Here is a 43,813-nt window from a genome sequence, read left to right as displayed (position 1 = left end):
GGACTTCCTTGTGGCCTACCCTTCCTGCGTTTATACAACTTTCCGTTTATCTGGATAGGTGCACGTAGCCATTTTTGGTCAGCCATAGGGTGGTAGGACATTTTACCTTGTTGTAGATCAGTTGCAGTAGCTTGTAGTGTTGTACTTCATCAAAGAACCCCTTCAGGTCAATATCCACAATTTCCTGGTAGCCCTCATTGATGGTTTCCAGGGATTGTTTTACTGCTCCGTGAAGGTTCCTTTCCGGACGGAAACCATAGCTTTGCTCTTCGAAATCAAACTCGAATTTTGTTGCTAACTGTTGGCTTACTGCCTGTTGAAGCCATCTGTCTACTACGGTGGGAACTCCCAGTAGCCTGGTCTTCCCATTACTCTTGGGAATTTCTATTCCCTTGATAGCTTGGGGCACATACTTCCTGTTCAGGATAGAGGTGAGCACTGGTATCCGGTTGTTGTCTAGGAAAGATTTCAGCTCGTCTACCTGCATTCGGTCTATACCTGCTGCCCCTTTATTGCTTACCACTTGGTGGTACGCTTTATAAAGGTTTTTAGGATGTAGTACTTTTTCTATCATCATCTTCTTTTTCCCTGTCCGCTTAAGGATAGGCTATCCTGCCTATGGCGGCATTCCTAACCGAATTTGGACGCAATTCAATGTTCAGCCCTTCATTGGCTGGTGAGTCCTCCGATCTTATCCTTTCGGTATCGGCGCGTTGCCACCAACTACTATGACCTCTGCTGACTTCTTCCCATGTACCCGACATCGGAAGATCTCCCTTGGTAAAGTGAATATCCTTGTGTCTGTCCCTGCTACATCTACCATTTCGGTGCTAGCCTCTTTCGAGGGGTTGGACTTCGGCAGCATGTGGTACCTCATCCGACCTGATGGCCTCCGTATGTAGTTCCTGTTCGTCAGTACAGACACCGCAGTCTGGCTTACTTCAGTTCTAACCTCACGGTTAACAACCTTGCCACTTGCTTAGCTTGGGGTAACGACTCCCCCGCTTACGGGACTTTCACCCTTTGGAACACGCAATTTCATGAACTATATTCACTATGCAAGGCGCGCACACTGTATATACAAAATAGGCGAGGTAGTAGTAAATTCAATGGTTGTAGTCCGCTTCAACTTTTGCGTAGCTTGAAAGTGAAGTGCCCCGCAATCGCCTACTTTGCATATACTCACCGTTATCTTCAATAGCTCCAAAAAATATTAAAGAAGCTATTCCTTTAACCTTTTTATTAATTCATCAACTCTAGCTATCCTTGGGTTAATTTCATTTTTCACTCTTCTTTTGCTTAAATAGTATTCATGAATTCCTATCCCGACCAACGCCAAAAATGATATGACTGCCAAATAACGAGCTAAAGGTCTCTCCCAAATACCAACCCAAAACAATAGGTATATGGGATAAATAGTCAGAATTGCCCAATTCAATGAAGTTTCAAGCATTCTCTTTTGGGCAAAAAGGTAGGTTCTGGTCTTTTCCAGATATAGCAAGTAAGTTTCTTCCAAGTCGCTCGGTTTGAATTTTTTTATGCCCAATACTCGAATTCCAACATATATGGCCCAAACTATTATCAGTGCTGACGCAATTTTCATGGAAATGAAAGGAACCCAATAAACAGCGAAAATAAATGGCGGAATAGTTACCAAAGCAGAAATAAGATTTACCCTTTCAATATACTTCCACCAACGGTTTAAACGTCCTAAACTTGAATGTAATTCTATCATCAATTTGGATTTCTCAAACTTTACGCGTTCTTGATTGCTAGATGATTGCCATATTTTAATCAATTCATCTTCTATCATAATATTTTATTTATACAGTTCAACAATTTTGACTTGATTCGCTTGACCTTTACAGCTATGTGGTTTTCTGTTAATCCTAGAATACTTGAAATTTCCCTGTAAGCTAGCCCTTCCAAGTAAAGTGCTACTATCGCCTTATCACTTTCATTCAATTTTTTCACACATTTTCTTAGTCCATTTAGTTTATCATTTTCCTCTTCTTTATTTTCTACCGAACCAAAATTGGCGATAGTGATACTATCTAATCTTATGAACCGATTTTGATTCTTAGTGTACTTAGATTTGAAACGAAGGCAAACATTCAAGGCAATTCTAAACATCCAAGTTTCGATAGCTGAATCGCCTTTAAATGTGCCCATCGACCGCCAAACATGGACTAAAACCTCTTGAAAAAGGTCTTTGGCGTCTTCATCATGTTTAGAATAAATCGAGCAAATTCTAAATAGCTTTTCCTGATTTTGTTCTAAGGCAGAAAGAAATATGTTTTCCTTTTCTTTTTTCATTATTAAAGCATCTTCCTACTATTTTAGTTACCAGCGTCTTTTAAATATGACAATATATTATTGAAAAAAATGGCCGATAACGTTAAAGGACTTTAAATCCGAATGGAAATAACCGGTTTGTACAGATGTACTTCACTCAGACGCAACTGTTACGGGGGACTTTACTCGGGTAGAAAAAAGAAAATAAAAAATTACGTGCTAACTCAGGCGAGTCGCTATAGAAGATAACAATGGTTACAACTCATGGCGCATCGCTTGGCCATTTTTTCGTACTTTCCAACTAACTAAAAAACGCCTGGCGCTGGCCACGAAGTCATAGCCGAAACCGTTTTAGATAATAAAAAAGAAAAATGATGGAATACGGAAAATGTAACCCATCCCAAAACCCGGACTGTTTGGAATAGTATCTTTATAATTAGGTCTAAACAATATAGAGAGGCCTCATCAATTGAATAACTCAAAATACCCCTCCAACCTCTTCAAATCCTCCGTCAAAAAGTTCGATTTAGAGCAAGTCATCCCGGCTCATAACGCTCGATACTTCAGGTATTGGGTATTTTTTGTTGATGGGTAGAAAAAGAGGGATGTAAGAAGTTTTAAAGCAAGACCAGAGTAAAAGGTACTCCGGTCTTGACAATGCAACTTGCATTGGTATCTACTTTTAACGAGTCTGTATAATCTATGATTTGGCAATTTTATCGGCACCACCCTGAATAGGAGCATCTCCAAGGCAGAAGAGGTTTCTTAGTCCGGGTTCGGCCGGGAAAAAAAGGAGCCTGCCTCAACAACGGCTATCTTAGGGCCTGCATCAGCCATGACCTTAGTCGCCATTCCTGCTCCCGTTCCCGAACCCATGATGATGGCATTATGGACCGTCGGGTTCTCAATTATCCGCATATTGGAAGTGCTTTTTAAACTATCATGTTGGTTTAAATTTTTAACTAAGATTGGCCGGTCCATTATGGTTTCATTTCTTGTTGGACGGATTTCAACCACTCTTTGTGCAATTTTAAAAGCTCCTCCAGTTTCTTTGGATTTGACTTGGCCAGATTTTCCTGTTCAGAAATGTCCCGTTCCAGGTTTACCAGAAAAAGTGGATCCAATTGGTGTTTTTTTTGGGAACCTGAAGGTTCATGAACGTTTCCGATCAGTTTCCAAGGACCCTTTCGAACTGCCCATTGGGCGTGTTCGTCACTATAGCTTCCATACTGCCAGTATACTACTTTATGGATTGATGACTTGCTTCCATCTCTAATAATGGGCATTAGACTTTTTCCATCCACTTGTTCGGTTACCTTGGAATTGGTCAACTCGGCCACCGTACTAAACCAATCCATTTCCATACAGATTTGGTCTCGAACCTCATTTGCAGGAATCAACCGAGGATACCTGATCATTGCGGGGACCCTGATTCCTCCTTCAAATAGGCTAAACTTACTTCCCCGGTACGGTCCGGCATTACCGCCTCCCCAAAAAGCGCGTTCTTCTTTGGAATGTCCATGATCCGATTGGAAAATAACTATCGTATCATCTGTTAGTCCCTCCTGATCCAAATGATCGAGGATCTCCCCTATCTTTTCATCGGTGTTGGACACAAACGCTGCATACTCCTTTCTTGGTGTGGGCAAATCCTTATAGTAATCAAGCCATTTTGTAGTTCCCTGATACGGGTAATGTGGCGCATTAAAGGCCCAATAGATAAAGAAAGGTTTGTCACCTCTATCGTTGATGATTTGTTTAATTTCTTCAACCATTAAATCTGAGAAATGCCTTCCCATGTAATAAACCTCCTCTGAATTCCTGTAAAGATCATGCTTGTTGGGCCCACTCCAATAAAAGGTATGTGAATAGTTATCTATACAGCCTCTTTGATGCCCAAAAAAATAGTCAAACCCTTGTGCATTGGGTAAGTTTTGTTCCCTGTGTCCCAAATGCCATTTCCCGATCAAAGCGGTGTTATACCCATTTTCCTTCAACATTTCCGCCATGGTTATCTGTTCGGTTGGCAGTCCAAATTGTCCTTCCCTTTTCGCTTTTTCGGGAATGGGAACATTATTGGGCAGACCAGCTCTCAAATTGGTCTTGCCAGTCATGAGGGCGGCACGTGATGGCGAGCAAATGGGAGCTCCCGCATAAAACTGTGTGAACCTCACACCTTCTTCGGAGAGTCGATCCATGTTGGGGGTATATAGATCACTTGCCCCATAACTGTTCACATCTATGGATCCCTGGTCATCTGTAAGAATGACAATTACGTTGGGATTTTTTAGATTCTTGTTTTGGGAAAAGCCGGATGAAGGCAAAATAATGAGTAAGCCCATCATCAACCCCTTGGATAGGTCGATTTTGATTTTTTTGTTAACGCCGGGATTTAAAAATCTCTTTATTTGAAATAGCAAAATCATCATCTTAATAACCTGGATTTTGTTCCAAATTCGGGTTGAGTAAAACTTCCCTATCAGGAATAGGCCACAGGTAATCCCTTTCCGGATTAAAGCTACGCCGTTCGATTGTATTTCCACCCCCGTCCAATCCATCTTCATTCATGACAATTTCCGCCGTACGCCATCTTATGATATCCTTATAATACAACCCTTCACCTGCAAACTCGACCCTTCTTTCCAATCGTATAACCTCCCTGAATTCTTCCTTGCTCAAACCTGGGGTAACCTCTGGCATACCCACTGATACCCGTGCCCTCACCTCGTTGATGGCTCCATAAGCAATTGCCGTCGGGCCATTGAGTTCGTTCTCCGCCTCCGCCAATGTCAGCAAAACTTCGGCATATCGTATCACTATCGGATTGATTTCCGCTTGACCCGGTCTAGGGGCCGTTCTTACTTCATTATCCACGAAATAAGTGTATTTTTTATAGGCAAAACCTGTCAAATCAGCAAAAAGCTCATTCCCGGTTACCAGTTCCCCATTTAACATTGAACCGATGGTAACCAAAGTCTGTGAGAGTCTTGGGTCCCTATTTTCGTATGGGTTGTCAGGGTCATATAGTGGCGAAGTATCACTAGGCTCCCCATCTGCCATCAAATAGGCATCGGGCAGACTTTTTAGCACATTACCCTGTAGAAACAGCTCATGGTAGTTGTTATCAATATCAGGAAACCGGAACTGAACATCAAAAATTACTTCTTCGTTATTCTCATTCTCCAACAAAAACAACCCCCTGTAGTCAGGAAACAGATTGTAAGCTCCCAAGTCGATAACGGCCCGGGCTGCTGAAATTGCCTGCGACCAGTCCTGGTTATAAAGTGCAGCCCTTGCCTTTAGTGCCAAGGCTGCTCCCTTTGTAACCCTACCCAAATCACTATTGGAATAGGATATAGGTAAGACCATGGCTGCCGCATCCAGATCATTATAAACTGCTTCAAGCACTTCTTCTTTTGTATCCCTGGGTAGCTGCCCTTGCGTATTGTTATCAGGTGTGTCCAAAATCAGGGGTACACCACCGTAATACTCCATTAAATTGTGATAAAAGAACGCCCTAAGAAATGTAGCCTCTGCCTTGAATCGTTCTCTCAATTGCTCATTCATAGGAACCTGATCTATGTTCGCCAAAATAGTATTTGCCCTTCCAACACCTTCATACGCATTACGATAACGACTGTTAACTACCGGAAGCGTAGGATTGTTGTCCCCCATGGCTATGGAGGATGCACCTGCGGCATTATCTATCTCAAATGCATTGGGTGTCATTTCCTCTAATTTAATCAGCCATGATACTTCGCCATCATAGGGCCCTACCATTGCCTGATAGCATCCCGTCAATGCAGATGCTGCATTTTCCTCTGAAGTCCAGAAAGTTTCCAGACTATTTTGATCCGTCGGTTCCAGGACCAATAAATCATTTGAGCAACTGGATAACAGACTGAGGACTAAAACAAAATGGATTATATGTATGTATCGTTTCATTGCTTGCAAATTTTAAAATGACGCATTTAAACCTAACGTGTAAATTTTGGTTGACGGATAGTTGAAAAAGTCATTCCCAAGTATTTCTGTTTCCGGGTCAAAATCCTTTAGGGAAGTAAATGTGAGTATGTTCTGGGCATTACAGAACAGAGAAAGCTTCGTCAGACCTACTTTTTGAAACACACTTGGATTAAAATCATACGTCAGTTGTATATTTTTCAATCTCAAATAAGAGGCATCCAAAAGCCAAAAATCGCTCCCCCTAAACAAAGTGGACTGTGTATCCTGATATCTGGTAAGCAAAGGAAAGCTTGCATTCGGATTGTCGGGGCTCCAGGAGTCGTTTGCCCATCCTATGGGCAGGGAAGTCCCAAACCAAAAAGGCACTCCTGATACATGATTATTATAGGTCTGAATATCTTCAACTCCTTGCCAAAGAGTGTTCAACGAGAAATTCTTATATCCCAGATTGATGTTAAAGGAGTACGTGTACTTAGGTATTGTATTCCCAAAGGGTCTTCTATCATTTTGATCAATTACACCATTATTGTCCAAATCTTTGTAACGAATATAACCTGGACGGGTATCATTGCCCTGGAACGGATGAGCATCAATTTCTTCCTGGGATTGAAAGAATCCATCTGCTTCAAACAATAGAAATTGATTTATCGGTTGTCCTTCCTGTGTAATGTTAAATGGCCCCCTGCCATCAGAGGAACGATCATTCAAAATGATTTCCCCGTTAAGGTTCACTACTTCGTTCGATATGTAGGTCAGGTTGCCCGATAGTTCATATCTAAAATCTCCGATCAAATTACGATATCCCAATGCTATTTCAATACCCTTGTTCTCAATGGTTCCAATATTCCTGACAGGTCCTCCAAGGTTTCCTACCTGTGCCGGGATTCCCACTGGCCTTAAAACATCATCCGTTTCCTTAATAAAATACTCAAGGCTTGTGGAAAGCCTGCCTTCAAATAAAGTGGCATCAAAACCAATATTGGAGATTGTTGTGGTTTCCCATGAAATCGTATTATCGTTGTCCCTTTCGACAGCCGTACCTGGATTTAAGCTTCCTCCAAAAAAATAGTCACGTCCCGGGGTGATGAGGTCCAAATAACGAAAATTACCTATTCGTTCATTCCCCAACTGGCCCCACGAAGCCCTGATTTTCAATTGTTCCAGCCAATGCACATCACTAAGGAATTTTTCTTCATTTATCCGCCATCCGGCCGATAGGGATGGAAAAAAGCCCCATTGGTTACCTTCTGCGAACCTTGAGGAACCATCGTACCGGAAATTTGCTTCAAAAAGGTACTTGCCCTTCAACACATAGTTGGCACGGCCAAAGTAGGAAATCAGGCTCGATTCCAGCGTTCTGCCCGAAACCTGATTATTGATAGTCCCTGCATTGAGCTCAAAAAGATCATTGCCAAGATAGCCCTCGTTGGAAGCCGTAAAGAAAGTGTTTCTGAACTTTTCATAACTGGTCCCTAACAAAATGGACAATTCCGTTGCATTATCGAATTCCTTGTTCCAATTCAGGGTGTTGAAAATGGTCCAGTTCTGGGACTCATCATCTCTTTGGTCAACGCCCCTCTCTTGTCCTATAAATGTCACAAAGGGGTTGCCGCCGGCCTGGATGGTAGTGGGCTCTTTTGTTTTTGCGTCAAACAATGTAATTTGGGGAGTAAATATTTTTTGCCTTTGGTTCTGATTAGTAAAACCTACATTTATTTTATATACAATGTTAAACGGTAGATTTACTTCTGCAAACGTGTTTAAGAATAACTTTTGATCGTGAAGGTCGGTATCTCCCTCATCCGTTAAGGCCAATGGGTTACGAAACCGGCGATGCCCAGGGATATCGAACCAATTCATCCCATAATTACCGTCCTCCAAATAGGTGGGATGGTAGGATTGCGCCTTAAAAATCATCTGCATGGTCTCACCTACACCCACAATGGGTTGATCCCAGGTCTTATAGGAATAATTAATGTTCGTTCCAATAGAAATGCTTGTGTTCAATTCAGAATTAACGTTAAGGTTGGCATTATATCTATTGGCATCGGTACCTCTCAGAACACCATCCTGATCCAATATTCCAAGAGAAAAGGCGTAAGTGGTCCTTTGGCTCCCTCCGGTAAACCTTAGATTGTGTTCTTGGATGAATGCCGGATCAAACATTAAATCGTACCAATCATTGTTGGGATAGGTAAGAGGGTCCGTCTGCATCCCCTCCCTGTAGTCATCTATAAAAGACTGAGGAAAAACCAGGGATTCCTCAGCGGTTCCAAAGTTCCGCTGTGCCTGAGAGTATAACTCAAACCATTGGATGGGGTCTTCTACAACCCTGGGCAAGGAAATGACATGCTGCACACCCACTGATCCATTATAGGAGATTTCAGATTGTTCAGAACCTTTTTTTGTGGTGACCAACACAACCCCATTGGCCGCTCGCGAACCATAGATGGCAGCCGAAGCAGCATCCTTGAGCACTGTTATGCTCTCGATGTCATTTGGATTAAGGTCATTTATGGAAAATTCAATACCATTGACCAGTACTAAAGGATTGTTATTGTTCAATGTTCCAACCCCCCTTACTCTTATGGTTGCACCATCTTGACCCGGTTGTCCACCTATTTGATTGACATATACACCTTGCATTCCTTGCAAAGCTTGACTGGCACTGGTAATGGGCCTGTTCTGTAGATCCTTTGCCTGAACGGTACTGACTGCTCCGGTTAGGTTCAATTTTTTTTGTGTCCCAAATCCGACCACAACCACTTCATCCAGTCCAGCGAGACTCTCCTCCAATATGATGTTGAATGTTTTTGTCCCATTAACTGGTACTTCCTTGCTGGCATACCCAATATAGGACACCTGCAAAGTTGCGTTTTCATCTAAAAGGGTGAGTGTAAAATTTCCTTCCAAATCAGTCTGTGTTCCGTTTGAAGTACCCTTTTCGATGACATTGGCCCCTAAAAGCAGTACTCCTTCTTTGTCCATTACAGTTCCGGTCACTTGGAATCGGACTGTATTCTTGGGCAAATTATTTCGATTGCCCTCATTCGGGGAGGTTCGATTACCCGTTTTGCTTCTTAAAATAATCTGTTCGTGCAATATTTCATACTCAACATCTGTTCCTTCAAACACTCTGTTTAATATGAAAGCAATAGGCTTTTTCTTAACTTTTATGGACACTTTCCTGTTTACATCAACATCCCTTCTGTTCAACAGGAACTTGAAGTCGGAAAGTGATTCAATTTCATAGATTACGGCCGCCACTGTAGCATTTGACATGTCAAGTGATACTTTTTTGGTCTGTGAGTACGTATAGGCCTGGATCTGAAAAAGGGAAACCATTGTTAAAAGCACAGTTAGCTTCATTTTCAGGGTTAGTTTAAAGAGATCACTAATAGCACCTCTTGAATTACTGATTTTTTTCATAATTTAGTAATACTATTTGGTTTAAATTTTTTTAAATCATTACACTGAATCGGGAAATGTGTCGGCATTTTCCGATTCTTTTTTTGTACATGATTTGGCTCAATCAATTCATCGGTTTATTCATATTTTTCTCATTTTTGGATTGTCGATAGTTTTTAAAAAGAGCATTCATTCTATGATCACTTCATTGTCAATTATGGAATAATCAATGGCAAAGCTTTTGCTGAAAGACTCCAATACCTTATCAATGGTCTCGATATCAAATGTGGCATCGAACAGTTGTTCTTCGAGCTCTTTGTTTCTATTCTCAATAGTTACGTTATACTTTCGTTCCAGTGTTTGTCTAATCCTACGAAAAGATGTATTTCTAAAAACCAACTTTCCTTCTATCCAGGCAGTGTACAACCTGGTATTCACATTTTCGACCTCTATTTCATTGCCGACCCTATCCCACCGTGCCATAAATCCAGGTTTGAGCAATAATGGATTTCTGTCTTTTCCATGTGGTTCATCATTTTTGTGCAATTCCACAGACCCTTCAACCAATACAGTATTGATGCCCTTATCCTCAGCATAATGAGATACATTGAATTTTGTCCCTAATACCTTGATATCTAATCCATTTGTGTTTACGACAAAGGGATGTTCCGCATCCTTGGCAACATCAAAATATGCTTCCCCATTCAAAAAAACAGTACGATGTTCTTTTCTGACAAAGGCAACAGGATACAGCAGCGTGGTTCCCGAATTCAAGAATATATGCGTGCCGTCCGACAATACAACATCGAATCTTTTTCCATATGGCACATTTAATGTATTATAGACCAGCTCTTCCGTTTTTGCAGTTTTAGAATAAGTCAGTTTGGAATGATCTTGGGAACCTATCAAAGTTCCATCCGCTTTTCTTATTTTTTTATTTTCCGTAGGAGTTAATTCTTTGACAGAGCCATCATCCAAAGTTATCGTAACCGGTTCCTCTTTGGGAACAAGCCTGTTTTGCTCAGTGTAATCAATTTGGTCTTGTAGATTATAGAGATATCCCAATGATAAAAGTATTGTGACCACAGCGGCATATTTCATCACCGTATTGACTACACGTCTCTTTTTGTCCCGTTTTATACTTTTAAGCAGTTCCTTTTTGATTTTGTCCGTATTTGGTTTGTTCATTGCCATTGTTATTTCAAGATGGGATTTTACTTGGTTCTCAAAAATAGTTTCATTACCTTCTTCTAAGATCCAATTGGACAAAAGATCAAGATTTTCTGAAGAGGCTTCTTTAAGTAAATATTTATGTATAATGTTTTCTATTTCCAGGTTGTTTTTATGCATTGCTTTTTATTCAATGACCATGCATATTTTTAATACCCTGACTTTTCTGCGGTATTTTTTTTCATATTTGCATAATTCGGTCTAATTTTTTATTTTATCACAATATGGACATGCATGAAATAGCTTTGATTTCTCGCCTAAAAGAAGGACACGAAGATTCATTCGTGTATTTGGTAGATCATTACAGCCAAAGATTATTCGGTTATGCCCTTACCTTGACGAACAACCACGAAATGGCTGAAGATGTACTCCAGAATGTTTTTTTGAAAATATGGGAAAAGCGGAAGAGACTTCGCGTGGAGTCTTCTCTTCAAAATTATTTATTTAAGTCTGTCTATAACGAGTTCATTAACCAGTACAAAAAGAAAAGGTCTACAATGATATTGGAACAGAAGTATTTTAAGGCTTTGGAAAAGACCGTACTTATGCATGAAGATTCTTCCTGGGAAAGGATTGTATCTCGAATCACAGATAAAATACAAAAACTCCCTCCTAAATGCCGACAGGTTTTTCTTTTAAGCAGAAAGGAAGGCCTGACGAATCTTGAAATATCCGAATACCTCAATATTTCAATCAAGACAGTGGAAGCCCAGATAACCAAAGCCTTCAACATCCTAAGATAAAAGTCGGGAAACAATGACAAAGCAATAGTTGTTCCTATGATTTGGCCAGTATTGAACTGGCTGCGTTCGGGACCGGATATCGCAAGAACACTGGCATCAGGCGCTTCATTGTTTCCATGGATCGATAATAAATTAATTGACACTGCGAATTAAAAGCTCTGTACGACAAATTTATCTGTTAGCCAAATTGCGTATGAATTAGGGTTTGACTACCCGCAATCCTTCAGCAAATTGTTTAAATCAAAGACCAAACAATCACCATTGGAATTCAGGAGGTCATTTAATCTGAATTAACTAATTGATGATAGTGGTTTTTGAAGTTTCAGCTATTCTTTTCCGGATATTCATCGACTGCTTGCTTAGGGTTTAATCGAAACTCCTCACCTTTTAAGTAAGCTTTCCATGAAAGCTTATCAATATTAATACCAACTAGAATTCGAATCTTACCGGGTTTCCTAATAAATGGATGTATTCTGAAACAACCTGAGGCTCTGAAAAATCCGATAGTTCAAAATCGTATTCATATGGAATTGATGTTTATCCAGTCAAAAGACCCCCTGGAATGTAAAAAGGTTGTAATAACTCTGCCTGTTGATCAATCTAAGCGTATTAGCTTTTCCAATCAGAGTTAACGTATTGAAATCCAAATGCTGTCTGAGTTACCGGACGGCCTGGCCCATGGAAGATTCTAAAAGTCGCGAAGATGCGTGTATCTGGTTATTAAATAATAGTCCATTAATCAAATAACTCAAAATACTTTTTCAACGTATTCAAATCTTCTACAAAGAAGTTCGATTGAGATCCAATCATCCCGCCTTCGCCTTTCAGGCTTCGGCGGGATTTTTTGGTATGACTGATTTTTCTCTATGACCTGGTTTGGTAGTGGGCTACGTCGGGTGAGACCCGGCTCAGTTCAAACTAACCCCGGTCAGTTACTTTTCCTGAAGCCGTTTGATATAGACCATTGAAGTGGAAAATAAAAAAAATTTGGTGCGGGTTATAAATCCAGCAGAACTATTGAGATCTACCCACACATCGTAAATACAGACATGAATTTGATTAAAAATTCATTAGATTAAGGTTTTCACAATAAATATATATGGCACAGGTGTATAGCGAATTTTTGTGCCGCATACAGAATGAGAGCACATGAATAAACTGATTGCTGATATCAATACTTTTTACAAACCTGACATACGGACAAGGATTTGTAAAAATGGATACAATTAATAATCCAACAGCATTACAAGATTTTTTTTCAGGACTTGATTTTCAAACCATTCACGTTGACTTCAACGGAGACGGATTAAGAGATTTTATTTGCCAACCTCGTTATAAAACTGAATTAATTGACCCACATAAGGAAATATGGATAAATTCGGATTTTAAAAAAGCCAAGTCAGTTGAGAAATATTGGATGGATTACGATTATTTCTGGTTCGTAAATATTGACTCAGATCCTGAACCTGAGATATTAAGTGCCACTGGATATTCAGATGGTATTGATTATTGTTTTATAGACCAGAACTTAGCAACAGGTAAAGATTCGATTCTATTTTACTTCGATCCAGTGATTCTTAATGCTAACAAAAAATATTGGGGATATCCTTGGGATATAACGGATTTACGGATAAAGTTAGATAATGGATTGGTAAAGATTAAATGTTCGCTAGACCATACGATAACCAGAGATGGAGAAATAACCAGACCTGATTGGCAAAAACAATTTCCAGTGATTTGTTTTTCCGGACAATCAACTCAACCAAATATCAATATCGGACAGATTAATGGATTCGAATGGTTGTCGATTTTTGAGATATTAGATAAGGTTATATTGACAAATAAGAAATAAAAATGTACGACGGCACAATTGTGTAGACGTCGGACATCCAAATGACTGCCAGTGCGCCTTACACACTATTCCGAAAGCTTTCGGAACGGTTCATTGAATCTCAGGTGGGAATTTGGAGTAGTAGTCCAGCAAGACTACTGAGATCTATACCCACGTAGCCAACATATCTTTGAATTCAATTAAAAATCCTTTAGATTAGTTCTCAATAATTTAAAAATATACGGAACTGGTACCGTATAGTCATACGTTAGCTACAATAAGAAAGGTCAGTGGTAATTTCCCCACGCGCAAGAGATTTTTTTTATGTTTAAGAATTTGTTCAGTAAGAAGCATGAAAAACTATCCAAATTAGCATATTGGAAGAAGTGGGAATTCTTTGATTTATTGAATGATCTTCATAAGGCTGAAAAGATGCTTTCGCAATATGAAGGAGGTTATTCAGGCGAATTTCTTTCTGCTCAAGAATTTCATACGGCATTAGTAGATGCAATCGATGAGATCGAATTTGGCAACCAAACCGACTTGACCAATATCTGGATTTGGTTTGCTCCAACAACTGCATGGGATGATTTCGTTGGCAAAGAAGGTATTGAGTTGGGAAATAGAATATTTGCAAGAGCGGACAAGTGGAAAAAAGGGAATAAATAGATTTTGCCTCCGCGCAGAAAAGCATATTGCGTCTGTCCTTCGGGACAGCTACAAAGCGTCTGCCCAAGGAATTTGTCAATAAATGTATCAAAGTTCGAACTTTTTTTACCGAGCTTTTGAATTTCCATCAGAATTTGACTCTTTTCCTGCCTATACTTAGGTATAAATTTTTTGTAAACCTCGGTGTCTATTTCATCTAAAAAATGTTTTTCCTGGGCTTTCTCTAATGGAATTCAACATTGATCTGATCAAATCAAAGAACTAAAATTCTCTACGGCCCGATCCGATGTTTTGATCTTGAATAAGCGCAAAGCATTCCTCCTTTGCGACTTCTGGAAGCACATTTAATAGCAGTGAAACCTGTGGTCTATAATCTGTCATTTGCTAATTCCGTAATGGATAAAGCCGCAACTGAAAGTGCCCCTTTGGGGTGAATCAAGAAAGGTGGTCACAATCATAATTGCGGTGGTCAACATCATCATGATATACACTTTATAGCATAACACATAATTTAATAGTTATCTACACTGAAAATCAGATTTTAGTCCAAAGTCAAACCCTCCGTATCATCAAAACGGGCGATGATGCCCCATCCGAAAAAGAAGTTTCCCACTGCCACCAAAAGCTCATTATTGCCTTCTTTTAATGGCAGGGAAAAAGAGGTGTTGTCCAGTGTACACCTTCCATTAGGATATTTTTGGCTGGGGGTACCGTAATAGTTTTTGTCCACTTTTATAAGTTCACCGTTCAACAGTACCCATATCTCATCGCTGAATCCCATCTTTACGTTTTTGTTCTGTTCCTTTGTAGCATGAACATTGGTTTTAATCCAGACCAATCTTCTGCCACCCCCTCTTTTCAAACCAAACTTGCGACTAAGATTGACCAAAGCCCTGTTTTCTGCCTCAATGGGGCTCCATGTCATTGTGCTATCCGGTAGATCCGATTGGTTTACTTCCCCGTACATAGACGGAATTTGAAAAGACAGGTCCTTCCCAAAAGGAAAATCCATGGGCCTGCTCACTTTCCAGTTCCTGATATAATGCGGGTCGTTGCTCGTTGGGTCATATCCGGGCTCCGGGCTCAAATCTTCAGTTTCGTTCGGAGCTATACTAAAATTGGAATAGATTACGCTGCCGCTGAGCTGAATCAAACCTTTCTCTTGCCTTCCCTCCAGGTTGGGAACATGCATTGCAGGCTTTTCCATATCATTCACATAGACCCTCATCTGTTTACCATTAACCACCAATTTTACATGGTTGAATCCTTTTTGTAAAATCTTTGCACCGGCTTGATATTCATCTGTCAGGTCCCATGTGCTCATACTATCGATTACTGTTGCATATTGCAAGGTGGTTCTTTTTAAAGGACTTACAGGCCCGAAGGACCGGATGTAGAAGCTCTCTCCTTCCAACAGGTCTTCGGACATTCTGAAATTTATACCCGGAAAACCCATTCCTTCCAATTCCATATCAAATTCTATGGTACCATCCTTGAATAGATGGTCCTTCAGGGTCATTATAAAATATCCACCATTTTTCCCTCTGGCCACAGTGGAAGAACGGTGCTCAATAAACTCTACCTTGCCTGTTTCGTATTCCCAGTAGGCATCGGACATCGGAAAATGGATTTTATTTTTCTTGTTTTGGGAATGGCCACTAACGGTGACTGAAAGAAAAGCGCAGATGATGATTAGTTTCTTTGTTAACATTGTACTATTTTGAATTTAAGTTTCCATAAAATAGCATCGTCGGAAAGAAAACATAAAGCCAATCGATGTTCAAAACTGTTCATTTTTGTTCATGATAAGGAAAATCAAAAAAACAGGCCAGTGATTATTAATGATCCCATTACTTATAAGGCACTATTGAAAAAAATTGAGAAAGTCTTTAATCGTGGAAGCGGGGAAAATTGGACCAATCTTGATTTCAATCGACTTTCTGACCGTATTTTTCATAAGACGGGGGAAAGGTTGAGCATCACGACCTTGAAGCGCATATGGGGCAGGACAAACACGAAAACAAGACCAAGCCTTACTACGCTGAATATTCTATCAGCATTCGCAGACGATAAAGACTGGCGGGAATTTGAACGCGAATATCGTCAATCGAGACCAGAGAACGCCAAAAAAAACAGGATAAGAGTTTTTACAAAGAAGCGTATTCTGCTTGTGGCCACCATTGTGGTTACGGTTTTTTTGTTGCTTTATGGTTTTAGCGGTTCGGAAGGAGATGCGGAGAGTCTTCATTACGCGCCAACTGATCGTATTGTATTCGAGGTCCAAAAAATAGCCAGCGGGTATCCCAATACCGTGAAATTTGAGTATGATGTGGGGGATATCTCATTTGATTCACTCTTTATCCAACAATCCTGGGACAGGACAAAACGTATCCCACTTGAAAAAGGGAATGGTCTTGTTACGACGACTTACTACTATCCCGGGTATTTCCTTGCAAGATTGGTCGTGGACAACGCAATAGTCAGGGAGCAGGAACTATATATACCTACTAAGGGCTGGCAGGGTATAGCCATCAATGATTCGGACTTTTCATATCTCAAACCCGGACATATCGTATTGGACAACACACTGACCTTCAAGCCCAGTACCATTGAACTACTGAACAACGAAAAAGGTGCTGAATTGTTCCTGGCCAATTTGGTGGAACAACCTTTTATCAACGGGTCGGATTTTTCTTTGGAAACCGATTTCAGGATGCCAATTGCAACGGAAAGCAGTATCTGCCGGAACATCCGGATGACCATAACCGGCTCCAAAGAAGTGCTTTCTTTTCAGTTTGGCATCCCGGGTTGCGTGGGTGACCTCATGTTCTATATAAACAAAGAGATGGTCTCCGGAAGAAAGAACGACCTCTCCGCTTTTGGTATCGAAACTGACAAATGGACCAATTGTAAGGTGCGGGTTAGGGATAATCGGGTCACGGTTTTTTTAAATGGGCAATCGGTGTATAAGCACCTTTTACGCTCAGATATCGGAAAAATAGGTGGGGTACAATGGATATTTCAGGGAATAGGTGAAATCCAAAAGTTGCGCATATCGGATTCAGAAGAACGGTTTGATATGCTTGACAAGCGGTTTAACATTAATTTCTAAGGCAATCAGTGGGAAGAGTGCACCTCGTATAGCAACACCGTCTTAATTGTACACAATTCTTCTTTATTCAGTGTATCCACTAGTGCAAAACAAAGTTTACCTGCTCAAAACGTTGCTCTGATCAGCACGCTGAGTCAAACGCACAGTTGCCGCTATTTTCTATATCGTTGGCAAGGTAATATGCAATTTGGTATCTATTCATTGTCTGGTTTTGTACGCAATGAATTTGTTCTGGTATATCATCCCAGATTTTTCTGAAATGTGAGTAAACGCACTTGCGTTTCAATTATGTTGGTGGCTATATTTACCAAATAGCAATGAACTATGAAAAGGATAATTAAATCAATCATCGTGCTGCTTACTGTAGGCTTGTTTTCATTTGTAGTATATTATTGGTTTGTAATTAACTCGGATGGGACGGACCAGATTAAATACATTGAACCTGAAATAGCGTTTAAATCATTTTCAGACATCATAAAGCATCCGTATTTGAATGGCAAAGTAGTTTATGTTGACTTTTGGCACACAGGATGCCGTCCTTGCCTTGAAGCGTTCCAATATTTGCCTGAGTTGAAAGAGAAATTTAAAGGGTATGATAATTTAGCTTTCCTTTATTTAGGTAAGGACAGGAGTGTTCCCGGTGAAAAGTTTCGTTGGAAACAAATGATAGAAAAGAAGAATCTGACTGGAACACACTATTTCATGACGAATGAGAAGTATGACGCAATATGGAGCGAAACTGTGAATGATACAACAATCATGAAAGCATTCCCTCATTATCTGATTGTGGACAATGTAGGACACGTAATAAATAATAATGCTCCGCAAATAATAATGCTCCGCGACCAGGTGACGAAACATTGATTAATGTATTGACAAATACTTTGATCAAGTAAACACAGCCGCTAACAACGCATATTTCATATGCGGAAGTTGAAAGATCGGGTTAAAGTATTGATTTGTTCTGAAATGGATTGTTATTAAAATGCGCTCATGATGAAATACAGGCCCTTATTGTTTTTCTTATTAACCTGTGTAATTGCGGCACACGGGCAGGTCCAAGGCCCATATGAAAATGTAGTGATAACGTCCAAAAAGAAGAAAATCCAGGTAAGCACAAATGAAAATGGGGAATTACATCTAAATGTATCCCCAAAGGATGTCCTTAAATTTAAAGCCGTTGGATTGGTCCGCTATAGTGATTTCGGTGCCAGGGGCGACGGCAAAGCCGATGATACAGACGCTATCGCTGCGACCCATGCATTCGCCAATCAGCATGGCCTTTTGGTGAAAGCCGACGAGGGGGCTACCTACTACATTGGAGGAAAGGAGCGCACAGCGCATATCCGGACCGATACGGATTTCGGCACGGCGGCCTTCGTCATTGACGATACCGAAGTGCAAAATCGTAATGCATCTATTTTCATGGTCAGTTCCTGCCTGCAACCGTTTAAACCTGAAGTGATATCTTCGCTTAAGAGGAATCAGGAGAAAATCGATGTCTCCTTGCCCGGGCCCTGTCTGATTGCTGTCACCAATTCCCAGGTGATGCGCTACATCAGATTTGGGTTGAACCAAAACGATGGATCTCCGCAGACTGATATTTTTGTCGTTGATAAAAACGGCCATGTGGATATGGACGCTCCGATCATCTGGGACTTCGACCAAATCACGGATATCACCGCTCTTCCCATTGACGAAAAGACGCTGAACATCACGGGAGGACGGTTTACCACAATAGCCAATAAGGCTGAATCGAAGTACACCTATTATAGCCGAAACATTGCGATCAGGCGCTCCAATGTTGTTGTTGATGGGCTGGAACACCGTGTTACAGGCGAAGGAGACCACGGTGCACCCTATGGCGGCTTCATCAATATCCGCGATTGCTCCTATGTAACGGTTAAGAACACCATTCTGACCGGGCACAAAACATACCGTACCATTGGCTCGGCAGGGAAACCTGTCTCCATGGGCTCTTACGATATTTCAATCAACCGTGCCCTTAATGTATCATTCGTGAATTGCAGCCAGACAAATGACATCAATGACCGCAGGTATTGGGGAATCCTGAGTTCTAACTACTGCAAGAATCTGCTTTATGACCGTTGTACCTTTTCCCGGTTCGATGCCCACAAGGGCGTTGCCAATGCCACCATCCGCAACTCAACCCTGGGACACATGGGAATCAATGCCATTGGCAGCGGGACCTTAACCGTGGAAAACACAACCATTCGCGGAAGGAGCCTTATCAACCTTCGCTCCGATTATGGCAGTACATGGCAGGGAGAATTCGTTATCCGCAACTGTATTTTCGTACCCGCAGACGGCAGACCAACCAGCGCCGCGCTGATAAGCGGATCATATTCCGGTCAGCATGATTTCGGCTACACCTGTTATATGCCGGAACGTATCACCATTGAAAATCTACATATCGATGACTCCAATTATCCGGAGGATTACCAGGGGCCGGCAATTTTTACAGATTTCAATCCACAAATGACTGACGATACCTACCATGAGAAATTTCCCTATGTCAGCACCAGGGAAGTCATTCTCAGAAATGTGACCACTGCCAGCGGCAAGGCCTTGAGGCTCAGTGACAATCCATTCATGTTCAAAGATGTAAAGGTAGGCACCAATTAGCGTGCCGATATTGAAAAGCCAAATTACCCGTCATTTAAACGTTGACTTGACACTAGCGTATAACTTCGGTCCCAATCCTTCCACAAAGGTTCATAACCCTGCTGACGAATAACCTCGACAATCTCTTGGGTCTCTCTTTCATCTGAAATTTCAAATTGCTGCAACGACTGTTTTTCCACCGCATAGCCGCCGGGATTGGTTTTGGATTCGGCGCTGATCGAGGTGATGCCTAACTTGATAATGTTGTTTCTGAAATTTTCCGATTCCCGGGTAGATAAAGAAAGTTCTACTTCTTCATTAAGGAGGCGGTAGGCACAAATGAGCTGGGTCAATTCCCGGTCGTTCATCTCTACTTTCGGAGCGAGGCCCCCGGAAAATGGTCTCAAACGGGGAAAGGAGATAGAATATTTGGTTTGCCAGTACCTTTTTTCCAGGTATCGTAAATGCAAGGCGGTAAAAAAGCTGTCCGTACGCCAGTCTTCCAGTCCGATAAGAATCCCTAAACCGATTTTGTGGATGCCTGCTTTTCCCAGGCGGTCGGGCGTATCCAGCCGGTAATGAAAATTAGATTTTTTGCCCTTTGGATGGTGTTTTTTGTAATCTTCCCGGTGATAGGTTTCCTGGTACACCAAAACGGTATTTAAGCCTTCTTCTATCAGGCACTCATATTCGTCCTGCTCTAAGGGTTGGGCTTCAAGGGAGAGATGGGAAAAATAAGGGTACACCTGCTTTAGCGCATTTTTAAGGTAGGAAACCCCAACGGTGTGATTTGCTTCACCCGTGACTAATAAAATGTTATCATAACCCTTTGATTTTATGTAGTTCACCTCCCGGAGTATCTCCTGATCGGTGAGCGTTTTGCGAGGGATCCGGTTGGTAAAACTAAAACCACAATAGGTGCATATATTGCTACACTCATTGGAGAGATACATGGGGATATACATCTGGATGGTTTTTCCGAAACGCTTTTGGGTGATCCGGTGGCTTAGCAGGGCCATGGATTCCAGGTAGGGCGAAGCTGCGGGAGAGATCAGGGCTTTAAAATCTTCCAGGTCCCTTTTCGATTTATTTAAAGCCAGTTCCACATCCCGGGCTGTTTTTGCATAAATACTGCCTTTGACTTCATTCCAACGGTAGGAATCAAATATTTCCTGAAAATTATTCATCCAAAAATGCGGTTAAAGGACTACTGGCCGATGCTTGTTGAAATTGACTACCTAACCTGGCTTCAAACGCCAATCTTCCTGATTCCACTGCCAGTTTGAAGGCTTTTGCCATCTCCACGGGATGATCCGATACGGCAATGGCAGTGTTTACCAAAACCGCATCAGCACCTATCTCCATGGCTTTGGCGGCGTCAGAAGGGCTTCCGATTCCCGCATCGACCACTACCGGTACGTTGCTTTGTTCTATAATGATCTCCAGAAAGTCCAGGGATTTTAATCCTTTGTTGCTGCCGATGGGCGAGCCGAGAGGCATGACAGCGGCGGTGCCTGCTTCTTCCAGCTTTTTACAAAGCACCGGGTCGGCATGCACATAGGGTAAAACTACAAATCCCAGCTTCACCAGTTCTTCGGCCGCTTTCAAAGTTTCTACAGGATCCGGCAATAAATATTTCGGGTCGGGATGAATTTCCAATTTGACCCAGTTGGTTTCCAGCGCCTCTCTTGCCAATTGGGCGGCAAAGACCGCCTCCCTGGCGCTGCGTACTCCCGAAGTATTGGGCAACAGGTTAAACCGGTCATGTGACAAATGTTTTAAAATATCATCATGACGATCATTTACCTCTACCCTTTTCAGGGCCAAAGTCACCAATTCGGAGCCGGAAGCCAATAGTGCTTCCTGCATCAATCGATAAGAACTGAATTTTCCCGTTCCGGTAAAAAGGCGGGAACTAAAGATTTTGTCTGCTAGATGTAAGGATTGCATTTCTTAGTTTTTCTTTGATGAAGGAAACAGTCTTTTTGGGGTCTGTTGCATGGGTGATCAGGCCCGATACGGCAATTCCATAGATCCCGGTTTGCATGATGGGTTCTATGTTTTCCGTAAGTATCCCACCGATGGCAATGACGGGAGTATCGATCCCGGCCATCTGCGCTTGATGGATGATTTGATGAAAGCCTTCCAAGCCCAGGATGGGGCTGAGCCGTTCCTTGGTGTTGGTATAGCGAAATGGGCCCAGGCCAATATAATCCACCCCGGCATCTACGGATTTTTCCAGGTCTTCAAAGGTGTTGGCCGTGGCCCCGATGATGAAATCACTTCCTAAAATTTTCCTCGCCTCCCCGGGTGGCATATCATCCTTTCCCAGGTGAACTCCATCAGCCCTGATTTCTTTTGCTACGGATACGTTGTCATTAATGATCAGTTTGGAACCTGCCTTTTTGCACAGCGCTAAAGCTGTGCGGGCCATTTTTAAGTATTGTTCATCAGAACGATTTTTTACTCTTAATTGCACCCAATCACAGCCGGCTTCACAAGCATTTTCCACACAATCCAGGTGACCTGACTGTTTATTTTCCTGGGTGATGTATTGTAATCTTGAGATCTTCATTTTGTCATCTGTATTAAAAGTGATAGCCTGATAAATCTTCATTGCCGGATAAGAAGCCCGTGATATACGCTTTGGCCTGCTCACATGCCTCTGCCAGGTCAGATCCTTTTGCCAGGTTTGCGGCAATGCTGAGTACGCATGGACGTAAAGATTGAATTTTATGAGAACTTTTAGTCATTGCTTCAGGGAATTATGTATGCTGATGGCGGTGAAATTTGCCCGTCTATTCAACTCTTCAAAACGCTCCACCGCATGATCCGGCTCTTTCCAAACTGCGCCTAGAACAGCCGCTCCGTCATAGCCCCATGATTTCACTGTTGTTAGATTCCGGTGGTCAATACCCCCAAGGGCGATCTTTTGAATTCCCTTGATTTCCCCGACCTCGGTTAATGAAGCATTGGCTTGGTAACCTGGTTTGGAAATGCTGTCAAAAACCGGACTGATGAAAGCGTAGTCAAACCAGTGCTTGAATGATTTCAAGGCAGACAAATCGTGAAAAGAAGAACTGATGGAAAAACTCCGGCTTTTAAACCACTTTACTTTCTTTTCCAACTGGTCCTTTTGAGCTAGAGACTGGCGATACTTTTCGCTCATATGCCCTCCTTTCAATTGAAATTTTTCCACCCATTGATAATGGTTATGTAGTACGATCTTGGGATGAAAAGCCCGGTCAATCCCCCTGATAAATTCCTCTATACCTTGTCCGGAAAGAAGAGGTTTGCGAACATGTAAACATGCTAAGCCTGCATCGAACAAGGCATGGATGATACGATGCTCGTTTTTTTGTGGTTCGGGGAGAGTAATGACCATTAACATAGCAGTTAGTTAAATTGTAAAAAGTACTAGTATGTTTTGACGCCAGCCAACGCTTCACCTAACCGTTGGCTGGCAGTCCGCCCAGCGGTTGGTTTCCCCTTAAGGACATCGAGGGTGAGCGTAAGCCAATGCCGTTTGATACGTCACACATCATCAGAGATATATTTCACTTCCCTTGTCAGTAAATTCCCTGGATTTTTCTTCCATCCCCTTTTCTAAAGCCTCTTCTTCGCTAAAACCCTGTTTCGCCGCATATTCGAGCACATCTTGGGTAATTTTCATGGAGCAGAAATGAGGGCCACACATGGAGCAGAAATGAGCAACTTTTGCCCCTTCGGCGGGTAAGGTTTCATCGTGGAATTCACGGGCAGTATCCGGGTCGAGTGCCAGGTTGAATTGATCTTCCCAACGGAATTCGAAACGGGCCTTACTGAGGGCATTGTCTCTCACCTGAGCTCCCGGATGACCTTTGGCCAGGTCGGCCGCATGAGCAGCTATTTTGTAGGTGATAACCCCGGTTTTTACATCGTCTTTGTTCGGCAATCCAAGATGTTCTTTCGGTGTTACGTAGCATAGCATGGCCGTTCCGTACCACCCGATCTGGGCTGCCCCGATGGCAGAGGTGATATGGTCATATCCCGGGGCAATGTCGGTGGTCAAAGGCCCTAAAGTGTAGAAGGGCGCTTCAAAGCAATCTCTCAATTGCTTGTCCATGTTCTCTTTGATCATCTGCATGGGGATATGACCGGGGCCTTCAATCATCACCTGTACATCGTGATCCCAGGCTATTTTTGTCAGTTCGCCTAAAGTTTCCAGCTCGGCAAACTGCGCCTGGTCGTTGGCATCGGCAATACTTCCCGGCCGAAGTCCATCGCCTAATGAGAAAGCGACGTCGTAAGCTTTCATGATCTCACAGATTTCCTCGAAATGGCTGTAAAGGAAGCTTTCCCGGTGATGCGCCAGGCACCACTTCGCCATAATCGAGCCTCCCCTTGAAACGATTCCCGTCACTCTTTTGGCCGTCAGTGGGACATATTTCAACCTTACCCCGGCGTGGATGGTGAAATAACTCACCCCCTGTTCCGCTTGTTCGATCAAAGTGTCCCTGAATAGTTCCCAGGTGAGTTCTTCCGCTTTTCCGTTAACTTTTTCCAGGGCCTGGTAAATGGGAACCGTACCGATCGGAACCGGAGAATTCCTGATAATCCACTCCCGGGTTTCGTGGATATTTTTACCGGTAGAGAGATCCATGATGGTATCGGCGCCCCAGCGACAAGCCCAAACCGCTTTTTCCACCTCTTCTTCAATGCTCGAGGTCACGGCGGAATTTCCGATATTGGCATTGATCTTTACCAGGAAATTCCTGCCTATGATCATGGGCTCACTTTCAGGGTGATTGATATTATTGGGGATAATGGCCCTGCCCGCAGCCACTTCCTGGCGAACAAATTCGGGGGTAATCCATGTTTGAGGCGTGTTGGCCCCGAAACTGTTCCCCGGGTGCTGAATGCCCGAATCCTTCAAGGTTTCCATTTTCTGATTCTCACGAATGGCGATGTATTCCATCTCAGGGGTGATTATTCCCCTGCGGGCATAGTGCATTTGGGTGACATTCTTCCCGGGTTTTGCCTTCAAAGGGTTTCGAATATGAGCAAAACGCAGGTGGTCTAGTGAGTGGTCACTCAGCCTCTTTTTGCCATATCCGGAGCTTAATTCTTCTAATGCTTCCACATCGCCGCGATCGGCGATCCACTTTGTTCGGATGGGCTCGATGCCCTTTTTTACATCAAATTCCTTATTTTGATCGGTGTAAGGGCCACTGGTATCATACACCGTAACAGGGTCGTTTTTCTGCACTTTTCCCGTTAATTTGTTAACCGTATCCGATAAATGGATCTCACGCATGGCCACTTTGAGGTCATGTATTTTGCCTTTCACATAGATTTTTTTCGAAGCAGGAAAAGGGGTGCTGGAGATCACTTCTTGTCGGGGTATTTTATTGGGCTTTTTCATGGATATTTTATCATTTAAGAATTTTCAAAAATTCAATTGCGCAGGAAAATCAGCGATTGGAAGAGCAGAAATATTTTCTTTCTCTTCCAGCCTCATGCTTATCCTCCCTGGGTGGCGGTAATGATGGTAACTCGCTGATCTTTTTGTAAACAGAAGTTCACCCATTCCGATTTGGGCACTATGGTATCATCTACTGCAATAGCAATCCCTTTCAGGGTGTTTACCGAAAGGATCTTAATCAGTTCATGAATAGTGGAACCTGTAGCTACTTGCTTAATTTTGTGGTTGACTATAATTTTCATTCCTAGTTTCATTTTTAGACTCCAAGACATCATTGAAAGACTCCGGATAACAGAATCATCAGTATACTTCAGGAATGATAACAGGTAGATTAATTATAGCCTCATTGAGGCAACTTTTTCCTTCGACAGTATTAACTGTATCAGGTTCAAAGAGTATGATCTCAGCCCGTACGGGCACCCCTAAAGTAAAGTTGACACCAAGGTAATTAATTGATCACTGGATACCAAATATTCCAGGGGAGAAAATTGTAAATACCCGGAAAAACAGTGTCCCAGTAGCTCAAAGTTGCCTGCCTGCGTATCCCGCTCTTTTCCCTGTCGATAGGTAAGTTTAGCTTGCTCTTTAGAACCTGTAATAACACAGATCGAGATCTCCGCAGATAAGGGCATATTCCTTCCCCCAATATCCCCTGCATCCGCAGGGTGTTTGATGGTTTCCCACCCTTTGGACATCAGTATGATGTGCTACTTCATCCGACCTGTAAAGCCTCGATAGCCAGTTCCCATGCGTGGGAATCGGGGTTTGCAGTCTCGCATCCTTCACTCTATGTCTCACGGTAAACGGGCTTGCGAATGGCTCATGCTTTGGGGTACGACCTCGCGCATAACGGACTTTCACTCTCCGAAATATTTGGTGTCTTCGATACCAGGCTCTCCATGCCGGGCACACACATATGGCTCGAATGGTCTACTGATAATTTTGAAAAAGGGAAAAAATCATTATTATATTGATAAATTCCAAAATGACTTGGATTAGTTGATATGAAAAGATTTATTAAAAAGTGGATTATAGAAATAATTTGGATTCTTGGGAATCTCGTATTGATTCTGAAGTATTTTATTGATAAGTTAACTGTTCGATGCGAACCATGTATTGACGTTAATAATTGCCCACCCTGTCAGACTGATTTTATAAGAGATATCTGGATGTATATAGCAGTTTTTAATATTTTGATTGTAATCGGTTTAATAATTGGAAAAATAATAAAAGGCACCCCTTCCCTTGCTTGTTTTTTCAGTAATGCGTAAAGAACTCCGGATCAAAACAGGCTTGAGTAAAATCACTTTTCCTGACAGTGGCATATCTTTATATTTAAAAGATAATAGTGGACATTTAAATGTTGTTGCCAGACCTGATGGGAAATCTTACTTTAATGGAGGAAATGTTGGTATTGCTTATAACAATTTATATAATGCATTCCTTTGGGTTGCAAACGCACCATACCAAGAGCCGTTATCGGCAATTGTGTTGCGCAAACGAGCATTCAAAATCAATGAAAACTCTTAAAATAATTCTAATACTGTCTATAATTCTTTCAATAGCAGGTTGTTCGAACAAACTTATTCCTGGCACATATACCACTAACTTCAATACCTACGGCAGATTCAGCAAGACCCTAACACTTAATTGTGACAGTTCAGCGATTATGAACTTTCAAGGTAACATGATGAACGACAACTCCTACGGGAATTGGCGTACAAGCAACGACACCTTGTTCATTTCATTTGATACAACGAATTATCCTTATGGTCGCTACAAGAACGATTTAACTTTCATTTTCAAAGGTCAAAAATTGTTTAGCATTCCATTTTCACCTGAACAATATGACGAACTGATGGCTTTGGCCGCTGATTCAATCGAAATACCGAATTATAGAAGATTAGCTAAACAACTGGACAAAACACCAACAAATTTTAAGGGAAACAGCAAACGCCAATATTTTAGAAAGGCAAAATCATTTGAATGTGAATGGAATTTCCGTCCGGATCCGTAATCATTTCCGAATCAGTCATCTTTTTTGTTTTTTTCTATTTCTTTTTGCATCGTCAATTGCTCCATGATGTTGGTGCTGTGTTTATTTACTTTGAACCATTTTACGGTCATCTCTTCAGAATTCAACTCAAGCTGAGCGTAACCATTGGCTTTTAAATCCACATATTTTAAGAAAGGGTTGAGTTCCGGAAGCTCTTGTTCCCATCCTTTGGTAAAGGAATTCTATCTTTCTTTTCAAAATATTGCGGTTTATAACCCTCATAGATGTAATCCCCCAAATGAATAACGGCATCTATTTTGTCATCCTTTTTGGCTATGGCCTCGAAAGCAGAAAAATAGCCTCCCTCATAGGCGTTGCAACTTACCGCGATTAAACGAATGGATTCAGGATCTTTTGGCAAGGTTTTGGTTATGCCTACTACGGATTTTTTTCCTTCTATAATCCGGAGTCACCCTTGTCCATATCAAAACCTCGTGCTGTGACGGGTCACCAGAGGCCACACCATGGTAAAAAGGGCCTGATTATCTTTTGTGTAGGGTATTCGTTTCATTGCCCGGATATGGTGAACTGCTTTTACATGAGAGACAAGTTGTGACAAGCAGACAAAGAAATGCTCCTAAATACGGTAAATGCTTCATTGAGGAAAATGACAATAAAATGCAGTTAGCGAAGATAAAGCAACCTTGAGAAATTTCGCTTATCTGACTGACCGGATAGCTGTATTTGAGGATAAGCCGCAACGTTTTATCACTTAGATTTACGCCTTTCCATTCATCCATTTGTTTTTACTACCTGTTTAGACTATATTCATCGATTTCAAACAGCGGTGTTTTAAGCAAACAGGTGGTAAAACACGATACCGTTGGCGCACATAAAACAACATACACTAGTTGTTCATGAATGGTGTTAATAACTTTACCGTATGAATTTAGACACATCCAATCGAACATATCGTCAACTTATAGGAAATGGACTCATTTACTCCGTTCCTATATTTCAGAGAGATTATAGTTGGACTGCAACCGAATGGGATGATCTATGGCAAGATATCGAAGGACTCTTTGAAGAAGGTGGAGAACAAGAACATTACATGGGGTATTTAGTACTACAATCCAAGGATAGCAAGAATTTCGATGTAATTGATGGTCAACAAAGACTAACTACTTTAAGTATTTTAGTTCTAGCCTTTCTTGGAAACCTTCAAAAACTTATTGAAGACAACTTAGACCCGGAAAAGAATCAACAAAGGCTTGAACAGCTTCGCAATACCTTTATTGGTTATCTTGATCCGGTAACCTTAATTCCAAGGAGTAAACTCAATCTTAACAGAAATAATGACCATCTGTATCAGGCATATTTAGTTCCTCTTGAACCAGCTCCCAAAAGGAATTTGAAGGCGACTGAACACTTGATGAGAAAAGCCTATGATTGGTTTTTCAATGTGGTCAAACAAAAGTTTTCCGTAAATAGAAGAGGCGATTTTCTTGCTCGTTTTATCGACTCGCTGGCAGATAAATTATTCTTTACAGTAATTACGGTAAATGATGAATTAAATGCTTACAAAGTTTTTGAAACGCTTAACGCAAGAGGAGTTAAGCTTTCGTCGACAGACCTTTTAAAAAACTACCTATTTGCAGTTGTTCACAATTATGGTTCTGATGAACGTGAAATGAACGAACTTGATAATAAATGGGAGCGGCTGGTAGGTTTAATTGGAAGTGACAGTTTACCGGATTTCCTGCGAGCTTATTGGAACAGCAAAAATAGGTTTGTTCGACATTCTGAACTATTCAAACGTATCCGGGAAAACATTTCTTCCAAAGGTGAGGTATTTAGCCTGATGCGTGATCTTGAAAACAATGCACACATTTTTGCTGCTTTACCTAGAAGTGAAGATTCTCTCTGGAATAATGAGCAAAGAAGGTACATTCAAAATCTTAGAATGTTTAATGTGCGTCAACTTTACCCGCTTTTATTGTCAGCGCATAATAAATTTTCTGAAATGGATTTCACTTCCGTTTTGAGGTTGTGTTGCGTGATTTCATTTAGATATAACATCATCGGTAATCTCGCGACTAACGAGCAAGAAAGGGTTTACAACCGGTTGGCGGTTGAACTTGCAAGTAATAATATAAATACTTTGCAGGAATTGATAAGCTCACTGTCTCCATTGTATGTCTCCGATGAAAAATTCAGAGGTGATTTCTCAGAAAAAGAATTGAGGACCACACAAGTAAGAAATAAAAGAGTTGTCAGATACATTCTTTTCGAAATAGAAAGGCATATATCAAACAAATCTTACGATTTCGAAAGCGAATCTTATAATTTGGAACACATCATGCCAGAATCAATCCAGGAGGGTTGGGATGACATTGAAGATAGAGATCATGACCAATTTGTTTACAGATTAGGGAACATGACAATTCTGAATAAAAGTGTAAATCGGGATATTGGAAATGCAGATTTTTCTGCTAAAAAAGAAAAATACTTTGAAAGCGAATTTTCCATTACCCAAAGGGTCGCTGATGAAAATAGCGATTGGAATCCGGAACGAATTGCGAAAAATCAAAAATGGATGGCAAGGCAGGCAACTGCTATCTGGAGAATAGCACAGCTTGACTAATAGGGAAAATGTGTTTCAACAATTAAGCTCCGGTGAACTACAGCCTTACTTCCCATCATTGGCGTTTAATTGTTGGAACGCATTTTCCCTGAATCGCTATGTTTTATCAAGTAAATGTAAGTAAACTGTTTTGGCTAATTTTGAATATTGTGCTTTAAATTATAGTTGATATGTTAGTACACAAATGAGTTTACAGATGGTAAGAAAATACGGAAATATAGAATTTAAGAAATATAAAAGTGCGTACAATGATGACTGGTACGATTGGCTTTCGCATGAAATGGAAATCCCTTTTTGTAATGGCAAAAAAATAAAGGTGCAGTTGAATTTTAGCGAAGAGGAACTTGACAAATATAACCTTGAAATTTCTCAGACGATCGAAAATATTTTAAAGTTCGGTAGCCATCATAGAGAGCAAGTAAAGGAGCATGTATTTGCATACTACCAAGATTTATTGCTGGATATCGGTGAGGATTGTTTAGATGATATGCCACCACTTGAGAACGCTGATGATGTCTTAGCATATGTTCACATTTCAGGGTTGGGGATCTCCATTAGCCAGCGCACCAAGAAATTCTATGCGGTGTACAGTGGAGGTTGTGATTGGGAAATCGAGCATGGCATCATGATTTCGTTCCGGAATGGTAAAGAATTAGCCATGGTTTCAGGCTATGGGCATATTTGTAATTCCGATGCTTACGGAGATATTAAGAAAGATGAATTTATTTATATTGGTAACAACATTAGTACAAGAAAACGGATAGTGCACTAACATGAGCGTTAACTGAAATAAACAAAACATCAGCCAAAAAATCATGTCCGCTACAAGTGGACGGTATCTCTCTGAAATACTGTACAAATCCATGAAAAAAACGGAAAAAGAAAGCCTGATTGATCAGCGCATTTCATTGCATAAAATTGAAAAATATATAGAAGATAATCAATTGGAGCAAATCGGGGAGTTTTTCCCCGGATTCCTGCATTTTAATCACAAGGATGATCTGCATATTAAATATATGAATCCTAAAGGATTGGAAAAACTGGATGTACCATTAGAATGGATACAGGAGAACGGCGCAGAATTTTTTGAAAAGTTCGTTGATAAAGAGACTATTGAAAAGACCATACCCAAGATTTTGAATTTCTATGCTCGAAATGATACAGGAAGGACTTTTGCGTTTTGTCAGAAATTTCGGGATCCTTTCAAAAAAGCGTACCATGATGTGATAACGGTTACAAAAGTGGTCAGGGATCTTGAAGGGTTGATTACGGTCTCTATGCCCGCCGATGAATTCCACTCAAGTATGCGCCAAGTAAGCTCATTAATCAAAGCAGATCCCTTTTATATAAAACATTATGAAAAATTCCAATCACTGACCAATCGTGAGAAGGAAATTCTTAGGTTCATTGCCAGTGGGCATACCAATAAGTCAACTGGGGAGTTCTTATCCATATCTGAGCACACGGTACGTACTCATCGTAACCGGATTTGGAAGAAATTAGATATTCGGTATCTCGGGGATGCCATCAGGTATGCCGAGGTTTTTGAGCTAATTTAACCTTCTTGTCCATTTCATCCGGCTGATTTTCTTTTTTCTATGAAGACGGGCAACCATCAATATACGCTCTTGAGCGTATTGAACTTCCTGATTCATGTGTGTTACTTTGGATTATGAAAAAAAGATTTTTTTTATATTTTGTAGTAATCGCATTTTTAGGTGCATGTTCAGGTGATGACCCATTACCACCATCCGCGGAAGCCTGTTTTGACTATTCACCGCATTCTGACATTACAGTAGGCGAAGAGATTTCTTTTACAAATTGTTCAGAAAATGCAACATCTTATGCCTGGGATTTTGGAGATGGTACGGTTTCGACAGCGGAAGACCCCAGCCACACGTATGATGAAGCGGGGAGTTATATTGTAAAACTGGTTTCAGCCAATACGTCCGGTATCGACACCGTCTCGGCCACAATTGTTGTTGGAGATGCTAATTTTTTTTCCATAAATGATGCCAGATATGATTTAACCAGCGCTGTTTTGATACATAATGCCGGTAAATGGCACAGTTTATTTTTAGTAGATGATCGTATGACAACTTCTTTAATGGGCGTGGGAAACATCGTTTGTCTGGATGTACTGGCCGGAAAAGGAAAATTCGATATAACCGGCGCATATACTTTAAGCGGCAAAGAGTTCAATGGTGAGGAAGCTGATATTTCAGCTATGACCGGTAATACAGTTTATAATGGATTTTGCTCCCTGGCTTATGATTACTCATTTGAAAATGAATCACCGGCTGCCAATGACCTGGTTTGGGAGGGAGATGAAAATTACAACAATTTCGACATGTCCATAGAAGAAACCGATGGTATATACCTTATCACAATTACAGTAGATATCAATGGTAAGCATATTAAAGTGTTTTACAAGGGGGAATTAACCTTTCAATCATCAAATAATTAAAATTTTACGTCATGCGACAAATGATAAGAATAATTCTGTACCTATTAATTTTTATCAATGGTACCGTTTGGGGGCAGGAAGGGGATTCATCTGAATTTAACGCCCCCTGTATTGAACTGGGAAAACTGGAGCAGGAATTGAAACCCCTTACCAAAAAAATCGAACAGAATCCAAATGATCATCCACAGAACTATCTGGAAAGAGCCAGGTTAAATGCAAATATTGCAGACCTTCAACGAGCATGTTATGCGAAAGATGTAGGTACCGGAAGTCGTTGGAGAAACAAAGATATTTTGAGAGACCTCAATAAAGCTATTTTTTTAGGGTTAGAAACGGCTGAGATTTACCTGCTAAGGGGGCGGTACCACTGTGACAACGATAATTTTACTGTCGCATTGCAAGATTTTTTGGAAGCCTATGAGTTAAACCCCAATCAACGGGCTGACTATTATTATTATCGGGCTAAATCCTTTCATGGTTTGGAAAAAAGAAAAGAAGCTTTAAGTGATTTTAATAAGGCTGTAGAAATGTCGCCCACAGAAGGAAGATTTATTGCGGCACGTGGCATGATAAAAATAGAATTACATGATAGTTATGGTGCTATTCAGGATCTGGAAAGAAGCATACAAGTTAATCCTTCTTTGGCCAAGAATTTTTCAGTTATTGCCTATATAGTTGCGTTAAGAACAGGCTTGGAATACTATGAAGGAGCACAAAGTTTTATTGATTTAACGGAAAAACAGCTATCATCTGACCCACTGCTTTTGAATAGAAGGGCTGAATTGAAACAAAAGATGAGGGATTTGGAAGGGGCATTATCAGATTTAAATAAAGCATTGGCGTTATGCCGGAAAAATCATTCCTGTGACGCTGGTTTGTTGAGAGAGTTGTACTCATTAAGAGGCGACACCAAGTTTTTGTTAAATGATTTACCAGGTGCATTATCTGATCAGGATGAGGTTATTAAACTTGGTCATTATGGCAATACCGATAAGGACATAAAAGGCGCTGTTCAAACATTTGATAACAGTGATGCATACTATAAAAAGGCTCGCTATAAAACTTTCAGCAATGATTTAGCTGGTGGTATGAATGAAATAAACAAGGCCATTAAGTTTTATGAAGACGTCCATGGAGATACTATTCGGCAAGATCGGTCTCAGGCCGTTTACCGTGAACTAAGGGCATGGATAAAGTTTTCAATGGGGGATCTACAAGGAAGTTATAGAGACTATCTGGAGGCCTGGGAGTTTGATAAGTATGAATCGATACGCTTGAGACAAGTTGCATTTATTCAGATCAAGCTAAACAATATACCTGCTGCTATTGAATTCCTGCAACAGGCTAAATTCTGGGGAATGGAGCAGGATCCTGATTTACTCAATGATTTGGGCAATTACTTAAATGAGGTGGAAAAGTATAAGGAAGCACGGGAATATTTGAAAAAATGTATTGAAATTGAACCGGAATTCCTGGATGCTTATTTAGGATTGGCTACTGCTTCTTTCTATCTGCAAAACAAGGCTTTGACTGACTCATACGTATCAGAGGCACGAACATTGGCTAAGAAAGACGGTGCTGACCATTTGAGCATTGAAATGTTGAAAAAGGCGGGATCGTGGGGGGCTTTTCTACCAAAAAAGAGAAAGGCTTTGACTGCTTTGCTATAAATTATTCTTAAACTCTATGAAAAAGACTCTTTCTCTCAATTTCATGCTATTTTTTTTGTTTTTTCCACTCATTGCCGAGGCACAGGAAACAAAAATATTGTTTTCTGACCTTATCGCAGTTTATAACTATACTCAAAATATACTGGAAGCGCCAGATAACAAATACCTCTTTAGCTATACCCATACTTATCACAAGCAATGGAACTACAGGGCATTTTTACGAATGTACAATAAAGAGATGGAGGCACAGCTTCAGCCTTATGAAGGAAAGTATTTGGCCTTTACAATTGACGACAGGTCAAAAGATCTTATCCCTGATATTCCGCCCTCATATTACCGTTACCTGGAATACCAAAAGAAAATAGAAAAAACCGAAACCGGTGAAAACCAAAGAAAACAAGAGGACAACTATTACCAGCATTTAATCGACGATATAAACAAGAAGATTGAAAATATAAAGAAGCGTGGAGATGAATTGATCAGTGAGGAAAACGATTATCGTAGAAAAATGCTAAAAAAAGCCAATACGAAAAGTACGTTTAATGCATTTATCGGGGGATTTACCGGCAGTGAATATACTTATTTTACCGTCCCTAAAGGCGACCTTTTAACCTGGGAAATTACTTATCCGGGTATGCCTACCTATTATGATTTCACCCGGAAAGCATGGGTAAGCCATACGGTTCCTGCTTACACAAAATTTGCGGGCAAGACATTTACAAAGCTCCCAACTTCAAAAGCGATCGCGAATTCCAATCAGATTTTGGAAATATGGTACAACGAGTTAGACAGATTGGAAAATGAGAGAATGGCATATAATCTTCAAAATCCTCCTTCGACTGATTTAACCGGGATTTATGATGAATATGAGACTTTTGGCTATGGTTCTTTAAAAGAAGGATTATTTGGATGGTATTATCATGAATTAAAACACAGATACCGAAACTGGTATGCAAAAACCCTGCGATCCTATCGAAAAAGATTGGAATTAAATACCGGATATGATTTGAATTTTCTTATTCAGTTAAACCGTTATAGACATCAATTGTATGAGTATCTTCAAAAATTACTGGGTTTTACCGAAATCAAAAGGAATGAATTGATAAAGGGTTATAATTATGTGGAAGGTGTTTTAAATCAAACTTCCGAACTTTTGGAGGACCTGGGCAATAGCGGATCAGAAAAAACAGAATTATACAGCCAACTGAAATCTATTCTCGAATACCATCGGTTGAATCAGCATAATAAGCTTTACCGTGTATATTATTCACTCAACCGGGCGTATTTCGATCATATCAAAGCGCTGTGGGCAGCGCTGGAGATGAAAAATGAACCCGTTGAATTAGCTATAGCTTTTTTGGAACATAGCGTGCCAAAAACAAATTTTTGGTGGGATAAAAAATTCAAAGAACTGATTGGCACTTATCATTTAGGGATAATTTATATAGATAATTCCATATTTGAAGATGAAAACTATTATGATGATTATCTTAAAAATGTGACCGTTGATAACATTTCCGTTTTGGTGGATGATAAATATTCGGCAGATAAGTTGTTACAATTGAATGCGGTCAGTGGATTAAAAACTGTAAAACTAATGATTAAGGAAAATAGTGGTAAACTTACGAAGCTTAACAATGTAAAAGGTAAAGCTTTGTTTGATATTGTTGTTGATTGACAAAGATCAGGGAAGTTGGTTAATATAAGCCGGCAGGTGGATAATCGAAGGAAAGATAATCCCTCAACGAAACTATGAAAATTATAATAGTATGACTGATACGCAATTTTGTTGAAGGCAAACGTGTCGTAACAATCATACGATTTCTGCTTAAGGGCCTATGAATAATGGGGTGAGCTATTGCCTATGGACCGGGCAAGATAGTTTCTCTCATTTTTCTATTGGTGGAGCAGATGCGATCCCAAAAGAACAGGATCTCTTTGTATACATACAAAAACTATTTGTTAAGGCTTTATTACCTACTTAACCAACCAGTTGGCTCTCACTATTTTTAATACCATTAGATATTAGGCACCCTTGGTATAATACGCAATCATTTGTTTTCTGTGTAAAGATTTGTTTTAAAAGGGTGGCTTGTGTTAATCCCATATTAATCAGGCATTAAATTTTTACTATTTGTAAAATAAGGTGATTATAATGAAACTTTTTTTGATATTTTCGACCCGAATCGGATGAAATTTGATTTCTGGTAAGATTTTACCACATATCAAGGATTCACAAAACGTTTGCTGGTGGACGAATGAAATATATGTTGTCATAAGCAAAGTGAGCTGTCAAGAGCAAACGATAAGGATAGTTGAAACAAGTAAAAAAATCATGCTATTCAAATAGCTTCTTATCGTGCGGTGTTGTTTTAAAAAGATTAATAGAATCGTAAATATTTAATAATGAATTATAATTGGAGAGCAATGAATATCACTAAAATGGTTAAGTCGATGCTTTTAGTTGCCTTAGTATGCAGTTGTCAGCATTCAACGAAAACAGAGAAAGCCCATTTTCAGTTTCCACAGGGTGTGGCCTCGGCAGATCCACAGCCCAATGCCATAATGTTGTGGACAAGGGTTGTAAACACGAATGCAAATCCCGATAGTATAAATTTAAGTGTTGAGGTTTCTGAATCTCCTGCTTTTAGCGCAATAACTATATCTGAGCGTATCACAGCCTACAAAAATGATGATTACACCATTCGCTATTATGCCCGGGAACTTGTACCGAATAAGAAATATTATTATAGGTTTATTAGCGGCAGCGATACCTCGAGCGTCGGACGGACTTTCACAGCTCCCGAAGAATTCGATTCTGCTTCATTGAATTTTGCCACCATGGCATGCTCCAGTTACGAACAGGGTTTCTATGGAACATTGAAACGTTTAATAGAAGAAGATAAATCCAAATCCGAAGCTGAGCAAGTTAAGGTTATTTTTCATTTGGGAGATTTCATTTACGAGGTCGTGGGTGATGACCCCAGATACGATAATCACCAGCCAAACTGGTTGATCGATGCCAATGGAAAATTTCGAGATATCCCTCCTTTCCCCAATGGTAAACAATGGCCCGATTCCGATCATTGGAAATCCGGTTCATGGAGCCCCATTACCGTGCATGATTACCGGCATCTTTATAAAACCTATCTTTCAAACCCGGTTATTCAGGAAGCCCGGGCAAGATGGCCATTTGTGTATACATGGGATGACCATGAGTTTGCGGATGGCAATTACCAGTCTCATTCCTATATAGGCGATCTATTGGGGCTAGAAGGAATGCAACAGATAAAAGTTGCCTCGAATCAGGCATGGTTCGAATATTTACCATCCATCCTAAGCCATGCACCGGACATCGGCTCCATTGAAAACCGGGCCTACGATTTTCGGCCCACAAAGGTTAGTAATGTATCGATTGGCACAAAAAAAGCGGATGGTCTTTTTGTGGAGGAAAATAACATGAAAGCGATTAACTCCATGTGCATGTATAGGGCCTTACAATGGGGGAGTGACGTCCTGATCATTGTTACAGATACCAAGAGCTATCAAGACCCCGGAATTTCCGTACTCGGTAGTGAACAAAAGACATGGTTCAAGGAATTGCTAGAGACTTCAGATGCAAAGTGGAAGCTATGGCTTAATAGTGAGCCCTTACTAGGGACTTTTCTTGACTACGATAATATCGAAGGTTCAGGCATGGGCAGGGCTTTGATTTCTAAAGGCGCTTGGAAAAGCATGGAGAATGAAAGAGAAGAACTTTTGAATTTTATTAAAGAGAAGCAAATAACTGGCGTTGTTTCTTTATCCGGTGACTATCACATTCAAATGGCATCCACTGTAAATGCAAAAAATGGCACACCTGTTATGGCTGATTTTACGGTGACTGCTTTGAGCTCATTCCCGGGTTTTTTCTGGTTGGAACGCAGAGCCCGAAATCTTGTAAATCCTGCTTTGTATGATTTGTTTGCCTTTCAGGACGATAACGGGAAGTTGCTTCCTAATATCAACACCAGCATAATGTTTGGCGCTACTGCCGGATTGGAAATGTCAGCCTCAAATAATTGGGCAAAAGCCAAGGCCAAAGCTGATAACGCTGTAAATCCCAGCCTAAAGTATTTCGACTGTGAACATAATGGGTATCTTACCGGGGCTCTTACTTCGACTGCATTGGATATTACATTTGTCAACACTGAAAATGCCAGAACAGATCATGAGGCGCTGGGAGCGAAAATTGTTTCCCAGCTTATGTTTAACTTACCTTTTTGGGAACCTGGAAAATCCCCGGTGCTGTCCGTCCCAATAATTGAAGGGGCTGTTTTTCCCATGTCAAACTAAGCGAAACCAGATTGGACGTCTAATATCCACAGCAGTTATTGAGAGAACTTAAATCCTTAAAATACTTTTGTCATTCATTCATGGACCCAATGTTTGAAGTTTTTGAGGTTTTAGATAATAAAGACCACGAGGTGGAATATCACTCCAAAATGGAGTGATATATCCACATTTACAAGCGTTTGAAAGTATAATAGCGTATATTCGGACGTTGTGTGTCATAAATGAAAATGATGTTGAGACTAGTGCCGGTAATAGAATTAGGATATGCCGACGAGGGTGTCGAAACTCCTGAACGCGGGCCTTATTGGGAGTATCCTGCGGATTGGGATAATTTCAACAATGAATCTTATAAAAGAGCTGGATTTAAAGATGCTTTTACACCTTTTGATGCGGGATCTTCGCTCTATGAAATAGAAAAAATCAGTGATGATAATCTAAAAAAGATTGTCCTTGATCACACGGAAGAATTAAGAAATGGTGAATATGATCGTGACCAAGCAAGTCCATTATTTGGCGGATATATTCTTGAAATTAATTCGGAAGGACGCTTCTATCCACAATGCTGCGGAAATTTGGGAGATATTCAATTTTGGCGTAACATTTCAAATGGTAAAGACTCCTTTTATGAAGGACACCCAGCGCCAATTGTGAAATTTGAAAATGATGACATAGTATTTGATTTGAGTGTTCGGGAGTTTGACGAAGCATTCACGCCTCTTCCTGATAAACGAACATTTAGATTTAAAAAAGAAGACTTAAAAGAAGCGATAAATGCCTGTGAATTGATTTTAGAAAGATTTGCCCAAAGAATTCAGAAGATTAATAAATTCAACAATTTGAATCTTGAAAGAATTGAAGATTTACTGGTTTGGGAAAATATTAATTATCAATAAAGACACAACAATCAAAATGGACCAGGCACAACAACTATTACGCAAAGTCTTTCAGGACCATAAACCAAGAGAAATAATTACCATAACCGTTTTTGGTGACATTATTTTCAAAACGGCTGATGCCTATCGGTTTTTGCAAATCTACATCAATAACAACAATGCACAAAAGGCCTATCGCTACAATTTTGAGCTGTATACCATAGCCAGGGACGAAACGGAATACCAAGACTTTCTCGAGGGGAGGGACACCATGCAACAATACCAAAAACTTATGTGTCGTAACAACCTGTACCATGAAATATCACGCGCAAAAATATGTAACACACAAGAAGTATATGTAGCCGACAAAGATTATTACTATGGTGCCAATCTCGACGACTTTAACGTCCGACCACTGCACAAAGTATACGAAACCATTTTGACTACACACACCTTTAATGAAGACACGCTCTGCCAGCTCACGTCCATAGATCAACTGGAGGAAACACCGCACTTTTACGTGCAAAAATTGTATTGGGGCTATGACACAGGCCGGGACGCCACCGGATTGTACGACAGTACCAACCTCCAAAACCTATCGGTATGGCAGGAAATAGGAACCTATTTAAACGAAAACATCCAAAAGTTACAGCACCTGAGCGTACTCTCGGTCACCAATATGCACGAAGTTCCGGAAGCATTTCTCGATCATATCCACACGCTCGCCAACCTAATCAGTTTGAGTATAGGAACACATACCGAAGAAGCACAACCCCTTTTCCACCGACTGGAACAATTACCGCCACATTTGGACCAACTGGAACAGTTAAAATACCTGGATCTAAGCGGCAATCAACTAACCGGGCTCGGAGCAATCACAAAGCTCGGAAACCTTCGCACATTAAAGCTGTCGGAAAATCAACTCACCAACCTGGAAGGCCTGGAAAGCTTACAGGAACTGGAAGAACTGGATCTTTCGGGAAACAACCTCACCCAACTGCCCAAGGCATTGGCGCAGTTGCCCAAATTACGGAAATTGAACCTGGCCAAAAATCAGCTCAAAACCATTCCGGATTGGTTAGGAAGCTGTACAACCCTGGAAGAACTCAACCTGGAACAAACCCAATTGGAAACCCTGCCGGAGAGCATCGCCACTATCCCCGGACTAAAAATACTGAGCCTCAAAAAGAACCCGTTTACCGCACTGCCACACACCATGGCCCAACTCCCCAAAAGCGTGGTAAAAATAGCGCTAAGAAACGCCGCCCTGTATGACAAAAAGGTAAAGGAACAAATGGCGCAATACCCAACCGGCACGCACCTGTTTGAAGCCGACTTTAACTTTAAGCTTATGGTCATACAGCAACTCATGTATGTAGAGGAAGTACTGCTGCCAAAGTTCAATATCCGGGAGTTTGCCAAAAACTATACCCAACGCACCATCGACATAGAAGAAGAAGGATACGCTCCCATACCCGAAGCCATAGACTATTTTAAAAAACTGCCCATCCCCATGGAACTGCTCATCGATATAGAAGAGCTCCTCCCCGACGGCGGTGATGAAATATACGGGCAAATCATCCCCTTTTGGGATGGTGAAACCGAAGACTTTATGGTAGAAAATTTAGCCGATATCGCCTATCTGCCACGACTCAAACGCACCAACACGATGAACTTTAACAAGGCACAAGTTAAAGCGTTACGTGCCAGGAAAATAAAAGTAAGTACCTATTAAAAGCACCCGGAAAATGGAAATACGCCGGAGGTAAATCAAGGAAAAATTAAAAGAAATCCCTCCCCAGATAGCCCAAAATTTACTCCCCGGAGCATGTTCGCAGCATGCTCCGGTGTTGTGATCCTTTTAAAATCATAATAATGGCTGTTTAATCATTCAATCATTCAGGCTTTCCCGATACAGCGAATTGGTTATTGAAAAAATCAGGGGAGCGCGTCATTACTGTTCCAGATATCATGGGTGGTTTTCCAACTACCGTCCGGCTGCCGCCGAAGAATGTTAAGGTATTTCGATTTGGCTACTGTAGATGAGCCCCCTTTATGTGGAGTAAGCCTTACGACTGCCTCACCTCTGCCATAGGCCAGATCCCCCGATACTTCGACCTCTTCATAGTAGCTGTCCAACTCGGTTTTGTATTCATCAAATATGGCCTGGTAGTACGTCCTTACCGCTTCTTTTCCGGATGATGCCGGTTTTCCAGGCGCCATAAGGATCGCATCTTCTGTAAAATGCGATGCGATCACTTCGGCATTTCCTTCATTGAAAGCTTTCGCCCGCGCACTGCTTACTGCAGTGATGGCTTCCTTATCTTTCTGTAACCGAGTCTGAGCTGTTGTGTTCCGGGAAAAGCCTGTTAAAACCAGCAATCCGCTGAGTATCAAAGGGAATTTTAGAGATGTCATGAGGGTTTTGTTGTGTAAATTGTATTAAAAGGCAAGTAAGTCCGGCTGGACGAAGGTTTGTCTGGCTTTTTCACTTTTAAATACACTGAAGCTATAGTGCTGGTTCAGCAAATCTTTGAAGTTGCTTTTTAGCCTGGGAAATTCGTCCATGAAGTCTTTAAAATTACAAGACCTGGATTTGTTGACAAAATGTGCTACGGCTTTGACCGCCGCAAGGGTCACGGTGCTATGAAACTTCATGCCATCACCAAATTTCCGGTCAAATTGAGCAATTTGATGTTCAATGTTCTTTGCGGCCCTTTCCACGCCGTATTTGGTTACATGGATCCAGGCCAACCGCAAATGCGCTTCATGACTAAAAAGTTTTGGATCGGGTACAGCACTTTCAAACTGTTTTTCGAATTCAGGGTCTGATAAAGCATAATGGGGTTCCATAAGTAAGTGATTGTTATTCTCCTGGAATTCAACGATTCCGGCATAATAAGGTTTAAAGCGGTAATTAAATCCAAAGGTAGCAAGGGCTATATTTAAAAGGTAAAGAAACACCAATGCGCTTAAATTATTTTGTCACCAATTTAGAAAACGAAGATGAAAAAAGCGTTTGACTTTCTGGCTTTGAAAAAGAAAATTGAATTGGCAAAAAGTAGAAATTTTCATTGATTGTAGTGCCGCAAGCCACATCTGGCAGTGATCGGGGAAAAACTATTGCCGTCATCAGTTATCTTACCTGGCTGGGCTGGATCATTGCACTGGTCATGCACAGTAGCAACAAATCTTCTATCGGAGCTTATCATCTCAGGCAAACTTTAATGTTCCATCTTACTGCCATTGGCTTTTACATTTTGCAATCCATTCTGTTTTTTGCCGGTGGCTTTTTAGGTTTTATTATCTGGATTGCCCTCGGATTACTGGTGTTATGGGTGATGGGCTTTATTTCAGCCATCAATGGCGAGGAAAAACCGATTCCAGTCATTGGCCAAAAAGCGAATGAATGGTTTGGCGGTGCTTTTAAATAATTAAAGATAAAAACTTAACTTCCGCAAGAAATGGGTAGGTTGGTGATGGACTGTAAGCTAGCTTTGTGTCGATGTAAGTTCATATAAAAGCATTGATCATGGAAAACTTTGATTATTACAGGGTTGAAAAGGCCATCCAATACATTGAAGCTAATTATAAATCCCAACCCTCGTTAGAGGAAATAGCTGATCATGTCTGTTTAAGCCCATTCCATTTTCAAAGGTTATTTAAGGATTGGGCAGGTGTAAGCTCTAAGAAGTTTATACAGTTTTTGACCCTGGAATATGCCAAAAAAGTACTGTCCGACAGTCAGTCGGTTTTTGAGGCATCGTTCCAGTCCGGCTTGTCTGCTCCGTCAAGGTTGCACGATTTGTTTGTGAACATTGAGGCGGTCACGCCAGGTGAATACCGGACAAGCGGCGAAGGGTTAAAGATTTATTATGGGTTTCACCGGTCGCCATTCGGATCCTATATGCTGGCAGTTACGGAAAGAGGTATTTGCGCTTTACATTTTGCTGCGGAAAATGAGAAGCAAAGGTATATGGATATATTAAAAAATCAATGGACCTATGCGGTCTTTGAAGAAAATCCGGTTTATACCAATACTTATCATGAGCGGCTATTCAAAGCGGATCAGGACTTGGGACAAAGAAAAATTACGTTGTTAATAAAGGGCACGAATTTCCAGTTGAAGGTATGGAAGGCTTTATTACAAATACCACCCGGAAGTTTAGCATCGTATGATAGCGTGGCCAAAGCCATCGGCAAACCTGCTGCATCCAGGGCTGTCAGCAGCGCAATTGGTGCGAATCCGGTTGGGTTTATTATTCCCTGCCATCGCGTTATCAATAAAATCGGGGCTATAGGTCAGTACCGTTGGGGTTCACCACGGAAAAAAGCAATGATTGGCTGGGAGGCCGCGCAGTTGCAGGAGGCACTTCGTTTGAGACATAAGATGCCCGCGTAGGAGTACAGTACATTCCCATAATTTTTCCAATTCGAAGATATTTTCCTTAGTGTCTCTTTGTGCCTCCGTGGTGAAAAATAGTTA

The 43,813-nt window shown here is 41.0% G+C and carries 43 protein-coding genes, 1 pseudogene and 1 riboswitch; of the genes and pseudogenes, 21 read left to right on the top strand and 23 right to left on the bottom strand.

Annotation, left to right across the window (positions count from 1 at the left end):
* Positions 1 to 46: 46 nt before the first annotated feature.
* From AC04NP_RS27765 to AC04NP_RS27725, 9 genes are all read right to left on the bottom strand, one after another.
* The gene (locus AC04NP_RS27765) at positions 47 to 577 is read right to left on the bottom strand and encodes a reverse transcriptase domain-containing protein (protein WP_482863345.1); all 531 of its coding nucleotides are present in this window, start codon (positions 575 to 577) and stop codon (positions 47 to 49) included.
* A gap of 19 nt (positions 578 to 596) precedes the next feature.
* Positions 597 to 764, bottom strand: a complete 168-nt coding sequence (locus tag AC04NP_RS27760; RefSeq protein WP_482863344.1) for a hypothetical protein — start codon at positions 762 to 764, stop codon at positions 597 to 599.
* Between the two features lie 458 nt (positions 765 to 1,222).
* On the bottom strand, positions 1,223 to 1,813 hold the full coding sequence (locus AC04NP_RS27755) for a hypothetical protein (RefSeq protein WP_482863343.1): 591 nt from the start codon (positions 1,811 to 1,813) through the stop codon (positions 1,223 to 1,225).
* Positions 1,810 to 2,316, bottom strand: a complete 507-nt coding sequence (locus tag AC04NP_RS27750; RefSeq protein WP_482863342.1) for an RNA polymerase sigma factor — start codon at positions 2,314 to 2,316, stop codon at positions 1,810 to 1,812. Before AC04NP_RS27750 ends, AC04NP_RS27755 begins: the two co-directional genes overlap by 4 nt.
* 744 nt (positions 2,317 to 3,060) lie before the next feature.
* Entirely contained in the window at positions 3,061 to 3,276 is a 216-nt protein-coding gene (locus AC04NP_RS27745) for a hypothetical protein (RefSeq protein ID WP_482863341.1), read from the bottom strand.
* Positions 3,276 to 4,724 carry a sulfatase family protein gene (locus AC04NP_RS27740; RefSeq protein WP_482863340.1) on the bottom strand — a complete coding sequence of 483 codons (1,449 nt, stop codon included), beginning with the start codon at positions 4,722 to 4,724 and terminating at the stop codon, positions 3,276 to 3,278. The genes AC04NP_RS27745 and AC04NP_RS27740 overlap by 1 nt, the downstream gene beginning before the upstream one ends.
* 1 nt (position 4,725) lies before the next feature.
* A complete protein-coding gene (locus AC04NP_RS27735) occupies positions 4,726 to 6,240 on the bottom strand; it encodes a RagB/SusD family nutrient uptake outer membrane protein (protein WP_482863339.1) in 1,515 nt (504 codons plus the stop codon).
* Between the two features lie 12 nt (positions 6,241 to 6,252).
* Positions 6,253 to 9,690 (bottom strand): TonB-dependent receptor, encoded by a 3,438-nt coding sequence (locus AC04NP_RS27730; protein WP_482863338.1) that lies wholly within the window; start codon positions 9,688 to 9,690, stop codon positions 6,253 to 6,255.
* A 168-nt stretch (positions 9,691 to 9,858) separates the two neighbouring features.
* Complete coding sequence (locus AC04NP_RS27725; RefSeq protein WP_482863337.1) at positions 9,859 to 11,019, bottom strand: FecR family protein; 1,161 nt, start codon at positions 11,017 to 11,019, stop codon at positions 9,859 to 9,861.
* A gap of 110 nt (positions 11,020 to 11,129) precedes the next feature.
* Here AC04NP_RS27725 and AC04NP_RS27720 point away from each other — a divergent pair, with 110 nt between their 5' ends.
* From AC04NP_RS27720 to AC04NP_RS27705, 4 genes and pseudogenes are all read left to right on the top strand, one after another.
* Positions 11,130 to 11,642, top strand: a complete 513-nt coding sequence (locus AC04NP_RS27720; protein ID WP_482863336.1) for an RNA polymerase sigma factor — start codon at positions 11,130 to 11,132, stop codon at positions 11,640 to 11,642.
* Positions 11,643 to 11,762: 120 nt separating this feature from the next.
* Positions 11,763 to 11,936 (top strand): annotated as a pseudogene (locus AC04NP_RS27715) (helix-turn-helix domain-containing protein); the annotation flags it as partial.
* A gap of 922 nt (positions 11,937 to 12,858) precedes the next feature.
* Entirely contained in the window at positions 12,859 to 13,494 is a 636-nt protein-coding gene (locus AC04NP_RS27710) for a hypothetical protein (RefSeq protein ID WP_482863335.1), read from the top strand.
* Between the two features lie 303 nt (positions 13,495 to 13,797).
* Entirely contained in the window at positions 13,798 to 14,142 is a 345-nt protein-coding gene (locus tag AC04NP_RS27705; RefSeq protein ID WP_482863334.1) for a hypothetical protein, read from the top strand.
* Positions 14,143 to 14,683: 541 nt separating this feature from the next.
* Here the strand turns inward: AC04NP_RS27705 and AC04NP_RS27700 are convergent.
* Positions 14,684 to 15,853 (bottom strand): hypothetical protein, encoded by a 1,170-nt coding sequence (locus tag AC04NP_RS27700; RefSeq protein WP_482863333.1) that lies wholly within the window; start codon positions 15,851 to 15,853, stop codon positions 14,684 to 14,686.
* A 9-nt stretch (positions 15,854 to 15,862) separates the two neighbouring features.
* Between AC04NP_RS27700 and AC04NP_RS27695 the strand changes: the two genes are divergently transcribed.
* From AC04NP_RS27695 to AC04NP_RS27685, 3 genes are all read left to right on the top strand, one after another.
* On the top strand, positions 15,863 to 17,254 hold the full coding sequence (locus tag AC04NP_RS27695) for a hypothetical protein (RefSeq protein WP_482863332.1): 1,392 nt from the start codon (positions 15,863 to 15,865) through the stop codon (positions 17,252 to 17,254).
* Between the two features lie 324 nt (positions 17,255 to 17,578).
* Positions 17,579 to 18,118: a thioredoxin-like domain-containing protein gene (locus tag AC04NP_RS27690; RefSeq protein WP_482863331.1), complete on the top strand. Its 540-nt coding sequence runs from the start codon at positions 17,579 to 17,581 to the stop codon at positions 18,116 to 18,118.
* Positions 18,119 to 18,250: 132 nt separating this feature from the next.
* Positions 18,251 to 19,900: a hypothetical protein gene (locus tag AC04NP_RS27685; RefSeq protein WP_482863346.1), complete on the top strand. Its 1,650-nt coding sequence runs from the start codon at positions 18,251 to 18,253 to the stop codon at positions 19,898 to 19,900.
* Between the two features lie 23 nt (positions 19,901 to 19,923).
* On the opposite strand, the gene thiH is transcribed toward AC04NP_RS27685, so the two are convergent.
* From thiH to AC04NP_RS27645, 8 genes are all read right to left on the bottom strand, one after another.
* Complete coding sequence (gene thiH, locus AC04NP_RS27680) at positions 19,924 to 21,066, bottom strand: 2-iminoacetate synthase ThiH (RefSeq protein ID WP_482863330.1); 1,143 nt, start codon at positions 21,064 to 21,066, stop codon at positions 19,924 to 19,926.
* Complete coding sequence (locus tag AC04NP_RS27675; protein ID WP_482863329.1) at positions 21,059 to 21,829, bottom strand: HisA/HisF-related TIM barrel protein; 771 nt, start codon at positions 21,827 to 21,829, stop codon at positions 21,059 to 21,061. Before AC04NP_RS27675 ends, thiH begins: the two co-directional genes overlap by 8 nt.
* Positions 21,795 to 22,454 (bottom strand): thiamine phosphate synthase, encoded by a 660-nt coding sequence (locus AC04NP_RS27670; RefSeq protein WP_482863328.1) that lies wholly within the window; start codon positions 22,452 to 22,454, stop codon positions 21,795 to 21,797. The genes AC04NP_RS27675 and AC04NP_RS27670 overlap by 35 nt, the downstream gene beginning before the upstream one ends.
* A gap of 13 nt (positions 22,455 to 22,467) precedes the next feature.
* Complete coding sequence (locus tag AC04NP_RS27665; protein ID WP_482863327.1) at positions 22,468 to 22,632, bottom strand: hypothetical protein; 165 nt, start codon at positions 22,630 to 22,632, stop codon at positions 22,468 to 22,470.
* Entirely contained in the window at positions 22,629 to 23,264 is a 636-nt protein-coding gene (locus tag AC04NP_RS27660) for a thiamine phosphate synthase (protein ID WP_482863326.1), read from the bottom strand. The genes AC04NP_RS27665 and AC04NP_RS27660 overlap by 4 nt, the downstream gene beginning before the upstream one ends.
* Before the next feature lie 159 nt (positions 23,265 to 23,423).
* Positions 23,424 to 25,283 (bottom strand): phosphomethylpyrimidine synthase ThiC, encoded by a 1,860-nt coding sequence (gene thiC / locus AC04NP_RS27655; RefSeq protein ID WP_482863325.1) that lies wholly within the window; start codon positions 25,281 to 25,283, stop codon positions 23,424 to 23,426.
* Positions 25,284 to 25,381: 98 nt separating this feature from the next.
* The gene (thiS, locus tag AC04NP_RS27650) at positions 25,382 to 25,585 is read right to left on the bottom strand and encodes a sulfur carrier protein ThiS (RefSeq protein WP_482863324.1); all 204 of its coding nucleotides are present in this window, start codon (positions 25,583 to 25,585) and stop codon (positions 25,382 to 25,384) included.
* Positions 25,586 to 25,685: 100 nt separating this feature from the next.
* Positions 25,686 to 25,777, bottom strand: a riboswitch (TPP riboswitch).
* The gene (locus AC04NP_RS27645) at positions 25,766 to 26,038 is read right to left on the bottom strand and encodes a hypothetical protein (protein ID WP_482863323.1); all 273 of its coding nucleotides are present in this window, start codon (positions 26,036 to 26,038) and stop codon (positions 25,766 to 25,768) included. (Overlaps the previous riboswitch by 12 nt.)
* A 120-nt stretch (positions 26,039 to 26,158) precedes the next feature.
* Between AC04NP_RS27645 and AC04NP_RS27640 the strand changes: the two genes are divergently transcribed.
* The 3 genes from AC04NP_RS27640 to AC04NP_RS27630 all read left to right on the top strand — a co-directional run bounded on the left by AC04NP_RS27640 (position 26,159) and on the right by AC04NP_RS27630 (position 27,360).
* Entirely contained in the window at positions 26,159 to 26,317 is a 159-nt protein-coding gene (locus AC04NP_RS27640; RefSeq protein ID WP_482863322.1) for a hypothetical protein, read from the top strand.
* 289 nt (positions 26,318 to 26,606) lie between these two features.
* Positions 26,607 to 26,873, top strand: a complete 267-nt coding sequence (locus tag AC04NP_RS27635; protein WP_482863321.1) for a hypothetical protein — start codon at positions 26,607 to 26,609, stop codon at positions 26,871 to 26,873.
* Positions 26,860 to 27,360, top strand: coding sequence for a hypothetical protein (locus AC04NP_RS27630; RefSeq protein ID WP_482863320.1), 501 nt, complete (start codon positions 26,860 to 26,862; stop codon positions 27,358 to 27,360). Before AC04NP_RS27635 ends, AC04NP_RS27630 begins: the two co-directional genes overlap by 14 nt.
* Positions 27,361 to 27,371: 11 nt before the next feature.
* On the opposite strand, the gene AC04NP_RS27625 is transcribed toward AC04NP_RS27630, so the two are convergent.
* Genes AC04NP_RS27625 through AC04NP_RS27615 form a run of 3 tightly spaced genes read right to left on the bottom strand, consistent with a single transcriptional unit; the run spans position 27,372 to position 27,860 of the window.
* Complete coding sequence (locus AC04NP_RS27625; RefSeq protein WP_482863319.1) at positions 27,372 to 27,521, bottom strand: hypothetical protein; 150 nt, start codon at positions 27,519 to 27,521, stop codon at positions 27,372 to 27,374.
* A gap of 5 nt (positions 27,522 to 27,526) precedes the next feature.
* Positions 27,527 to 27,760, bottom strand: coding sequence for an alkaline phosphatase D family protein (locus AC04NP_RS27620; RefSeq protein WP_482863318.1), 234 nt, complete (start codon positions 27,758 to 27,760; stop codon positions 27,527 to 27,529).
* Entirely contained in the window at positions 27,744 to 27,860 is a 117-nt protein-coding gene (locus AC04NP_RS27615) for a hypothetical protein (RefSeq protein ID WP_482863317.1), read from the bottom strand. Before AC04NP_RS27615 ends, AC04NP_RS27620 begins: the two co-directional genes overlap by 17 nt.
* 422 nt (positions 27,861 to 28,282) lie before the next feature.
* On the opposite strand from AC04NP_RS27615, the gene AC04NP_RS27610 reads away from it, so the two are divergent.
* The 9 genes from AC04NP_RS27610 to AC04NP_RS27570 all read left to right on the top strand — a co-directional run bounded on the left by AC04NP_RS27610 (position 28,283) and on the right by AC04NP_RS27570 (position 41,062).
* Positions 28,283 to 29,983, top strand: a complete 1,701-nt coding sequence (locus AC04NP_RS27610; RefSeq protein ID WP_482863316.1) for a DUF262 domain-containing protein — start codon at positions 28,283 to 28,285, stop codon at positions 29,981 to 29,983.
* Positions 29,984 to 30,179: 196 nt separating this feature from the next.
* Entirely contained in the window at positions 30,180 to 30,755 is a 576-nt protein-coding gene (locus AC04NP_RS27605) for a DUF6985 domain-containing protein (RefSeq protein WP_482863315.1), read from the top strand.
* Positions 30,756 to 30,798: 43 nt separating this feature from the next.
* The gene (locus AC04NP_RS27600) at positions 30,799 to 31,542 is read left to right on the top strand and encodes a helix-turn-helix domain-containing protein (RefSeq protein ID WP_482863314.1); all 744 of its coding nucleotides are present in this window, start codon (positions 30,799 to 30,801) and stop codon (positions 31,540 to 31,542) included.
* Positions 31,543 to 31,655: 113 nt separating this feature from the next.
* Complete coding sequence (locus AC04NP_RS27595) at positions 31,656 to 32,450, top strand: PKD domain-containing protein (RefSeq protein ID WP_482863313.1); 795 nt, start codon at positions 31,656 to 31,658, stop codon at positions 32,448 to 32,450.
* An 11-nt stretch (positions 32,451 to 32,461) separates the two neighbouring features.
* Positions 32,462 to 34,120: a tetratricopeptide repeat protein gene (locus AC04NP_RS27590; RefSeq protein WP_482863312.1), complete on the top strand. Its 1,659-nt coding sequence runs from the start codon at positions 32,462 to 32,464 to the stop codon at positions 34,118 to 34,120.
* A gap of 16 nt (positions 34,121 to 34,136) precedes the next feature.
* Positions 34,137 to 35,798 (top strand): hypothetical protein, encoded by a 1,662-nt coding sequence (locus AC04NP_RS27585; RefSeq protein WP_482863311.1) that lies wholly within the window; start codon positions 34,137 to 34,139, stop codon positions 35,796 to 35,798.
* A gap of 749 nt (positions 35,799 to 36,547) precedes the next feature.
* A complete protein-coding gene (locus tag AC04NP_RS27580) occupies positions 36,548 to 38,455 on the top strand; it encodes an alkaline phosphatase D family protein (protein ID WP_482863310.1) in 1,908 nt (635 codons plus the stop codon).
* 227 nt (positions 38,456 to 38,682) lie between these two features.
* A complete protein-coding gene (locus AC04NP_RS27575) occupies positions 38,683 to 39,348 on the top strand; it encodes a hypothetical protein (protein ID WP_482863309.1) in 666 nt (221 codons plus the stop codon).
* Positions 39,299 to 41,062, top strand: coding sequence for a leucine-rich repeat domain-containing protein (locus AC04NP_RS27570; protein ID WP_482863308.1), 1,764 nt, complete (start codon positions 39,299 to 39,301; stop codon positions 41,060 to 41,062). Before AC04NP_RS27575 ends, AC04NP_RS27570 begins: the two co-directional genes overlap by 50 nt.
* Positions 41,063 to 41,265: 203 nt before the next feature.
* Here AC04NP_RS27570 and AC04NP_RS27565 read toward each other — a convergent pair whose 3' ends face one another.
* Together AC04NP_RS27565 and AC04NP_RS27560 are read right to left on the bottom strand one after the other, a co-directional pair.
* Entirely contained in the window at positions 41,266 to 41,745 is a 480-nt protein-coding gene (locus AC04NP_RS27565) for a YybH family protein (RefSeq protein WP_482863307.1), read from the bottom strand.
* A gap of 24 nt (positions 41,746 to 41,769) precedes the next feature.
* Positions 41,770 to 42,291 carry a hypothetical protein gene (locus AC04NP_RS27560; RefSeq protein WP_482863306.1) on the bottom strand — a complete coding sequence of 174 codons (522 nt, stop codon included), beginning with the start codon at positions 42,289 to 42,291 and terminating at the stop codon, positions 41,770 to 41,772.
* 119 nt (positions 42,292 to 42,410) lie between these two features.
* Here AC04NP_RS27560 and AC04NP_RS27555 point away from each other — a divergent pair, with 119 nt between their 5' ends.
* Positions 42,411 to 42,761 carry a DUF4870 domain-containing protein gene (locus AC04NP_RS27555; RefSeq protein WP_482863305.1) on the top strand — a complete coding sequence of 117 codons (351 nt, stop codon included), beginning with the start codon at positions 42,411 to 42,413 and terminating at the stop codon, positions 42,759 to 42,761.
* 98 nt (positions 42,762 to 42,859) lie between these two features.
* Entirely contained in the window at positions 42,860 to 43,729 is an 870-nt protein-coding gene (locus AC04NP_RS27550) for a methylated-DNA--[protein]-cysteine S-methyltransferase (protein WP_482863304.1), read from the top strand.
* The last annotated feature ends 84 nt before the right edge of the window (positions 43,730 to 43,813 follow it).

Source organism: Agaribacillus sp. DX54 (assembly GCF_056858335.1).
Note: the sequence above shows the minus strand (reverse complement) of the source record. Positions and strands in the feature narration are given on the sequence as shown.

Bases quoted from the DNA above. Each gene is read 5' to 3' on its own strand.
- AC04NP_RS27765 (WP_482863345.1), bottom strand. From the start codon at position 577: ATGATGATAGAAAAAGTACTACATCCTAAAAACCTTTATAAAGCGTAC.
- AC04NP_RS27760 (WP_482863344.1), bottom strand. From the start codon at position 764: ATGTCGGGTACATGGGAAGAAGTCAGCAGAGGTCATAGTAGTTGGTGG.
- AC04NP_RS27755 (WP_482863343.1), bottom strand. From the start codon at position 1,813: ATGATAGAAGATGAATTGATTAAAATATGGCAATCATCTAGCAATCAA.
- AC04NP_RS27750 (WP_482863342.1), bottom strand. From the start codon at position 2,316: ATGAAAAAAGAAAAGGAAAACATATTTCTTTCTGCCTTAGAACAAAAT.
- AC04NP_RS27745 (WP_482863341.1), bottom strand. From the start codon at position 3,276: ATGGACCGGCCAATCTTAGTTAAAAATTTAAACCAACATGATAGTTTA.
- AC04NP_RS27740 (WP_482863340.1), bottom strand. From the start codon at position 4,724: ATGATGATTTTGCTATTTCAAATAAAGAGATTTTTAAATCCCGGCGTT.
- AC04NP_RS27735 (WP_482863339.1), bottom strand. From the start codon at position 6,240: ATGAAACGATACATACATATAATCCATTTTGTTTTAGTCCTCAGTCTG.
- AC04NP_RS27730 (WP_482863338.1), bottom strand. From the start codon at position 9,690: ATGAAAAAAATCAGTAATTCAAGAGGTGCTATTAGTGATCTCTTTAAA.
- AC04NP_RS27725 (WP_482863337.1), bottom strand. From the start codon at position 11,019: ATGCATAAAAACAACCTGGAAATAGAAAACATTATACATAAATATTTA.
- AC04NP_RS27720 (WP_482863336.1), top strand. From the start codon at position 11,130: ATGCATGAAATAGCTTTGATTTCTCGCCTAAAAGAAGGACACGAAGAT.
- AC04NP_RS27710 (WP_482863335.1), top strand. From the start codon at position 12,859: ATGGATACAATTAATAATCCAACAGCATTACAAGATTTTTTTTCAGGA.
- AC04NP_RS27705 (WP_482863334.1), top strand. From the start codon at position 13,798: ATGTTTAAGAATTTGTTCAGTAAGAAGCATGAAAAACTATCCAAATTA.
- AC04NP_RS27700 (WP_482863333.1), bottom strand. From the start codon at position 15,853: ATGTTAACAAAGAAACTAATCATCATCTGCGCTTTTCTTTCAGTCACC.
- AC04NP_RS27690 (WP_482863331.1), top strand. From the start codon at position 17,579: ATGAAAAGGATAATTAAATCAATCATCGTGCTGCTTACTGTAGGCTTG.
- AC04NP_RS27685 (WP_482863346.1), top strand. From the start codon at position 18,251: ATGAAATACAGGCCCTTATTGTTTTTCTTATTAACCTGTGTAATTGCG.
- thiH (WP_482863330.1), bottom strand. From the start codon at position 21,066: ATGAATAATTTTCAGGAAATATTTGATTCCTACCGTTGGAATGAAGTC.
- AC04NP_RS27675 (WP_482863329.1), bottom strand. From the start codon at position 21,829: ATGCAATCCTTACATCTAGCAGACAAAATCTTTAGTTCCCGCCTTTTT.
- AC04NP_RS27670 (WP_482863328.1), bottom strand. From the start codon at position 22,454: ATGAAGATCTCAAGATTACAATACATCACCCAGGAAAATAAACAGTCA.
- AC04NP_RS27665 (WP_482863327.1), bottom strand. From the start codon at position 22,632: ATGACTAAAAGTTCTCATAAAATTCAATCTTTACGTCCATGCGTACTC.
- AC04NP_RS27660 (WP_482863326.1), bottom strand. From the start codon at position 23,264: ATGGTCATTACTCTCCCCGAACCACAAAAAAACGAGCATCGTATCATC.
- thiC (WP_482863325.1), bottom strand. From the start codon at position 25,283: ATGAAAAAGCCCAATAAAATACCCCGACAAGAAGTGATCTCCAGCACC.
- thiS (WP_482863324.1), bottom strand. From the start codon at position 25,585: ATGAAAATTATAGTCAACCACAAAATTAAGCAAGTAGCTACAGGTTCC.
- AC04NP_RS27645 (WP_482863323.1), bottom strand. From the start codon at position 26,038: ATGTCCAAAGGGTGGGAAACCATCAAACACCCTGCGGATGCAGGGGAT.
- AC04NP_RS27640 (WP_482863322.1), top strand. From the start codon at position 26,159: ATGGCTCATGCTTTGGGGTACGACCTCGCGCATAACGGACTTTCACTC.
- AC04NP_RS27635 (WP_482863321.1), top strand. From the start codon at position 26,607: ATGCGTAAAGAACTCCGGATCAAAACAGGCTTGAGTAAAATCACTTTT.
- AC04NP_RS27630 (WP_482863320.1), top strand. From the start codon at position 26,860: ATGAAAACTCTTAAAATAATTCTAATACTGTCTATAATTCTTTCAATA.
- AC04NP_RS27610 (WP_482863316.1), top strand. From the start codon at position 28,283: ATGAATTTAGACACATCCAATCGAACATATCGTCAACTTATAGGAAAT.
- AC04NP_RS27605 (WP_482863315.1), top strand. From the start codon at position 30,180: ATGGTAAGAAAATACGGAAATATAGAATTTAAGAAATATAAAAGTGCG.
- AC04NP_RS27600 (WP_482863314.1), top strand. From the start codon at position 30,799: ATGTCCGCTACAAGTGGACGGTATCTCTCTGAAATACTGTACAAATCC.
- AC04NP_RS27595 (WP_482863313.1), top strand. From the start codon at position 31,656: ATGAAAAAAAGATTTTTTTTATATTTTGTAGTAATCGCATTTTTAGGT.
- AC04NP_RS27590 (WP_482863312.1), top strand. From the start codon at position 32,462: ATGCGACAAATGATAAGAATAATTCTGTACCTATTAATTTTTATCAAT.
- AC04NP_RS27585 (WP_482863311.1), top strand. From the start codon at position 34,137: ATGAAAAAGACTCTTTCTCTCAATTTCATGCTATTTTTTTTGTTTTTT.
- AC04NP_RS27580 (WP_482863310.1), top strand. From the start codon at position 36,548: ATGAATATCACTAAAATGGTTAAGTCGATGCTTTTAGTTGCCTTAGTA.
- AC04NP_RS27575 (WP_482863309.1), top strand. From the start codon at position 38,683: ATGATGTTGAGACTAGTGCCGGTAATAGAATTAGGATATGCCGACGAG.
- AC04NP_RS27565 (WP_482863307.1), bottom strand. From the start codon at position 41,745: ATGACATCTCTAAAATTCCCTTTGATACTCAGCGGATTGCTGGTTTTA.
- AC04NP_RS27550 (WP_482863304.1), top strand. From the start codon at position 42,860: ATGGAAAACTTTGATTATTACAGGGTTGAAAAGGCCATCCAATACATT.